At 66.0% G+C, this 57,069-nt stretch carries 54 protein-coding genes and 1 tRNA gene (1 of these 55 running past the window's edge); 24 read left to right on the forward strand and 31 right to left on the reverse strand.

All coding sequences use genetic code 11. From position 1 onward, the window contains the following. Positions 1-105: 105 nt before the first annotated feature. The 7 genes from ACQR1I_RS01515 to rpmH form a co-directional block, all read right to left on the reverse strand. Entirely contained in the window at positions 106-1,173 is a 1,068-nt protein-coding gene (locus ACQR1I_RS01515; RefSeq protein WP_434865888.1) for a DUF1036 domain-containing protein, read from the reverse strand. An 86-nt stretch (positions 1,174-1,259) separates the two neighbouring features. Then, the gene (argB, locus tag ACQR1I_RS01520; RefSeq protein WP_011923958.1) at positions 1,260-2,156 is read right to left on the reverse strand and encodes an acetylglutamate kinase; all 897 of its coding nucleotides are present in this window, start codon (positions 2,154-2,156) and stop codon (positions 1,260-1,262) included. Between the two features lie 73 nt (positions 2,157-2,229). Further along, positions 2,230-2,601 carry a DUF423 domain-containing protein gene (locus ACQR1I_RS01525; protein WP_434865417.1) on the reverse strand — a complete coding sequence of 124 codons (372 nt, stop codon included), beginning with the start codon at positions 2,599-2,601 and terminating at the stop codon, positions 2,230-2,232. Beyond that, a complete protein-coding gene (gene yihA, locus ACQR1I_RS01530; RefSeq protein WP_434865418.1) occupies positions 2,598-3,260 on the reverse strand; it encodes a ribosome biogenesis GTP-binding protein YihA/YsxC in 663 nt (220 codons plus the stop codon). The genes ACQR1I_RS01525 and yihA overlap by 4 nt, the downstream gene beginning before the upstream one ends. 186 nt (positions 3,261-3,446) lie before the next feature. Further along, positions 3,447-5,312, reverse strand: coding sequence for a membrane protein insertase YidC (yidC, locus tag ACQR1I_RS01535; protein ID WP_434865419.1), 1,866 nt, complete (start codon positions 5,310-5,312; stop codon positions 3,447-3,449). A gap of 22 nt (positions 5,313-5,334) precedes the next feature. Continuing rightward, positions 5,335-5,745: a ribonuclease P protein component gene (rnpA, locus tag ACQR1I_RS01540; protein ID WP_434865420.1), complete on the reverse strand. Its 411-nt coding sequence runs from the start codon at positions 5,743-5,745 to the stop codon at positions 5,335-5,337. 31 nt (positions 5,746-5,776) lie between these two features. Continuing rightward, positions 5,777-5,911, reverse strand: coding sequence for a 50S ribosomal protein L34 (gene rpmH / locus ACQR1I_RS01545; RefSeq protein ID WP_006609582.1), 135 nt, complete (start codon positions 5,909-5,911; stop codon positions 5,777-5,779). A gap of 438 nt (positions 5,912-6,349) precedes the next feature. Here rpmH and ACQR1I_RS01550 point away from each other — a divergent pair, with 438 nt between their 5' ends. Next, complete coding sequence (locus ACQR1I_RS01550) at positions 6,350-7,825, forward strand: sensor histidine kinase (RefSeq protein WP_434865421.1); 1,476 nt, start codon at positions 6,350-6,352, stop codon at positions 7,823-7,825. 259 nt (positions 7,826-8,084) lie between these two features. After that, positions 8,085-8,161: transfer RNA gene (locus ACQR1I_RS01555), tRNA-Arg, on the forward strand. Between the two features lie 125 nt (positions 8,162-8,286). Here ACQR1I_RS01555 and ACQR1I_RS01560 read toward each other — a convergent pair. The 3 genes from ACQR1I_RS01560 to ACQR1I_RS01570 are packed head-to-tail and all read right to left on the reverse strand — an operon-like array spanning position 8,287 to position 10,094. After that, positions 8,287-8,430: a hypothetical protein gene (locus ACQR1I_RS01560; protein ID WP_434865422.1), complete on the reverse strand. Its 144-nt coding sequence runs from the start codon at positions 8,428-8,430 to the stop codon at positions 8,287-8,289. Then, complete coding sequence (locus ACQR1I_RS01565) at positions 8,415-9,239, reverse strand: SDR family NAD(P)-dependent oxidoreductase (RefSeq protein ID WP_434865423.1); 825 nt, start codon at positions 9,237-9,239, stop codon at positions 8,415-8,417. The genes ACQR1I_RS01560 and ACQR1I_RS01565 overlap by 16 nt, the downstream gene beginning before the upstream one ends. 21 nt (positions 9,240-9,260) lie before the next feature. Further along, positions 9,261-10,094, reverse strand: a complete 834-nt coding sequence (locus tag ACQR1I_RS01570) for a MurR/RpiR family transcriptional regulator (RefSeq protein WP_434865424.1) — start codon at positions 10,092-10,094, stop codon at positions 9,261-9,263. 182 nt (positions 10,095-10,276) lie between these two features. Between ACQR1I_RS01570 and ACQR1I_RS01575 the strand changes: the two genes are divergently transcribed. From ACQR1I_RS01575 to hisC, 8 genes are all read left to right on the forward strand, one after another. Then, complete coding sequence (locus tag ACQR1I_RS01575) at positions 10,277-11,521, forward strand: ABC transporter substrate-binding protein (protein ID WP_434865425.1); 1,245 nt, start codon at positions 10,277-10,279, stop codon at positions 11,519-11,521. Between the two features lie 102 nt (positions 11,522-11,623). Further along, on the forward strand, positions 11,624-12,544 hold the full coding sequence (locus ACQR1I_RS01580; protein ID WP_434865426.1) for a branched-chain amino acid ABC transporter permease: 921 nt from the start codon (positions 11,624-11,626) through the stop codon (positions 12,542-12,544). Between the two features lie 3 nt (positions 12,545-12,547). Continuing rightward, complete coding sequence (locus ACQR1I_RS01585) at positions 12,548-13,591, forward strand: branched-chain amino acid ABC transporter permease (RefSeq protein ID WP_434865427.1); 1,044 nt, start codon at positions 12,548-12,550, stop codon at positions 13,589-13,591. Next, positions 13,588-14,331, forward strand: a complete 744-nt coding sequence (locus ACQR1I_RS01590; protein WP_434865428.1) for an ABC transporter ATP-binding protein — start codon at positions 13,588-13,590, stop codon at positions 14,329-14,331. The genes ACQR1I_RS01585 and ACQR1I_RS01590 overlap by 4 nt, the downstream gene beginning before the upstream one ends. Further along, positions 14,328-15,029 carry an ABC transporter ATP-binding protein gene (locus ACQR1I_RS01595; protein ID WP_434865429.1) on the forward strand — a complete coding sequence of 234 codons (702 nt, stop codon included), beginning with the start codon at positions 14,328-14,330 and terminating at the stop codon, positions 15,027-15,029. Before ACQR1I_RS01590 ends, ACQR1I_RS01595 begins: the two co-directional genes overlap by 4 nt. Then, positions 15,030-15,677 (forward strand): ATP-binding cassette domain-containing protein, encoded by a 648-nt coding sequence (locus ACQR1I_RS01600; protein WP_434865430.1) that lies wholly within the window; start codon positions 15,030-15,032, stop codon positions 15,675-15,677. A gap of 31 nt (positions 15,678-15,708) precedes the next feature. Next, complete coding sequence (locus ACQR1I_RS01605; protein ID WP_434865431.1) at positions 15,709-17,145, forward strand: NAD-dependent succinate-semialdehyde dehydrogenase; 1,437 nt, start codon at positions 15,709-15,711, stop codon at positions 17,143-17,145. A gap of 412 nt (positions 17,146-17,557) precedes the next feature. Next, positions 17,558-18,625, forward strand: coding sequence for a histidinol-phosphate transaminase (hisC, locus tag ACQR1I_RS01610; RefSeq protein ID WP_434865432.1), 1,068 nt, complete (start codon positions 17,558-17,560; stop codon positions 18,623-18,625). 28 nt (positions 18,626-18,653) lie between these two features. Here hisC and ACQR1I_RS01615 read toward each other — a convergent pair whose 3' ends face one another. From ACQR1I_RS01615 to ACQR1I_RS01675, 13 genes are all read right to left on the reverse strand, one after another. Continuing rightward, entirely contained in the window at positions 18,654-19,601 is a 948-nt protein-coding gene (locus ACQR1I_RS01615; RefSeq protein ID WP_434865433.1) for a cobaltochelatase CobT-related protein, read from the reverse strand. A 93-nt stretch (positions 19,602-19,694) separates the two neighbouring features. Beyond that, positions 19,695-20,528 carry an NAD(+)--dinitrogen-reductase ADP-D-ribosyltransferase gene (locus ACQR1I_RS01620; protein WP_434865434.1) on the reverse strand — a complete coding sequence of 278 codons (834 nt, stop codon included), beginning with the start codon at positions 20,526-20,528 and terminating at the stop codon, positions 19,695-19,697. 64 nt (positions 20,529-20,592) lie between these two features. Beyond that, complete coding sequence (locus ACQR1I_RS01625) at positions 20,593-21,405, reverse strand: TIGR04222 domain-containing membrane protein (protein WP_434865435.1); 813 nt, start codon at positions 21,403-21,405, stop codon at positions 20,593-20,595. A 2-nt stretch (positions 21,406-21,407) separates the two neighbouring features. Continuing rightward, entirely contained in the window at positions 21,408-21,986 is a 579-nt protein-coding gene (locus ACQR1I_RS01630) for a glycine-rich domain-containing protein (protein WP_434865436.1), read from the reverse strand. A 65-nt stretch (positions 21,987-22,051) separates the two neighbouring features. Beyond that, on the reverse strand, positions 22,052-23,131 hold the full coding sequence (locus tag ACQR1I_RS01635) for a M48 family metalloprotease (RefSeq protein WP_434865437.1): 1,080 nt from the start codon (positions 23,129-23,131) through the stop codon (positions 22,052-22,054). Between the two features lie 39 nt (positions 23,132-23,170). Then, entirely contained in the window at positions 23,171-23,566 is a 396-nt protein-coding gene (locus tag ACQR1I_RS01640; protein ID WP_434865438.1) for a hypothetical protein, read from the reverse strand. A 44-nt stretch (positions 23,567-23,610) separates the two neighbouring features. Next, positions 23,611-24,798, reverse strand: a complete 1,188-nt coding sequence (locus tag ACQR1I_RS01645; protein WP_434865439.1) for a vWA domain-containing protein — start codon at positions 24,796-24,798, stop codon at positions 23,611-23,613. Continuing rightward, positions 24,795-27,173: a DUF5682 family protein gene (locus tag ACQR1I_RS01650; RefSeq protein ID WP_434865440.1), complete on the reverse strand. Its 2,379-nt coding sequence runs from the start codon at positions 27,171-27,173 to the stop codon at positions 24,795-24,797. The genes ACQR1I_RS01645 and ACQR1I_RS01650 overlap by 4 nt, the downstream gene beginning before the upstream one ends. Position 27,174: 1 nt before the next feature. After that, a complete protein-coding gene (locus ACQR1I_RS01655; protein WP_434865441.1) occupies positions 27,175-28,290 on the reverse strand; it encodes an ATP-binding protein in 1,116 nt (371 codons plus the stop codon). Positions 28,291-28,319: 29 nt separating this feature from the next. Continuing rightward, on the reverse strand, positions 28,320-29,714 hold the full coding sequence (locus ACQR1I_RS01660; protein WP_434865442.1) for a DUF5691 domain-containing protein: 1,395 nt from the start codon (positions 29,712-29,714) through the stop codon (positions 28,320-28,322). A gap of 2 nt (positions 29,715-29,716) precedes the next feature. Further along, positions 29,717-31,147 carry an SWIM zinc finger family protein gene (locus tag ACQR1I_RS01665; RefSeq protein WP_434865443.1) on the reverse strand — a complete coding sequence of 477 codons (1,431 nt, stop codon included), beginning with the start codon at positions 31,145-31,147 and terminating at the stop codon, positions 29,717-29,719. Between the two features lie 117 nt (positions 31,148-31,264). Next, entirely contained in the window at positions 31,265-32,380 is a 1,116-nt protein-coding gene (locus ACQR1I_RS01670) for a TAXI family TRAP transporter solute-binding subunit (RefSeq protein ID WP_434865889.1), read from the reverse strand. A 294-nt stretch (positions 32,381-32,674) separates the two neighbouring features. Then, positions 32,675-33,625, reverse strand: a complete 951-nt coding sequence (locus ACQR1I_RS01675) for an aldo/keto reductase (protein ID WP_434865444.1) — start codon at positions 33,623-33,625, stop codon at positions 32,675-32,677. Between the two features lie 270 nt (positions 33,626-33,895). On the opposite strand from ACQR1I_RS01675, the gene ACQR1I_RS01680 reads away from it, so the two are divergent. Continuing rightward, the gene (locus tag ACQR1I_RS01680) at positions 33,896-35,137 is read left to right on the forward strand and encodes an NF038122 family metalloprotease (protein WP_434865445.1); all 1,242 of its coding nucleotides are present in this window, start codon (positions 33,896-33,898) and stop codon (positions 35,135-35,137) included. A gap of 63 nt (positions 35,138-35,200) precedes the next feature. Here the strand turns inward: ACQR1I_RS01680 and ACQR1I_RS01685 are convergent, their stop codons facing one another. From ACQR1I_RS01685 to ACQR1I_RS01695, 3 genes are all read right to left on the reverse strand, one after another. Further along, the gene (locus tag ACQR1I_RS01685; RefSeq protein ID WP_434865446.1) at positions 35,201-35,632 is read right to left on the reverse strand and encodes a hypothetical protein; all 432 of its coding nucleotides are present in this window, start codon (positions 35,630-35,632) and stop codon (positions 35,201-35,203) included. Between the two features lie 133 nt (positions 35,633-35,765). Further along, a complete protein-coding gene (locus tag ACQR1I_RS01690; RefSeq protein WP_434865447.1) occupies positions 35,766-36,590 on the reverse strand; it encodes an SDR family NAD(P)-dependent oxidoreductase in 825 nt (274 codons plus the stop codon). Between the two features lie 259 nt (positions 36,591-36,849). After that, a complete protein-coding gene (locus ACQR1I_RS01695; protein WP_434865448.1) occupies positions 36,850-37,167 on the reverse strand; it encodes a hypothetical protein in 318 nt (105 codons plus the stop codon). A 124-nt stretch (positions 37,168-37,291) separates the two neighbouring features. On the opposite strand from ACQR1I_RS01695, the gene ACQR1I_RS01700 reads away from it, so the two are divergent. From ACQR1I_RS01700 to ACQR1I_RS01715, 4 genes are all read left to right on the forward strand, one after another. Beyond that, positions 37,292-37,909 (forward strand): hypothetical protein, encoded by a 618-nt coding sequence (locus tag ACQR1I_RS01700; RefSeq protein ID WP_434865449.1) that lies wholly within the window; start codon positions 37,292-37,294, stop codon positions 37,907-37,909. Positions 37,910-38,000: 91 nt separating this feature from the next. Beyond that, a complete protein-coding gene (locus tag ACQR1I_RS01705; protein ID WP_434865450.1) occupies positions 38,001-38,273 on the forward strand; it encodes a HigA family addiction module antitoxin in 273 nt (90 codons plus the stop codon). A 579-nt stretch (positions 38,274-38,852) separates the two neighbouring features. Continuing rightward, positions 38,853-39,395: a hypothetical protein gene (locus ACQR1I_RS01710; RefSeq protein ID WP_434865451.1), complete on the forward strand. Its 543-nt coding sequence runs from the start codon at positions 38,853-38,855 to the stop codon at positions 39,393-39,395. Positions 39,396-39,409: 14 nt separating this feature from the next. Then, a complete protein-coding gene (locus ACQR1I_RS01715) occupies positions 39,410-40,543 on the forward strand; it encodes a hypothetical protein (RefSeq protein WP_434865452.1) in 1,134 nt (377 codons plus the stop codon). A gap of 1,033 nt (positions 40,544-41,576) precedes the next feature. On the opposite strand, the gene ACQR1I_RS01720 is transcribed toward ACQR1I_RS01715, so the two are convergent. Both ACQR1I_RS01720 and ACQR1I_RS01725 read right to left on the reverse strand, forming a co-directional pair. Beyond that, positions 41,577-43,601, reverse strand: a complete 2,025-nt coding sequence (locus tag ACQR1I_RS01720; RefSeq protein WP_434865453.1) for a YgiQ family radical SAM protein — start codon at positions 43,599-43,601, stop codon at positions 41,577-41,579. Positions 43,602-43,733: 132 nt separating this feature from the next. Continuing rightward, complete coding sequence (locus ACQR1I_RS01725) at positions 43,734-44,438, reverse strand: hypothetical protein (protein ID WP_434865454.1); 705 nt, start codon at positions 44,436-44,438, stop codon at positions 43,734-43,736. Positions 44,439-44,575: 137 nt separating this feature from the next. Between ACQR1I_RS01725 and ACQR1I_RS01730 the strand changes: the two genes are divergently transcribed. The 9 genes from ACQR1I_RS01730 (at position 44,576) to ACQR1I_RS01770 (ending at position 54,726) form a co-directional block, all read left to right on the forward strand. Continuing rightward, complete coding sequence (locus ACQR1I_RS01730) at positions 44,576-45,265, forward strand: HAD family hydrolase (RefSeq protein ID WP_434865455.1); 690 nt, start codon at positions 44,576-44,578, stop codon at positions 45,263-45,265. Positions 45,266-45,443: 178 nt separating this feature from the next. Beyond that, the gene (locus ACQR1I_RS01735) at positions 45,444-47,423 is read left to right on the forward strand and encodes an SPFH domain-containing protein (RefSeq protein WP_434865456.1); all 1,980 of its coding nucleotides are present in this window, start codon (positions 45,444-45,446) and stop codon (positions 47,421-47,423) included. A gap of 29 nt (positions 47,424-47,452) precedes the next feature. Further along, a complete protein-coding gene (locus ACQR1I_RS01740; protein ID WP_434865457.1) occupies positions 47,453-47,977 on the forward strand; it encodes a hypothetical protein in 525 nt (174 codons plus the stop codon). A 90-nt stretch (positions 47,978-48,067) separates the two neighbouring features. Then, on the forward strand, positions 48,068-48,916 hold the full coding sequence (locus ACQR1I_RS01745; protein ID WP_434888697.1) for a dienelactone hydrolase family protein: 849 nt from the start codon (positions 48,068-48,070) through the stop codon (positions 48,914-48,916). 151 nt (positions 48,917-49,067) lie between these two features. After that, the gene (locus ACQR1I_RS01750) at positions 49,068-49,898 is read left to right on the forward strand and encodes a hypothetical protein (RefSeq protein ID WP_434865459.1); all 831 of its coding nucleotides are present in this window, start codon (positions 49,068-49,070) and stop codon (positions 49,896-49,898) included. A gap of 34 nt (positions 49,899-49,932) precedes the next feature. Then, positions 49,933-50,772, forward strand: coding sequence for a type 1 glutamine amidotransferase (locus ACQR1I_RS01755; protein WP_434865460.1), 840 nt, complete (start codon positions 49,933-49,935; stop codon positions 50,770-50,772). A 75-nt stretch (positions 50,773-50,847) separates the two neighbouring features. Then, on the forward strand, positions 50,848-51,675 hold the full coding sequence (locus ACQR1I_RS01760; protein WP_434865461.1) for a class II glutamine amidotransferase: 828 nt from the start codon (positions 50,848-50,850) through the stop codon (positions 51,673-51,675). A gap of 24 nt (positions 51,676-51,699) precedes the next feature. After that, the gene (locus ACQR1I_RS01765; RefSeq protein ID WP_434865462.1) at positions 51,700-53,472 is read left to right on the forward strand and encodes an N-acetylglutaminylglutamine amidotransferase; all 1,773 of its coding nucleotides are present in this window, start codon (positions 51,700-51,702) and stop codon (positions 53,470-53,472) included. Between the two features lie 21 nt (positions 53,473-53,493). Next, positions 53,494-54,726 (forward strand): carboxylate-amine ligase, encoded by a 1,233-nt coding sequence (locus ACQR1I_RS01770; protein ID WP_434865463.1) that lies wholly within the window; start codon positions 53,494-53,496, stop codon positions 54,724-54,726. A gap of 6 nt (positions 54,727-54,732) precedes the next feature. Here the strand turns inward: ACQR1I_RS01770 and ACQR1I_RS01775 are convergent, their stop codons facing one another. The 3 genes from ACQR1I_RS01775 to ACQR1I_RS01785 all read right to left on the reverse strand — a co-directional run. Beyond that, a complete protein-coding gene (locus ACQR1I_RS01775; protein WP_434865464.1) occupies positions 54,733-55,938 on the reverse strand; it encodes an amidohydrolase family protein in 1,206 nt (401 codons plus the stop codon). 110 nt (positions 55,939-56,048) lie between these two features. Beyond that, positions 56,049-56,681, reverse strand: coding sequence for an alpha/beta hydrolase (locus ACQR1I_RS01780; protein ID WP_434865465.1), 633 nt, complete (start codon positions 56,679-56,681; stop codon positions 56,049-56,051). After that, positions 56,678-57,069, reverse strand: the final stretch of a protein-coding gene (locus tag ACQR1I_RS01785) for a ring-cleaving dioxygenase (RefSeq protein ID WP_434865466.1). 547 nt of this gene lie beyond the right edge of the window; 392 of the gene's 939 nt are visible here — the last part of the coding sequence; its start codon lies beyond the right edge, outside the window — the gene reads right to left on this strand; the stop codon is at positions 56,678-56,680. The genes ACQR1I_RS01780 and ACQR1I_RS01785 overlap by 4 nt, the downstream gene beginning before the upstream one ends.

Raw genomic sequence — 57,069 nt, forward strand, 5'->3', positions numbered from 1 at the left:
GCTGATGCCGGTGGCCCACACGACGGCCGGTGGTTATGGATCCCGGCGTTCGCCGGGATGACGGCGGAATTTGTTGCGGCATCCCGGCTCTCATCGACCCGCTCATCACGGCAACCCAAACCGCAGCGTCTTGCCGCCGCGGGTGATGTCGACGGCGGTGAAGCCGGTCGCGGTGAAGCCGCGGCTCGGGCAGTCGCCCTGCTCCGTCGTCTCGAACTTGTTCTCGCGGGTGCAGAGCTGCACCAGGCCGCCCCAGTTCAGCGGCTTGTCCTTGAGCTTGATCGTGCGGTTGTCGGCATCGACCGCCTCGGCGAAGCTGTAGACCTTCTTCGGCTGGCCCGTGATGTCCGGATGCAGGCACTTGCCGGCATCGATGCGATACCAGCCGCGGCTGACCACGGTGCGGCCGTCGTCGGTGCCGACTGCCGCCATCACCTTGTGCGGGGTGTCGTTGCACCAGGTGAGTCCAGTCGGCGACGGTGTCTGCACCGCGTCCACCATGGTGGCGAAGAACGTCGGCTGCGAGACGATGTCGGATGCAAGTCCGCGGCTCTTCAGGAAGGCGGCGAGCGCGGCTTGCGTCTTCGGCCCGTCGACACCGTCGATCGGCGAGGCGTCGTAGCCGGCGATGCCGAGCAGCCGCTGAATCCCCGCGAGCCGCGCCTGCTCGTCGTCATATTCGGCGCTCTCGGCCAGATACGCGGTCAGCGTGCCATCGTCGGACTTGGCCGGCGTCACCTGCGTGAAGGCTGCCGGCGTCTGGCCGGTTCGGCACTGCCGTGCGGCGGCGATCACGAAATTGTCTGTCGCGGCGACGCACAGCTGATCATTGCCGTTGTCGGCGATCGGCGAGGCGCCGTACAGGCTGAGCGCGCGGGCATGCAGCAGGATGCGATCGGCGGTCATCGTCCCCTGCAGCACGACGCGGCAGGCTGCCGGATCGAGCCGGAACCAGCCGCGCGTCGCGGTGGCCGCCTTCTCGTCGACGCCGATCGCGGCCTCGACGACGTAGCTCATGCGATTGCAGAGCTTGAGGTCGGCCCGGGCGGGGGTGGCGAAGGCGAGGAAGGTAAGAAAAAGTGCAGCCAGGCAGACCGCGAAACGCGTCCGGAGAGATGTTGGGTGCCCAACTCTCTCCCCGTCGTCATGGCCGGGCTTGACCCGGCCATCCACGCCTATTTCGCCGCCGGAGAGAGCGTCATGGATGCCCGGGTCAAGCCCGGGCATGACGAGAGCTGAATGTGTGGCGGCCGTGCCCATCACTTGTGGATCAGCGTGCCCGTGCCCTGGTTGGTGAACAGCTCGAGCAGCACCGCGTGCGGCACCTTGCCATCCAGGATCACGACGCCCTGCACGCCCTGCTCGAGCGCGTAGATGCAGGTCTCGACCTTCGGGATCATGCCGCCGGAGATGGTGCCGTCGGCGATCAGCTTGCGCGCGTCCTTGATGGAGATTTCCGGAATCAGCTTCTTCGACTTGTCGAGCACGCCCGGCACGTCGGTCAGCAGCAAGAGCCGCTTGGCCTTCAGCGCACCGGCGACGGCGCCGGCGAAGGTGTCGGCGTTGACGTTGAAGGTCTGGCCCTCCTTGGAGGTCGCGAGTGGCGCCAGCACCGGGATCAGCTCGTAGCCGATCAGCTGGTTCAGCAGCGTGAGATCGACCTTGTCCGGCTCGCCGACGAAACCGAGATCGACCACCTTCTCGATGTGGCTGTCGGGATCGACCATCGTGCGGGTCGCCTTGACGGCGCGCACCATGTTGCCGTCCTTGCCGCACAGCCCGACTGCCTTGCCCCCGGCCTCGTTGATGTAGCCGACCAGCTGCTTGTTGATCGAGCCGGCCAGCACCATCTCGACGATCTCGATCGTGGCGGCATCCGTGATGCGCAGGCCGGCGGCGAATTCGGAGACGATGCCGAGGCGCTTGAGCATGGTCGCGATCTGCGGCCCGCCGCCATGCACGACCACCGGATTGATCGCGGTCTGCTCGAGCAGCACGATGTCGCGGGCGAACGCCTTGGCGGTGTCCTCGTCTCCCATGGCGTGACCGCCATATTTGATGACGATGGTTTCGTCGTCATACTCCTGCATGTGCGGGAGCGCTTCGGACAGAATGCGGGCCTGATCGAGCGGGCTGATGGTGGTCGCGTCGGTCATGTCTGGGGGATCTCGGCTGTCGGAACGTCGCGCGCGGTTCTATCCGATTGCCGGGGCGGCGCAAAGCGCCGGATCAGCCCCGTCGTGGCCACAATGCGCAGACCGCAAGCGCCAGCCAGCTGGCGATCTGCAGGCTGCCGCCGATCGGCGCCGCAAACGGAAACAGCCGGTCGCCGGTGAATTGCCGCATCAGGAGGTCGCCGGCGAACAGCGCCGGGCCGAGCACGAAGCCGATCGCCGCGACCAGGCCGATGCGCCGGGCGACGACGCCGCGCTCGGCCAGCGCGACGGTGCCAAGCAGGGCGCAGGCGTGGAACAACAGCATGGTGGACGCCGTCGCGAGCCGCGACGCGTCGGGATCGTGCGCGGCCTTCGCCGCCAGCGCCACGCCGGCGGCCCCCATCAGCCCCGCCAGGGCGACGAGAATTCGCCAAGCCTTGATCATGCGCCGCGCTCCTCGAGCAGGCGCACCATGGCGGCGCGCAGCTCCGGCATGCCGGTGCCGGATCGTGACGACGTCGCCAGCACCTGCGGAAACGCTGCGGGATGCTTGGCGAGCGCGGTTTCGGTCTCGGCGATGCGGGCCGCGAGTTCCGCCGGCTTGATCTGGTCGGCCTTGGTCAGAACCAGCTGATAGCTGACGGCCGACCGATCGAGCGTCTTGAGGATCTCCTGATCGACCTCCTTCAGCCCGTGGCGGGCGTCGATCAGCACGTAGACGCGGGCGAGCGAGGAGCGTCCGAGCAGGAATTTGTGGATCAGCTCGGTCCAGGACGCGACCTTGGTCTTGGCCGCCGCGGCGTAGCCATAGCCGGGCATGTCGACGAGCCGCAGCGGCGCGTATTCGGGGGCCTCGAAGAAGATCAGCTCCTGGGTCCGGCCGGGCGTATGCGAGGTTCGCGCCAGCGCGTTCTGGCCGGTCAGCGCGTTGATCAGGCTGGACTTGCCGACATTGGAACGGCCGGCAAACGCGACCTCGACCGCTCCCATCGGCGGCAGGCTCTCGATCGACGGCGAGGCATGGGTGAAGCGCCACGACTGCGCGAACAGCTTGCGGCCCTTCTCGATCAGGCGCTCGTCGGCGTCTTGGCTGGTGGTGGTCATGACAAGCCCTCGCTCTTCGTCATGCCCGGCCTTGACCCGCCTGCGGGGCCGAAGCCCCTTCTGCGCGGCGAAGGCTCGGGCATCCACGCCATTGCGCGGGAAATCAAAACGTGGATGGCCGGGACAAGCCCGGCCATCGCGGTAGGTGGTTGGTTGGTTGAGCGGCTCACGCCGCCTTACTCGTCGTCACGCCGTTTTTTTTTTGAACGTGCCGCGGATGTTGTCGAACAGCTCCACCTTCACGCCGTTGCGGCGCATGATGAAGCCCTGCTGCAGCACCGACAGCGTGTTGTTCCAGGCCCAGTAGATCACGAGACCGGCCGGGAAGCCCGCGAGCATGAAGGTGAAGATCAGCGGCATCCAGTTGAAGATCATCGCCTGGGTCGGATCCGGCGGCGTTGGGTTCAGCTTCATCTGGAACCACATCGTGATGCCCATGATGATCGGCCAGATGCCGAGCGCCAGGTAGTGGCCGAACAGCGGCAGCTGGGTCGGATCGAACGGGATCAGGCCGAACAGCGTGAACAGGTTGGTCGGATCCGGCGCCGAGAGGTCCTTGATCCAGCCAATGAACGGCGCATGCCGCATCTCGATGGTGACGAACAGCACCTTGTACAGCGAGAAGAACACCGGGATCTGCAGCGCGACTGGGAGACAGCCGGCGACGGGGTTGATCTTCTCCTTCTTGTAGATCTCCATCATCTCCTGCTGCTGCTTCATCCGGTCGTCCGGATAGCGCTCCTTCAGCGCCTGCAGCTGTGGCTGGATCGCCTTCATCTTGGCCATCGAGGCGTAGGACTTGTTGGCCAGCGGGAAGAACAGCAGCTTCACCAGCACCGTCACCAGCAGGATCGAGACGCCGAAATTGCCGAAGAAGCGGAAGAAGAAGTCGAGCGCCAGGAACATCGGCTTGGTCAGGAAGTAGAACCAGCCCCAGTCGATCAGCAGGTCGAAATGGTTCAGCCCGAGCTTCTGATTGTAGCCGTCGAGGCCGCCGATCGGGAAGTTGATGCCGACGACGCCGGCTTCCTTGGCGCCGGCGAACAGCCGGGTGGAGACGGTGGCCGAGCCGCCGGCCGGAACGGTCTGCGGGTTCTCGACATAGTCGGTCTGATAGCGGTGCTGATTGTCGACCAGCTTCGACGAGTAGTTCGCCTGCAGATGGGCATCGGTCATCGGCAGTAGCGCCGTCGCCCAGTACTTGTCGGTGATGCCGAGCCAGCCATTGGTGATGTCGAACTTCGCGGCCTTCTCGTCGTCCATCTTCTTGTAGGTGAATTCCTGCAGGCCCTTCTCGCCGAGATAGCCGATCAGGCCTTCATGCAGGATGTAGTAGCCGGAGACATGCGGCGTGCCGTGGCGCGAGATCAGGCCATAGGGATACAGCGTCACCGGGGCATTGCCGGCGTTGGTGACGTCGTCCTTGATGGTGAAGAGATAGTGATCGTCGACCGCGATGGTGCGCTGGAAGGTCAGGCCGTCGCCATTGGTATAGGTCAGCTTCACCGGCGTGGTCGGCGTCAACGCATTGGAGCCGTCCTGCTGCCACATCGTGCTCTGGTCCGGCACCTGCACCTTGGCGCCGGCGGCATTGACCCAGCCGAATTCCGCATAATACGGCTCGGCGGTGTTGGACGGCGAGAACAGCACGATGGCCGGAGACTTCGGATCGACCGTCTCGCGATACTGCACGAAGGCCAGATCGTCGATGCGGGCGCCCTTCAGCGATATGCTGCCGGTCAGCCGCGGGGTGTCGATCTTGACGCGCGGGTTGGCTGCGATCGCGGTCTCGCGCGGCATCACGCCGGAGGCCGTGGCCGCAGCGCCGCCGGGCGCGCTCGGGCTGCCGGAGGCGGCCGCATTCGGCTGCGGCGTGGCGGAGGGCGTCGCGCCGGGTTGCGCGGCCGGCGCCTGCTGCTTGGCGAGCTCGGCCTGCATCTGGGCCTGGGCGCGCTGCTTCTCCATCTGGGGCCCGTTGTAGAAGACCTGCCACAGGATCAGCACGAGGCCGGACAGAATGACGGCGAGGATGGTGTTGCGATTGTCGGTCATCGTTTTCTTATGATCTCGTCATTCAATCCGGTTTGCGGAACTGCGCGGCCGGTGCGGGAGCATTCTGCCTGTCCGCATGCGACGGCCTGCGCGGCTGCGGCTTGGCCTGTTGCCGGTCGAGGCGGCGGAGCGTCGCCTGGAGGTCCTCGAGCATGGCCTGGAAGTCGCGCGACAGCGCGTCGCGGCGACCGATCAGCACATAGTCGCTGTGCGGCCGCATCGACAGGGGATCGAGCCGTTTCACAAGCTCGCGCAACCGCCGACGGATGCGATTGCGCTCCGTGGCGGTGCCATTCTTCTTGGTGACGGTAAAGCCGATCCGGACCGGGCCCTGGTCGGCGCGCTCACGGCGCTGGACCACGAAGGCAGGGCCGTTGGCCCGCGCGCCATCGGCAACGGCGAGAAAGTCCGCCCGCTGCCGTAGCCGATCCATGATCGAAATCTCCGGGACGGACGCCCTGGCTTCAGGCGCTCAGACGCTTGCGGCCACGTGCACGACGGGCAGCAAGAACTTTGCGGCCGCCAGTGGTGGCGAGGCGCGCGCGGAAGCCGTGACGGCGCTTGCGCACCAGTTTGCTGGGTTGATAAGTCCGCTTCACGGTCGTTCTCCGCTGACGGGCAATTTGCCAGTTGACAACTTGCCTGCTTGAAATGTCGATTGATGTCCGGAGATGGTTTCGGGCCCAAAGTGGACCGCTGCCGGCCCTGAAATCGAGCCGCTCCCGGACAGGCCGGGTCATCGCGGACGGTTGGCGCGGCTTATAAGGGAGCGTCCCGACTTCGTCAATCGGGCCAACGGCTGCAGGATGCGGCTTGGTACGTGGGCTCGATCGTTGTAGGTGCCCCCAAGGGCAGCGTCAAAATGGCGCGAGATTGGCGCCCGCACGACAGGGGGGCATCGATCGGGCCGCGCAGCTTCGGGTTCCATTATGAACGATGGAAACCGGAACATGAGCGATCCGTAATTTGACCGGACTCCGGTGCAGTCCCATCTTGCGCACCCGTAAGGGTAGGGGTGTCTCTTACAAGGGCTCTACGTGCCAGACAGCGACAACCAGCCGATCCTGGAGCGTCTGCGACCGAAACGGTCGCGCCGGCTCGGCTTGTCCGGCAAGCTGCTGCTGTTAACCATTCCGTTCGTGATGATCGCGGCGGTGCTGGTGTATGTCCCCGCGATCGCGAACTTCTGGACCAACCGTCTCAACGATCGTCTCGCCGCAGCCAATACCGCCGCGCTGGTGCTCGACGCTGCACCCTCCGGCATGGTGCCGGATTCGCTGGCGCGCCAGATCCTGACCTCGATCAATGCCAGGGGCGTCGCCATCAAGATGGGGCAGCAGCGTCGTCTGCTCGCCAGCGCCGACCTGCCGGCATCGATCGATCATGACTTCGACATGCGCGACATGACCGTATGGTCATCGATCATGAACTCGCTGAAGATGATGGCCGAGACGGGCGATCACACCATGCGTATCGTCGGGCCGGCTCAGGGACGCGCGCAATTCATCGAGGTCGTCACCGACGAGAAGCCGCTGCGGAAGGCGATGTACCGCTTCTCGCGCAACCTGCTCGGCGTGTCGCTGCTGCTTGCCGTCCTGACCGCGGCGCTGGTGTATCTCGCACTTCATTTCCTGTTTGTGCGGCCGATGCGGCGGCTGACCGCGAGCCTCGTCGGGTTTCACGAGAATCCGGAAAGCGTGGCGCGCATCATCGTGCCGAGCCAGCGCTCGGACGAGATCGGCGTCGCCGAGCGCGAGCTCGCCGACATGCAGCGCGACCTGGTATCGATGCTGAATCAGAAGAGCCGGCTCGCCGCGCTCGGCCTGGCGGTGTCAAAGATCAATCATGATCTGCGCAACCTGCTGGCGTCGTCGCAGCTGTTGTCGGACCAGCTTGCCAGCGTGCCCGATCCGCGGGTGCAGCGCTTTGCGCCGAAGCTGATGCGCTCGCTGGAGCGTGCCATCGCGTTCTGCCAATCGACGCTGTCCTACGGCAAGGTGCAGGAGCCGGCGCCGGACCGGCGCTTGGTGGCTGTCGAGCCGGTCGTGGCCGAGGTGAGGGAGACCGCCGGATTGTCGCCCGACGCCTCGATCACCTGGATCGCGGCGGTCGAGCGCGGGCTGAGGATCGATGCCGATCCCGACCAGCTGTTCCGCGTGCTGCTCAATCTCGTCCGCAACGCCGCCCAGGCGCTGGAAAGTCTTACCGGGGATACCGGCGTCCGCCAGATCCGCATCACCGGCCGCCGCGAGGGCGCCGTGACGATCCTGGAAGTGTCCGACACCGGTCCAGGCGTGCCGGCGAAGGTGCGCGAGCACCTGTTCGAGGCCTTCCGCGGCGCCGGCCGGCCCGGCGGCTCCGGCCTCGGTCTGGCCATCGCGGCCGAACTGGTGCGCGCCCATGATGGCGACATCCAGCTGGTCGAGGGCACGCTCGGCGCGACCTTCCGAATCACGATTCCCGACCGTCCGGTCGAGCTGCAGACCTTCTGGACCGAGCGCGCCAGCGCCTGAGCGGTTACGAATCGAGCATCTGCCATTTTTCCCGGGGGGCGACGCCGGAGCCGCCGAAACCGGACCCGCGGGTTGTCGGGAGTGGCAGGCATGCCCGGCCGCGCGGTGCCATGCGGAAAAATGGTCGCAAAATGTCCCGCTCCAGCCTTGCCAAGCGGCCTTCGAGCCGTTAGTCAGAGGCCCTTCGCGAGGCCCGCCGGCATTGCCGCTCGAGCCTTCCGGGATCCGGCCACGGCTTGTATCCCGCCACGCGAAAGACGCGCCCGTAGCTCAGCTGGATAGAGCATCAGACTACGAATCTGAGGGTCGGACGTTCGAATCGTTCCGGGCGCGCCATTCAAATCAAGCACTTGATCTACCTCGAGAGATAGTCGTCATCGATTGCGGTTCCGCCACTTGCTAGGCGGTCATCTCACATGACGACGGGAAGCGAACGCCGGTATCGGTGGTTGCACCTCCACTCAATCAACGAACTCCCGTAGTCGGCTGCTGTCCCTTTTGCCGATCGACCGCGATCCAGCCAGGACGGTCTCCATCCCGTACAGCATCGGATCGATTTGCTCGCGCTTGGTGCCCAGCGCGATGGTGGTCAGGCCGGCCAGCACTGGGTGCCGCCGTCGATGCGCAGCACTTGCCCCGAAACGAAAGCGCCCATAGGGCCTGCAAAGAATTCGACGACGCGCGCGACCTCGTCGACGGTGGCGATGCGGTCGAGCGTGCCGGTCTCGACCAGGCGGTCCGGGTCGACAGCGCGGGTGCCAAGGAAGCGGCCGGTGCGGGTATCGCCGGGCGCGATGCAGTTGACGGCGATGTCGTACGGGCGGAGCTGATCGGCAAGGCAGCGCGTGTAGTGCGTCACGCCCGCCTTCGCCACCGCATAGATCGCACTGTTGGTGCGGCCCTTGAACGCGGCGACCGAGCCGAGCGTGACGATGCGACCGCGGCGGCGCTCCATCATGCCGCGCGCAACCGCCTGGCAGGTCAGGATCGTCGAGAGCAGGTTGCGGTCGAGCACCGCGCGGACGTCGGCCTCCTGAATGTTGACCGCATCGTTCGGGTCGGGCTTGCCGCCGCCGGCCGCGATATCACCGCCTGCATTGTGGACGAGAATGTCGATGGGACCGAGGGCCGCCTCGGTCTCCGCGATCACTCTTGAAATGTCGTCGGCCTTGGCCAGGTCCCCCAGCGCCCGCATGGTGCGGACGCCAAGCGCATCGCCGATCTCCGCGGCGACGGCGGTGAGCGTGGTGCCCTCGCCATACTCTGCCGGACCGTTCTCGCGCATGCCGTGAATTGCTACATCAGCGCCGAGCGCTGCCAGCTTCTCGGCGAAGGCGCGGCCCAGTCCGCGTCCCGCGCCGGTCACCAGCGCGACCCGGCCCGCCAAAATCTTCGTCACCTCACGCGATGCCATGATCTTCTCCGTTCAACGATGTCAATCCGCCGCGAGATCGAGGCTGATCGCCAGCGCCTGAACCAGGCACATCGGGGCCACCAGGGTGCGCAGCGCCGGCTCGGGCATGTCCTGGATCTCGAACACGACGCTTGCGCCGTCGGCGATGGGGCTCAGCAGGCTGTCGGTGATGGAAATGGTCGGAACCCCGCGCCCGACGAGCTCGGCGAACAGCCGCGCCGTATCGGGATAGTAGTTGCGGAAGCTGATCGCGACCAGCGCATCATCGCGCGTCGCCGTGTGCGACTGCTCGTGAATGCTGCCGCCGGTGCCGTCGAGCAGGACAACGCGCCGTCCCAGCTTGCGCAGCACGTAGGCGAGATGGGTCGCGACCGGAAACGAACCGCCGAGGCCGATCAGGTAGATGTCGCGCGCTTTGGCGAGCACCGCGGTCGCGGCATCGAGCTCGCGCGCAGGCACGGACTGGCTGAGCGCCGTGAGCGCCGCCTGTGCTTCCGAGACGAAGCGCGACAGCACCGCGGTCGGCTGACGGCCGAGCACCGATTTCTCCTCGCTCTTCATCCGCGCAAGCCGCGCCTTGTAGCTTGGCGCCACTCCGGCCACGAGGCGCGAGCGGAACACCTGCTGCATCTCGGTGAAGCCGCCGAAGCCGAGGGCGTGCGCGAAGCGCACGATCGCCGACGGTGGCACGCCCGAGCGCTGGGCGACCTCCGCGACGGTGCCGAGTGCGACATCCGTCGGGTGGTCGAGCACGAACTCGGCGATCTGCTGGAGGCGGCCGGAGAGAGCTCTATGACGCTGCGCGATCGCTCCGCGCAGATCGTCATAGTTCATCGGGCCGGATGCCTTGTTCATCAATTGAATCTCCAGGTTGGTCCTCTCTCTCTAAGGACATTTTGTCGCGTGGATCAAATATTCCACTTTACAGATAAAATAGAATGAATATTCTGCCCGTCAACAACAAGACACTTCACGGTCGGGAGGGAACGATGAAGAGGCGTGAGATTTCACGGCGAAGCGTTCTGAAGGGCAGTCTGATGACGTCTGTCATCGGCGGCACCGGGAGCTTCTTCGGCCCGTGGCAGCTGAACCGTGCCTGGGCGCAGGGCGGCAAGCCGATCAAGCTCGGCCTGACCTGTGATGCGAGCGGCCAATATGGCAACAGCGGGCAGGATGATTTCCGCGGCATCAAGATGGCCATCGACGAGATCAACGCCAAAGGCGGCGTGCTCGGACGCCAGATCAGCTTCATCACCGCAGACACGGAGACGACGCCGGCAACCGGCAGCCGCGTCGCCGAACGCTTCATCACCCGCGAGGACTGCACGATCCTGATCGGCGCGCTGCATTCCGGGGTTGCCAACGCCATCACCCAGGTCGCCAGCAAATACGGTGTGATCTACCTCAACACCAACTCCTCGGCGCCGAGCGAGGCGGGCGAGAACTGTTCGCGCGTCAAATTCGTTTGGGACGGCAACGGCACCAACTTCTCCAAGGCGTCGGTCAAGAACGCGGTCGAGTCCATCGGCAAGAACTGGATGCTGCTGACCAACGACTATGTCTGGGGTCATACGACCTCGGCCGCCACCAAGGCGCAGGTCGAGGCTGCCGGCGGAAAGATCATCGACAATCTGCTGGTGCCGCAGAATACGCGCGACTTCACCGCCTATCTCCTGAAGATCCAGCAGGCCAAGCCGGACGTTGTCGCCACCGCGATCGGGGGCGACGACATCAAGGCGCTGCGCGAGCAGGTGGCGCAGCTCAAGCTCGACGGCAAGCCGGCCTGGATCAACAACCAGCAGGACTGGCCCGACGTCTGGGGCGCGCCGGACAGCCTGTTCGGCGTGTTCGGCACCACCTGGTATCACAAGCTGCCGCTGCCGGGCGTCGCCGAGTTCGTGAAGAAGTGGCAGGCCGCCAACAAGGACGGCCCGATTCCGGTGCCCGGCAATGTGTCCTACAATGGCTACATGGCGACGCGCGAATTGCTGCGCGCCATCGAGCGCGCCGGCTCGACCAACAACGTCAAGATCATCAAGGAGCTGGAGACCCTCAAGGTCTCCGCGACCGATCGCATGCAGCATTTCGACGCCTACATGGATCCGGCGACGCACCAGATGCAGCAGACGATCTATCTGGCACGGCGCAATGCCAAGCCTGCCGACGTGACCGATCTGTATGAGCTCATCAGCTGGACGGAGCCGAAATCGGCGGCTGACGACGCGGCACCGGCCAAATGCAAGCTGACGCCATATGAGCAGGTGCCGACGGTCGATTCCTGACAGCGGATTTTGTCAGATCGCAGAAGGGCGGCGCCGGGCGCGCCGCCGGCCCGGGGCCACGCGCGCCGGGCGTAGACAACGCCAGTTGCGAGACCAGAATCCGTGTTCGACCTTCTTCCGCATCTTGTCAACGGGCTGACGCTCGGCCTGTTGTTCGCGCTGATTGCGCTCGGATTCATGCTCATCGTGGGGCTGATGGAGCAGATCAATCTGGCGCACGGCTCGCTGTTTGCGCTGGGAGCGTATGTCGCCATGCAGCTCACCGGGCCGCGCCCGCCACTGCCGGCAGATCTCGCCAAGGCATGGCTCGCGCTGCCGCTCGGCTGGCGGTACGCGGCGACGCTCCTGATCGCGCCGCTCGTCGTCAGCCTCGTCGGCATGGTCATCGAGGTCTGCATGCGGCGCACCTATGGCAAGGACCCGCTCTACGGCCTGCTGCTGACGTTCGGCGCGGCGATGGTGATCGAGGAACTGATCCGCCTCGTCTGGGGCACGCGCGACTACGTCCTCCAGGTCCCGTCCGCGGTCAACGGCGGCTTCCTGTTCGGTGACCTGATCTGGTCGACCTATCGCTTCTACGCAGCCGGCGTCGCGGCGGCGATCATCGGCCTGGTCTGGCTGCTGATCGAGAAGACCTCGTTTGGTGCGACGGTAAAGGCCGGCGCCCATGACAGCGAGATCGTGCGCGCGCTCGGCATCAATCTGGCGCGGCTCAGGCTGCTGGTCTTCGTGTTCGGCACCATGCTCGCGGCGGTCGCCGGCATCATCGTCGCCCCGATCTGGGGCATTCGTCCGCATATGGGCGTCGATGCCGTCATCCCGGCGTTCCTCGTCATCGTGCTCGGCGGCGTCGGAAGCTTCTGGGGGGCCGTCGTGGCCGGCCTGCTGGTCGGGCTGTGCGTCGGTCTTGCCGGAGCCTACGCATCCGAATGGTCGCTGCTGTCAATGTACATTCTGCTCGTTGCCGTCGTGACGTTCCGTGCGCGCGGCCTCTGGGGCAAGAAGAGCGTGCTCGAGGTCTAGGACATGATCGTGGGTTCGTCGACCTCGTCCGATGCGGTGCGCCTCGTTACGCCGACGATGCTGGTGCTCTGGCTCGGGCTCGCAACCGTGCCGCTGTGGATCACGCAGGTCGGGCTATACCCGTATCTCGGAATCGAGATCCTGATCTGGGCGCTCTACGCGCTGGCCTTCAACCTGGTGCTGGGCACGGCCGGATTGCCGTCGTTCGGGCACGGCGCGTATTTCGGCATCGGGGCCTACGCGTTCGGGCTGTGCCAGTTCGATATCGCCGCCAATCTCTGGATCTGCCTCGCCGCCGCCGCGCTCGCGGCAGGGGCCGCCGGAGCGCTGGTGGCGCTGTTCATCTCCCACCGCCGCGGCATCTACTACGCCTTCATGACGATCGCCTTCGGCCAGATCTTCTGGACGCTGTCGATCAAGTCGCACCGCATCACCGGCGGCGAGGATGGCCTGCTCAAGATCAGGCGACTGCCGGCCGATTTCGGCGTGGTGTCATTCGATCTCACCAACAATGTCGCGTTCTATTATTTCGTGCTTGCGGTCTTCGCGATCGGCGTCGTCGTATTGTGGCGCCTGGTGCACTCGCCCTACGGCCGCGTGATCGCCGCCATCAGGCAGAGCGAGGTCCGCGCCGCCCATCTCGGATACAATGTCTGGCTCTACAAGGCCTCGGTCTTCACGCTGTCGGCCGCGTTGTCCGGCTTTGCCGGCGGCCTGTTCGCGATGGCGCAACTCGCCGCATTCCCGGATGTCATGAGCCTGCACCAGTCCGGCTACGTCGTGATGATGACCTTGGTCGGCGGCGGCCTCGTCAGCTTCTGGGGTCCGGTGATCGGTGTGGTGCTGTTCCTCACCGCGCGCGATGTGATCGGCGCGCTGACCAACGCCTGGATGCTCTACTTTGGTCTGCTGTTCATGGCGATCGTGCTGTTCCGTCCCGAGGGCATCGCGGGGGCGATCGCAGCCGCCATGCAGCAGCATTCGCTGAATGCGCTACGCCGGCGCGGCAGCTCCGCCATGCGGCTGTTGTTCGGAGGCGGCAGATGAGCATGATCGAGGCCGCAGGCGTGCATGTCCGCTTCGGCGACCGCGTGGTGCTGGAGAGCGTCGATCTGGCGGTCGCCGAGGGCGAATTCCACGGCGTCATGGGACCGAACGGCGCCGGCAAGACCACCTTCTTCAACGTCCTCACGGGCGGGGTGAAGCCGAGCCGCGGATCGATGCGGCTCGGCGGTGAGGACGTCACCGGCCTGAGCCCGCATCGCATCGCGGCCAAGGGCATTGCCCGCTCGTTCCAGATCATGACGCTGTTCGACGAGTTCTCGGCACGGGACAACGTCATGATGGGCCTGCCCGCCTTTCGCGCGCGCGGCCTCGACATGATCCGCGCGGCGGCCGGCGACCGCAGCCTCCTCGACCAGGCGTCCGAAGCGCTTGCGGCGGTCGGGCTTGCCGACAAAGGGGACGTTCGCGCCAAGGATCTCTCCTATGGCGACCGTCGCGCTCTGGAGATCGCGGTCGCGCTGGCCCAGGCGCCGCGGGTGCTCTGCCTCGACGAGCCGACCTCCGGCCTCGGATCCGACGGTGTGCAGCGGCTCGCTGCCCTGGTCGCGCGGTTGAAGGGCAAGCTCACGATCGTCGCCATCGAGCATGACATGGAATTCCTGTTCTCGCTCGCCGACCGCATCTCGGTCATTCATTGGGGGCAGGTGGTCGCGCGCGGCACGCCGCAGGAGCTGCAGCAGAACGAATGGGTCCGGCGCTCCAATCTGGGAAAATTCGCATGATCCTGGAGGTGGACGCGGTCGATACGTATTACGGCGAGACCCAGGCGCTGTTCGGAGCCTCGCTCGCCATCGCTGACGCAAAGGTCTTTGCGCTGCTCGGGCCGAACGGCGCCGGCAAGACCACCATGCTCCGCTCGATCCTCGGGCTGACGCGGCCGCGGCGCGGCGCGGTCCGCTTCGACGGCCGCGAGGTGACGCGCGCACCGACGCACGAGATCGCGCGCGCGGGCATCGGCTGGGTGCCCGACGACCGGCGGCTGTGTCCAACCCTCTCGGTGGCGCGCAACCTGGCGATTGCGCAGAAGCGCACGCGCTTTCGGCGTTGGACCGTCAAGGAGGCGAGCGAGATCTTCTCGCCGCTCGCCTATCTGATGGAGCGCGACTGCGAAAACCTGTCGGGCGGCGAGATGCAGATGGTGGCAATCGCGCGTGCGCTGGTCGGTTCGCCGGGACTGGTGCTGTTCGACGAGCCGAGCCAGGGGCTCGCGCCCAAGATCGTCGGCGACGTGCTCGCGACCATCATGCGCATGAAGCAGGAGGGCATCGCTTCGCTGGTCGTGGAGCAGAACGCGGAGATTGCGTTGTCGGTTGCCGATCATGCCGCCGTGCTCGACCGGGGCCGGATCGTCTGGACCGGCGAGGCCGCCACGCTCCGCGACGACCGCTTGCTTCGTCAGCGTCTGCTGGGAGTCCAATAAGTGTCCGCACCTCTGCTCGTCCTCGATCGCGTCAGCAAGGTCTACACCAGCGGACGCGTCATCCGTCGCCCGACCTTCACGCTCAACGCCGATCTGGCGCTGGACGAGCCGGGCATCGTCGGTGTCGTCGGCCCGAACGGGGCAGGCAAGACCACCTTGTTCGAGATGATGACGGGCTCGAACGCGCCGACCTCGGGCCGCGTGCTGGTCGCCGGCACCGACATCCACGGTGTCAAATACCGCGAGCGCGACCGGCTCGCGATCCACTATCATCAGTCCTATCAGGTCAGGCGCTTTCGCAAGCGGATTCCGTCGGCGCTCCTGGCGCCGTCGCCGACGGCGACACCGCTCGTGCATCTGTTCGACGAGCCGCAGTTCAACCTGCAGGACGGTTATATCGGCTTCATGCTCGATTTCTTCCGCAAGCTGGCGGGAGAGGGCAGGCTGGTGATTCTCTGCATGCATCCGACTGCGTCCTGGCATCTGGACATTCTCGCCGAGATCGCCGGCCGCTTTCTGTTCGTGGCCGGCGGCGGGGTCACGCAGGTTGCGGACTTTCGCTCCCTGGTCACCGAGCCGCGCTTCCGTCTCTATCTCGGACCGGAGATGACGCGCGCGGCGGATGCGATATGTCATGACGCCGGTTAAATCCGGCAACTTGCAACGACAGGAGAGTCCAGTGGCCTATTCGAGCACAGAGCTTTTCATTGCCGGCCGATGGCGTCCCGCCCATTCGGGCAACGTCATCGATGTCAGAAATCCAGCGACCGAAGAGGTGATCGGCAGCGTCGCCCATGCCGGAAAGGCGGATCTCGACGAGGCGCTGGCGGCGGCCGCTGCCGGCTTCAAGGTCTGGCGCAACGTCGCGCCGTTCGAGCGCTGTCGCATCATGCGCAAGGCTGCCGCGATCATGCGCGAGCGCAATAACGAGATTGCACCGCTCCTGACGATGGAGCAGGGCAAGACGTTGGTCGAAGCCAAGATGGAGGCGATGGCCGCCGCCGACGTCATCGAATGGTTCGCCGAGGAAGCCAAGCGCGCCTACGGCCGCCTCATCCCGGCGCGTGGCCCCGGCATCTACCAGATCGCGATGAAGGAGCCGGTTGGTCCAGTCGCGGCGTTCACCCCCTGGAATTTTCCGATCAACCAGGTCGTGCGTAAGCTCTCAGCCGCGCTCGCCGCCGGCTGCTCGATCATCGTCAAGGCGCCTGAGGAGACGCCGGCCTCGCCGGCCCAGCTCATTCGCGCGTTTGCGGATGCGGGCGTGCCCGATGGGGTCATCAACCTCGTCTACGGCGTGCCGTCGGAGATCTCCGAATACCTGATCCCGCACCCGGTGATCCGAAAGATCTCTTTCACCGGCTCCACACATGTCGGCAAGCAGTTGAACGCGCTCGCCGGCCTGCACATGAAACGCGCCACCATGGAGCTCGGCGGCCACGCGCCGGCCATCGTGTTCAAGGATGCCGATGTCACTTCGGCCGCAAAGATCCTGGCGGCGGCAAAGTATCGCAACGCCGGACAGGTCTGCATCTCGCCGACGCGCATGCTGGTGCAGGACGAGGTCTTCCGTGAGTTCGTCGACACATTCGTGGACAGCGCCAAGGCATTCAAGGTCGGCAACGGCCTCGATCCGGAGTCCAAGATGGGCTCGCTCGCCAACCCGCGCCGCGTGGCTGCGATCGAGGGCATGGTACAGGACGCCGTCGGCAAGGGCGCCAGGCTGGAGACCGGTGGGCACCGCGTCGGCAACAAGGGCTATTTCTACGCCCCGACCGTCGTCAGCGACGTGCCGAAGGAGGCGCGCGCCATGAACGAGGAGCCGTTCGCGCCCCTGGCCCTGATCTCGCGATTCTCGACCTTCGACGAAGTGGTCGAGGAGGCCAACCGATTGCCGTTTGGTCTCGCGTCCTATGCCTTCACCAGCTCGACCAGGACGGCCACTGCGATCGGCTCGGCCGTCGAAGCCGGCATGATGTCGATCAACAGCTTCGGTCTGGCGCTGCCTGAAGTGCCTTTCGGCGGCATCAAGGATTCCGGTTACGGCTCGGAAGGTGGCACCGAGGCGATGGAAGCCTACTTCAACACCAAGTTCATCTCGCAGACTGGGTTATGATCGGCAGCCAATCGCGTAAGGGTAACGCACCCGCGCGACAATGCGCCTCGCGGTTCATGTCGTTGGTGTGCGCCGAAGTGGAAGCCTTCTGTCGACGTCGCTGGTTGCGTCTCCACGTAACCAGCGGTTCGGCGCCTGCGTCTAGGGGACGGCTCTCTCGCCGGGTCCGTACGTCAAACCGTCGATACCCGTGGTCGACGGCCGAAAGGCCGTTCAAGCGAGCTCGACTGACACCATCTGGACCGCCGTTAGCGTGGCGAAGCCATGCTTTTGAACGACGAATCCGAGGGGCAACCGTTTGAAGCCTTCCCGGCGCGCCATTTTCCGCTACAACGTCGCACGATGAATTTGCGCCTTCGCCGCATCCGCTCGATGTCCGGCGGGCGCGTTGCTTGTCTGCAGGGAGATGATCTTGAGCCGGTTCTGGTCAGAGTTGACGCATGGGCTGTCGCCCTATGTGCCCGGCGAGCAGCCGCAGATTCCGGGCCTCGTCAAGCTCAACACCAATGAGAGCCCATTCGGGCCGTCGCCGAAGGCCATCGCCGCGATCCAGGCGGCTGCTGGCGAGACGCTGCGGCTCTATCCCGATCCGCAGGCGACGCGTCTGCGCGAGGTGCTGGCCGCCCATCACAAGGTTGCGCCCGAGCAGGTGTTCGTCGGCAACGGCTCCGACGAGGTGCTGGCGCATGCGTTCGCAGCGCTGCTGAAACAGCCGGCGCCGCTGTTGTTTCCCGACGTCACCTACAGCTTCTACCCGGTCTATTGCCGGCTGCTCGGCATCGACTTCACCACCATTCCGCTCGATGCGGAGATGCGCGTGCGCGTCGACGACTATCTCGATCGCAAGGGGCCGGTGATCATCGCCAATCCGAACGCGCCGACGGGCATCGCGCTGCCGCTTGCGGAGATCGCGCGGCTGGTGTCGGCGCGCAGCGACGCGGCCGTCGTGATCGACGAGGCCTATGTCGATTTCGGCGCCGAGACGGCGATCCCCCTGGTCGCCGAGCATCCCAATCTGCTGGTGGTGCACACCATGTCGAAGTCGCGCGCCCTGGCCGGGCTGCGGGTGGGCTATGCGATCGGCGATGCCGGGCTGATCGAGGGACTGACTCGGGTCAAGGACAGCTTCAACTCCTATCCGCTCGGCCGTCCGGCGCAGGCGGGCGCGATCGCCTCTATCGAGGACGACGCGCATTTCCAAGAGGCGCGCGCGGCCATCATGGAGAATCGCGCCGAGCTCACGGCGGCGCTGGTGCGGCTTGGCTTCGACGTGCTGCCGTCGAGTGCGAATTTCGTCTTCGCCCGGCATCCGGACCGGTCGGGCCAGGCGTTGGCGAGCGCCTTGCGCGAGCGCGCCGTGCTCGTGCGCCATTTCACCGCGCCGCGGATCAAGGACTATCTGCGCATCACGATCGGCTCCAAGGCCGAGCTGTCGCGGTTGACCGACGCGTTGCGCGAGGTGCTGGCGCAGAACGATTGAGCCGCTTGGAGAGGTTCAGGCGAAGGCTTCAGGTGCCTTCGTTCAACAGTCGCTTGATGACAGCCACCACGGTGCTCTCCAGCTCCTCGGGGGAGCCGACCATGATGCCGTCGCCGTAGTAGCGGTCGACGGGGTGTTGGCCAATTCCGATCGCCGCGATCCGGATGTCCCCCGTAGCCTCGATCTGGCGGATCTGCTCGGGCAGATGATGATAGAGATAGCTCTCGCCGTTCTCGTACAGAGTGGAGTCGTCGACCGGCGCGCCGTCGGACAGCACGATCAGAAATTTGCGCCGCTCCGCGCGTTGCCGCAGGCGCGCAGCCGCCCACGCGATGGCCTCGCCGTCGATGTTTTCCTTGAGAAGTCCAGATTTGAGCATCGCCGCACAGCATTGCGGGGTCAGCGTCTCGCCGGCGCTGCAATAGACGATGTGCAACAGGTCATTCAGCCGGCCGGGATAAGGCGGCCGTCCATCCCGCAGCCACTTCTCCCGGCTCCGGCCGCCCCTCCAGCGGGCGGTGGTGAAGCCGAGCACCTCGTGCTTGGCGCCGATTCGCTTCAGTAGATCGGCGGCGACCAGCGCGGCGCGGGCCGTGAACAGCATGGGATCCCCGCGCATCGATCCGGAATGATCGATCAGCAGCGTCACTATGCTATCGTCCGCCTGGATCGATACGGGCGGCTCGCCGCCCGTCGTAGCTCGCGCGGCCAACTCCTTTTCGAGCGCGAACAGCGGCGCAGGATCGACCGCAGGATAGCGCTTCGCCCAGCTTCCATCCGGATCGAGCATGGCCAGGAAGCCGTCCAGCTCCTCGGCATCGATTTCGACGTCGAACTCCCTTGTGTAGACTCGGTAGGCTCGCGATGGATCAAATGGCACCGATTGTCGCTTCGCCTTGCGGCGCGGCAGGCCGATCCAGATCGTGAGCGCGATCAGCGCGCTCAAGAACATCGTCAGGGAGACGTCACGCCACACCAGGACCGCCTCCAGCAGTACTCGCTGAGCGTGTCATCACGGCTTGTCTCCTCGCGCGCTCGCCGACATCAGGCGCGCTCATGTGGAGCGAGCTCAGACATAGTTGACGTTCACGCGATAATCGCCGCCGATCACGAGATATTCTCCCTCGCCCTTGAGCGCGTGCGACGACAGCAGGTCGTTGAAGAACACGATCTTGCTGACGGGAATGCGCGCCGTGAGGATCATGTCGCCGAAGCAGCCGGCGGCGTCGCGGTCGGACGAGAACGAGACCAGGTTGTTGAGCCGGATCACCGCCTCACGCCGCGTGGTCTGCTCCAGGATCCAATGCTCGTCGAAGGAATTGATGCCGCGGTGGAGCGTCAGGTGAGTCTCGCCCGGGAAGGCGAACCGGCGGATCGACCACTGGCAGAATTCGAATAACAGGTCGAGCTGCACCCAGATTGCGTTGGTGTGGAAGCGGCTCGACATCTTCTCTTCGACATAGGTCGTCCAGGCCCGGCTCGCCACGCGTTCGATGATCTCCTTGTGATAGGAGGGGCCGAGGCCAAAACGGCTCTCGACCCAGCCTTTCAGCACCGCGCCTTCCGGCCCGTTGCTGTCGAACCCCCAGCCCTGGATCAGGCGCAGGAACGACGCGCGAAACCGCCGCTCGCCGCGAGCGGGCGCTACCCGCTGTTCGGGATCGAGGCCGAACATCGCCATCATGTAGGTCGAGAACGCCTGTCCGGCCTCACCGAGATCCTCGGCCTGGCCGAGCATCGTGAACAGGCTGGGGTTCATCTCGGTGACGCCCCAGATGTGCAGCGGCGCGCTCGTGTCGTTGAACGCGCAACTCGCCAGCCACTCCGACGGGCGTCCCACCAGATTGGTCGAATGGCCGATGCCGCGCCGTACGAGTTGTGTTGCGTCGCTCATGGCGGCCATGATGCCGCGTTGCGCAGTCCGAGGAAAGACTTCGCTATCGATGACGGCTGAGAGCAACTGACTGTCAGCTGCAACCGCCGCAGCCGCCGCCACCACCCCCGCATCCCCCACCGCTGCAGCCGCTGCCGCTGCTCGACGTCTTCGAGGCCGCCAGCACCGAGGCATAGGCTGTGCCGGACAGCACCACCGCGCCGGACAGCGCGACCGCCATCAGCAATTCGTGCTCACGCGGCGCGCGGGCGATGCGCGCGTGAGATGTTTCGTAGTGCCGGAGTGCGTCGCTGCCCGCACGTGTCCGCGTCGGCGTTCTGGTTGAGATGTAGGCGACGAAGCAAGTTGCCGCGAGCAGAATGAGCAGGAATTCCACCGAGTGATGCCGCGCAGCGCCAACGACGACCTTGATGACGCCAAACAGCAGGAGTGCGCCGACGAAGGGCAACAGCGAGCTGCGGAACGCCGTCATCTGCGGCCCGGTCGGAGCGTAGCCGATCGCCCGCAGCCGGTCTTCGACGCGCATCGTGAGCGGCACCAAGGCGCGCTGGAATTCATGCCGCGACATCTCCGCGCCGAACTTGATCTGTGGTGGCCGGTCGATCAACCCGGCGAGCGGTGCCTTGTCGGACACCGTGATCTTGTGATCGCGCGGCGTCAGCGTCGCGGCCTTTTGAGCCGCTAGGCCGAGCAGCACGACATCGCCGAGGCGGTGCGGTCCGCCGGCTAGATAGGCCAGGTCCAGCTCGGTCAATGGATGGATCGTGGTTGCGGCTGGACCGATCATGTGACGCGCCTGGAAGGCGATGAAGAACAGGACGCCTGCGCAGGCGACATAGAACAGCAGGAATGGGCCGGCCGTCCAGTCGAACGGATTGAGCGCCATAGTCATCTCCTGAAAAGCCGCCGCAGCCATGCGCGAGGCCGGGGCAGGATGAACCAGTGATTGCGGTCGGTGACGTGATAGCGCGGGCCGGCGAAACGGATGTGTGTCGCCGGCCACAGATCGGGGCTGGGCGGCCCGAAGAAGCGTTCGTGCAGCGCCAGCGTCTCGGCGTATTGCCGGCGGTAGGTCATTTGCGCTTCCGGGCCGCCGGGCGTCGGATCGTGATGCAGCGCGGCCTGCAGCCGGTCGCCGCACCAGATCGTCCAATAGTCGCGTGAGTAGATCAGGTGCTGGTGCCAGACCTCGTCGACCACCTCGCTCGGCGTCACCGGCGTCGGTGACACCATCGCCAGGAAGCAGAAGCGGCGATAGGCCTCGATCGCCGCCCGGGCCTCATCGAGGCTCCAGCCATGGTCGCGGGCCAGCCGTTGGGTGAAGTTGAACGGCGTGTCGGGCTCGAAATCGTGCGCGGTGATGCGCCGCCATAGATCCTGTCGCGCGGATGTCCAATCCGGCTCGTCGGCCTGGATGTCGGCCTTGAGCAGCGCGCGCTGTACCGAAGGGTTTCGGAGATCGTGCACAAGGGCCTTATAGCATAGCCTCGCGCCGAGTTCCACTGGGGGGCACCCCCCGGAGCGACCCGATGTCACCCGCCGACCCGAAGCCACCTCTCGGCCGTCCTGCGCCATTCCGCATCGAGTTTCGCAGCTAGGTCCCGTACCGCATCCGGCGCGAGCAATTGCTCGATAGCCGGAGCCCCGATCTGATCGACAGCGGGGATGGTCGCATGGCCGAGATTAGCGAGCCGTTGGCCGAACGGAGGGTGTGTGGCGTTCGGATCGTCCGTCTCGCCCTGCATTGCCCTTGTCGTCGCGATGACCAGCTCCTGATCATCGCGGATGTCCACAAGCCGGGCGGATATGCGCTGCAGCGGCGCGACGGGCACGCTGATGGCGCCCAGCAGATCGGTCTGCAGAGGAGTGAACACCAGGTCGTCAAGGCGCGTCGTGCTCCCGGCCGTCAAGACCAGCGAGCGGGTGATCTCAGTCCGTCCCACCCGGTCTGCAGCGCGGCTGTCGGCGGCCAGCTCGTTGCGGCGCGACAGGGCAAGATACTCGCTATCGAGCCAAGTGAGCAGCGAGCGCAGCAGCACCTCCGCAAGGCGGCCGGTGACGGTGCGATCGGGATTTGCATAATGAAGCACATTTTCGCAGGCCTGCAGGAAGTCGTGCAGGTTGCGGCCGCCTGTGATGTGCTGCAGCTCCGCATGCGCCACCTCATGCGCGATAACGGCGCGCACCGCGCGCTCATCGAGAATCATCAGGAGCGGCAATCCGACAGTCATCGTGATATGCCGCCCGAAAATCCCGGCAAAGCCGCGCGTCTCGCCGATCGACGCGTTGAACTCGGCGCTGACGCGCAGCGTCCGTCTTGGCTTGGCGAAGGACGGATCGAGCTCTCGCCAGATCCGCCAGAGTGCCGGAGCCACGGCTTCGTCCAGCACATTGCTCCGCTCGCGCCGCGCCGGCACGAACAGGATCCCGAGCGCCAGCGCGACAGCAGCCGCCACCACGCAGAACATGACAGGGGCGGTGATCAGAGCGATCCGCGTATAGTCGTCCAGCAACATCAGCCAGGCGAACAGCAAACCGCCTGCCAGCGCGACCAGCGGCAGCACCGCGTAACGACCGAGCTGCAGGATGGAAGTCAGAACGAGACGCTTCATTGCTGCTTCGCGCTGCTAGACCAGTTGATATCCTGCACCTCACGCTTCCTTCTCGATGGACTCGATCCGAAAGTCGTCCTGCGCGCGGAGCAGCTGCTCGACGGTGGCGGCCAGCTCGTCGTCGGCCAACATCTTGTTTCGGCCGAAGAGTCGGTCGCGCAAGCTGCGACGTTCAGTGATCGCGATGATCCAGTGAAAATGCTTGCCGGACTTCGGTTCGCCGCTGGCGCCGAGCATGTAGGTCATCGGCCCGCTCTTCGTATAAGCATACCAGCCCCAGTCTTCAGCGCCGGTGTCGGTCGTGTCGTAGCCCAACGCCTGGAGTTCGGAGCACAGCCACGCCAGGACGGAATGTCCCGGAATCGGGTTGATTGGGTTGGGCGGCTCGGTGGCAGGATCGAAACGGTCCGTCGTGAAATAGATCACATGCGCCATGTTGTCCCGCTTGCCTGTGTCCGGACGATGTCCTGCATTTCGAACTAATCGCCGCCGTCCTCCGGGCGCACCAGCTTGATGTCTTGCGCGGCGGCCCAGGACCAGATGTCCTGGCGCTTCAGCGCGGTCGCCATCAGGTCGGGAAACTGGTGCGGCGTGCAGGCGAACACCGGGCAGCCGAGCGAGGCGAGGATCGCGGCATGCTTGGCGTCATAGGCCGGGCGGCCGTCGTCGTTGAGCGCCAGCAGCACGATCAGGTTGACGCCGGACGACACCAGCGCCTTGGCGCGCGCCAGCATCTGCTCGGCGATGCCGCCCTCGATCAGGTCGCTGATCAGCACCATGTGCGTCCGCGACGGCTCCCGCACAAGCTGCTCGCAATAGGCCAGCGCCTGGTTGATGTCGGTGCCGCCGCCGAGTTGGACCGAGAACAGCACCTCGACCGGATCGGCGAGCTCCTCGGTGAGGTCGATGATGTTGGTGTCGAACACCACGAGCTTCATCGCGATCGCCGGGATCGAGGCCAGCACGGCGGCGAAGATCGAGGAGTAAACCACGGAGGTGCCCATCGAGCCCGACTGGTCGACGCAGAGGATGACTTCCTCCAGGTTGGTCCGCCGCGCCGCGCGGGCGTGTCCGACCAGGGTCTCCGGCACGATGGTGCGATGCTCGGCCTGCCAATGGCGCAGATTCTTGCCGATGGTGCGTGGCCAGTCGATGTCACCAGCGCGCGGGCGCCGTGTCCTGCGGCGACGGTCGACAGCGCCGCGGATCGTCTCGGTGGTGCGGGCGTCGAGCTTCTCCATCAGCTCCTTCACCACCTTCGCCACCACATCGCGCGCCGTCGCCTTGGTCTTCTCCGGCATGACCGAGCGCAGCGCCATCAGGTCGGCGACGAGATGCACGTCGGCCTCGAGGGCGGCGAGAAACTCCGGCTGCAGCAGCATCTCTTTGAGGCCGAGCCGCTCGAAGGCGTCCTTCTGGATCACCTGCACGACCGGCGCGGGGAAGAACTCCCTGATGTCGCCGAGCCAGCTCGCGACCCGGGGCGCTGAGCCGCCGAGACCACCGCGCCGTCCGCCGCCGCGCTTGCTGCCGCCGCCGCCGGCGTCATAAAGCCCGGCGAGCGCGGCATCGAGGCGGCGGTCGCGATCGGAGAGACCGGCCTGATCGTCGCCGCCGAGCACGAGGCGCCAGCGGCGATTGCGCTCGGCATCTGCATCATCGCTCATGGAGTGGCGTCCTTCATCGGCCGGTCGGCGCCCAGGATGGTCAGCAGCAGCGGCAGGGCGGCATCGAAGCCGGCCGCGCCGGCCGGCAGCGGCGCGAGCGGCTGCGACGGCGTCGTGTCGGCCGTGGCCGGCATCGCGAGCGGCCGCTGCCTCGCCAACTCGTCCAACAGGCGCCGCCGCTCGCTGCGGTCGAAGCTCGCGAAGGCGCGGCGCAGCACCGGCAGCAGATTGTTGAACGCCTCGCCGTCGATCGCCGCCAGCCAGCCGTCGATGATCCGGCGCAGCGCGTGATCGTGCAACAGCACCTGGCCGCTCTGGCCGAGGAAGCCGTCGAGCCAGTCACCGGCCTCGAGCGTCGGCACGCTGGACGACAGCGCGCGCGACAGCACCAATGCGGTCTGCTCGGGCGACACGGTGCCCTGATCGTACAGCGCGCGGCTCGCCAGTCCCTTCAGCAGCGGATGCGTCGACGCATCGGCGGCGACCGAGGCAAGCGCACGGCGCCATCCGTCGCGCAGGCCGCTGTCCTCGATCAGTCCAATCGCAACGTCGAGCCGAACCAGCCTGCCGCGCAACTCGGCCGCGACATCGGCCTGCAAATTGCGGCAGGCGTAGACCAGGCCGGCGCAGATCGCCTCGACGAGGCTGATCACCAGCACGCGCAGCGCCTCGGTCGGCAGCTCCCGCGCGGTGCCGTAGCGTAGGATCTCGGCGAGCGGCGGCACCGCCTCGGTGAGATCGGCAACGTCGCTGGTCGCGGCCGAGCGCTGCTGCAGCAGCGCAATCGTCGTCTCGGCCGCCTGCGTCAGGCCGGCTTCGAGACAGCCGCGCACGATGGCCGCGACCGTGTTCAGCGACGTCGCGGTCTGCGCGTTGATGACCGCGGCATTGCCGGCGGCCTGCGCGACCGTGGTGCCATGAACCAGCGCCTCGACGAGACGCACCGAGAATTCCGGCTCCCAGCGCAGCCGCCAATTCTCGCGGAAGGTGCCGCGGCTCTGTCCCGAGCCCTGCAGCCGTCCCCACGGCACCTGGATCAGCGCGAGCCGATGCAGCAGCTGCGACTTGGCGAGACCTGCCTCGCTGCGCAGGTCGAGCGCGATGTCGCTGTCGAGCGCCTCGGGCTTGAGCTTCAGCTTGCGCTGCCAGCGCGCGAGGTCGGCGGCGAGCGGCATCTGCGGCACGCTGCCGTCGATCTCGCCGACCTGTTGTCCGATGATGAGCTGCTGCTCGATCAGCCGGAACGGTGCGATCTCGCCTTCGCACAGCGTGGCCAGGCTCGCCTCGCGCATCTCGGCCAGACCCGGCAGCGCGACGTCGCGCAGCGCGGCCAGCGTGATCGCCAGCCGCGACGCTTCGATGACGGAGGCCGTCGACGCCGGCCGGCCGTTTCGCCGCAACAGATCCGCGACCCGCGCCTGCCAGCGTGTCGTGAAGCCGGTGGCGTCGAGCGCGGCAGCCTCATCGTGCTGGCCCTGCCAGAGATGCGCATACCAGCCGGGCGAGATCACGCCGGCCCCGTAACCCGAGCCGGCCGCGAGCCGCGTCTCGGTCCAGGGCACCCAGGTCGCGGTCACCTTGATCTGCGGCAGCCCCTTCAGCAGCGCGCGGTCATCCTTCAGCGCCACCTTCCGGCGCAGCGCCGGCACGTGCCACGCGCCGCAGACGACCGCGACAGGTCCGTCCTGCGCGCCGAGCGCTGCAGCGATTTCCAGTCGCATATGCGCCTCGCGGCGCAGCTCGCGCTCGGCCTCATCCGCAGGCTGATAGGGCAGGGGATCGATCGTCTCGCGCAGCGCGCCGATGGCGGCTTCCAGCGCGGCGAAGATTTCCGGTCCATGCGTGCCCTGCTCGACGATTGCATTCCACCAGGCTTCGCTGTCGTCATAGCCGGCGAGCGTGGACAGATAGGCGAGCGGATCGCGCCGGATCTTCGCCAATTCGGGATTGATGATCTCGGGCTCGGCCTGCGCTAGTGCGCCGGCATCCTCCGGCGCCGCTTCGCCATCGCCGGGCTCGGCCGTCTTCGGTTTCGCCCGTTCGGCGAGGCGATGCGACGCGGGCAGATCGATGAAGCGGACGGGCCGCTGCTTCCTGAGCGCCCAGCGGATCGCCTGCCATTCCGGCGAGAACACCGCAAACGGGAAGAAGCTGGCGTTGGCCGGGTCGTCCTGCGCGTGCACCAGCAGCGCGATCGGCGGCACCATCGCCGGAGAGGCGGCGAACGCCATCAGCTCATCGGCATCGGGCGGGCCTTCGATCAGCACCTCCGCGGGATCGGCGGCGTCCAGCGCTGACAGCACCGCGCGCGCCGAGCCCGGGCCGTGATGCCGGATACCCAGCAGATGCAGGCGATCGGGCGTTGCCGCGGCCATGTCACATCACGTCGCGGATGGCGCCGTAGAGATCGGCCCAGGGTTTGCGCTCGCGCACCACGGTCTCGAGATATTCCTGCAGCACGACCTTGTCCTGCACCGGATCCTTAACGATCGCGCCGACCAGGTTGGCCGCCATGCTCTGCGCATCGATCACGCCCGAGCCGAAATGGCCGGCCTCCGCCCAGGCGCCGATCGTCACCGCGATCGCCTCCGCCGTCGACAGCGAGCCGGAGGGTGATTTCAGCTTCAATCGACCGTCGAGCGTCTGGCCGTCGCGCAGCTCGCGAAACACCGTGACGATGCGCATGATCTCCTGGTCGGCCGGCGCGATTGTCGGCAATTCGAGCCCGCCGCCGATCTCGCCGACGCGCTTGGTGACGATCTTCACCTCTTCGTCGAGATCGGCCGGCAGCGGCAGCACCACGACGTTGAAGCGGCGCTTCAAGGCCGATGACAATTCGTTGACGCCCTTGTCGCGCGCATTCGCAGTCGCGATCATGTTGAAGCCGCGCGTCGCGTGAATGGAATCGTTGATCTCCGGGATCGGCATCAGCTTTTCCGACAGCACGGTGATCAGCGTGTCCTGCACGTCCGAGGGCATGCGGGTCAGCTCCTCGAAGCGCACGATGCGGCCGGCCTCCATCGCCCGCATCAGCGGCGTCGCCACCATCGCCTCGCGCGACGGGCCCTTGGCTAGCAGCAGCGCGTAGTTCCAGCCATAGCGGATCTGGTTCTCGTCAGTGCCGGCGGTGCATTGCACGATCATCTCCGACGAGCCCGAGATCGCCGCGGCGAGATGCTCCGACACCCACGACTTGGCGGTGCCGGGCACGCCGAGGATGAGCAGCGCGCGGTCGGTGGCGAGTGTCGCCACCGCGGTCTCGATCAGCCGGCGGTTGCCGATATATTTCGGCGAGATCTCGACGCCGGACTTGGTGCGGCCACCCATCAGGTAGGTCACGACCGCCTGCGGCGAGAGCCGCCATTGCGCCGGCCGCGGCCGTGTATCCTCCTGCGCCAGGGCATCGAGCTCGTGGGCGTGGAGCGCCTCGGCGGAGCGGCGCAGCTGGGCGTCTTTCGGGCTCGCATCGACAGTGGTACCGGCAGTGGTCATCGGCATGCTCCGGGCATTTGCGTCGCGCGCTACGTCGGCAACGCGAGAACGAGATCGGTGAAATCCTTCGCCGCCCGCGTGGTCGAAAGCGGGAGCGCAGTGAGGGAGGCCATGAAGGCTGATATCGTCGCTGAAGGCATCAGCGCGGCCATCAGCACCAGGCGGCCGTCATCCTTCTGCGCCGCCGGCGTCGTCGCCTCGGCGAGGTCCTGCACCGCCTTGGTCCAGCCCGGCGATGCGATCACGCGCTCGGCGGCGGCCGGCGCGAGCGGCTGTCGCGCCTTCGCGGCGAGCGACATCAGCGTATATCCGCTCAAGGCCTCATTGGTCTCGAGGCGCGCGCCGATGATGCGCAGCACGGCATCGTCGTCGCCTTCGGCTGCGGCGGCCTCCATCAGCAGCGTGAGCACGCGATGCTCGGACAGCGGCAGCGCCGCGATCAGCGCCTCAGGGGGCGCGCCAACGGCGGTGGCAAGTGCGCCGAGCTGCAGGCCGCCGAACAGCCGCTCACGCAGCGCCTCGGCCTCCTGCCAGTTCAGCCCGTCGCTCGGCAGCTTGAAGGTGAGCGTCGTCGCCGCGGCCAGGCCGATCTTGGCGAGCAGCGACCCGGCGCGCTTGAAGCATTGCGCGGCCTCCGTGAGACGCGTGCCGTTCGCGCCGCGGTCGGCGATCCGCGCCAGCAGCTGTGCTGCGATCTGCTTGACGCTCTCGGCGCGATCGGTGCCGAGACTCTCCAGGAATGCCTGATCGTCAGGCCCGAGGCCGACCGCGAGCGCATCGAGCAGCGCGGCGCGCACCGGTGCCGGCTCGCTCTTCCACGCGGACTCGACCAGCGCGCGCCCGGCGGCCGGATCGTCGCGGCGCAGCCCGGCGACGAAGGCGCGCCGCTGCGCTTTCGGGAAGGTGGTCCAGTTCTCAGCGGTGATCCGTTCGAAGAACAACCCCTTTGCCGCATCGTCATCGGCATCGGCGGCGACCAGTGCGAGGAAGGCGCGCTCGGCGAGGCCGAGGTCCTCCGCATTCGCTTTCACATGCGGCAGGAAGGCCGGCAGATCGAACGGATGCAGCCGGCAGCCGGCGGCCTGGATCCGGCGCAGCGCCAGCGGCAGGACGTTCGACGCCAGCGACTTCTCGACGCTGCGCGCCAGGGCCTTGAGCGCGCGCCGCGCCGGTTCGGGCAGGATCGGCCGCGCGTCCTGATGCAGCCGCCGCGCCGCGTCCGGCACGGCATCGGCGACGGGCGCCGGCGCGCCGGCAAAGCGCTGCCACTGCGCGGCGAGCGCCAGCAGCGGCAACGCGGGCTCGCGCCCTTGCGGCAGCAGCGCGGCGAGCGCAGGCGGCACCGCCAGCGGCTGTCGTGCGAGGCCGAGCAGGAACGACTGGCGCAGCCGGGCGTGGATTGGCGGATCGATCGGGCTCGCCATCCTCACTCCTCGTGATGCCAGCGGCCGAGCGGCGTCTCGGCGGCCAGCACCTGCGCAACGCGGCCGTCCCACAGACACAGCAGGCAGAGCTCGTCGAGGCCGAGCAATGGCGTCAACTGCTCGACTTGGCCGCGGTCCACTGCAACGGCACCGCCGCTGGAGTCGGTGATCGCGAGCGCGCCCTTGCCGGCAGGGCGCAGCTCGACGCCGGCAAGCAGCAGCGGCCAGCGATCGAGCCACGGAAGTGCGGCGAGCGTCGTCGCGTAGTCCTGCAGCGCCGGCGCAAGTCCAGGCAGAGGTCGCGGCCAGGATGCAGCGGCGGCCGTCTTGCGGCTCGCCAGCAGCCCGCGCAGCGGCGCGGCCGAGGGATAGAACACGACCTCGCCCTCGATGACCTCGCCGGGCGCGAACGGAAATCCGGCGCCGCCGCCCGAGACCGGGACGAAATCGATCAGCACCGCCGTGCGCGGCTGGCTGCCGTCGTCACGCGTATTGACCAGCCAGGTCTCGAGACGGCGCAGCTTGTCCGGCTGCACCTCGGACAGGTTGGCGGCGACGATCCACACGCTGCTGGCGCGCGGCGCGTTGACGTCGGCGAGCAGCTCCTCGCGGCGCAACGACCAGCCGACCGCGCGGCGGACATCCTCGCGCAATGGCGCCGGCAGCCGGTCCTGATGCCGATAGGCCGACGCGATCAGCGTCAGCGCGCCGAGCCGCTCGGCGGCGACATCGGCGCGGCGCTCGTCACCGATGCGAAACAGCTCGGTGCCGAGCTGATCGAGCCGCGCGGCGAGACCTCCGGCCTTGGCGTCGACGAGGCGTGTCGACAGCGTCCGCGTGGCGGCTGCGGCGCGGGCGGCGAAATCGGCAAGGCCCTGGTTCAGCTGATCGGCCGTCCAGCGCTCGAGCTCGTCGAGCCCGGCAAGGATCGCCGCCTCGCGCTCGGCCTTGATGCGCTCGCGCTGCGCTTCCGCACGCGCGGCCGATTTCGGATCGACGGGCGCAACGGCGGCGGCTTCGCTCAGCGCCGCATCGAGCGACGGCGTCGCGGCGGCCTCATCGGCGTCCGCCTTCGGCTTCCCCGGCGGGCGGCCGCTGCTGCCGCGCCGGCGCGCACTCCAGTCCTCGACCCATTGCGGCGGGCTCGCGCTCTCGAACCGCTCCGGCTTGTCGACGCGCAGCCAAAGCACGGCGAGCACGTGCTTGCAGGGAAACTTGCGGCTCGGGCAGGTGCATTTGTAGCCGCCACCGTCGACGGCCGTGACGACGCGATAGGGCGTTGCGCCGGAGCCCTGGCACTCGCCCCACAGCACCTCGGCATCGGTGCTCGCAGCCAGAACCGGCCAGTTCGCGGGCTTCACCAGCTTCAACGCCGCGGCGAGTGAAGCCTGGTCGGGCGCCAGTCCCTCGATCCGTTCGCGTGTCAGAGACACTCGCTCTCCCAGCCAGCCCAGCGCGATGCGCAAGACCTAGCAGATAGCAAGAGAGCCGCACAACAATTCAAGCGCGACGTTGGATGTTTTCGCGGTCGCGCGCAGCGGCGAGGTGCCTCAGCGCTGGTCCTTGCTCCGCTGCCACTTCAGGAAGTCGCTGTAGAGTTTCGCCGCCTCGCCCGACGACATCCGCGCCTGCGCCTTGCGCTCGTCGAGAAACTTGCGGAATTCGGCAGGGTTGGCGTTCTGTGCCGGCGATTGGCTGACGCCGTCGAGCCAGTCCTGCGCGGCCTTGAAGCGCACCAGCCCCTGCACGGGCGCCGACAGCACGGTGTCGCGCCATTTCGGATGCCGCGGTGGCGACTGCAGGATCTGGATCTTGCCGAACAAGGCATCGACGAACCGCGCGGTGCGGCGATAGCGCTCGGTGTTCTCGGGCCAGTTGTAGACCATCAGCACGGTCGGGGCAGCGACCGCGTCGACCCTGGCGCCCGGCGGCACCAGGTTCGGATACTCCTCCGACGAAAATGTCGTCGGCAGGTAGACGTCCTGCAGCACGCGGTCATAGGGCACGGGCAGGAGATGCAGCCGCCCGCCTTCGTTCTTGATGCCCTTGATGATCGGCGCGTCCTTCGACACCGAGGCGATCCAGGCATCGCCCTGGCCGTCGATCAGCTTCTGCAGGCCGCCGGTCGGGTCGGTCTGCGAGTCGATCTCGGCCTGGATGCCGAGCTTGCGGAAGATCGTCCGCGCCGCGGGCAGGCCGATCGATCGCTCTGCGAACACGCGGCGGCCGTTGAGATCCTGAAGCGAGCGGATCTCACGCCGCGCGACGATGTGGACGTCGTTGTGAAACAGCTGCGCGATGTAGCGCACGCGCTGGGAAATGTCGGGAATGTTATATTCCGTCTTGACGAATTCCAGCGCGTCGGTCGCGACGAATCCCATGTCGATGTTCTTCAACATGATGATGTCGACCAGGTTCTGCGCCGAGCCCTTGCCGAGGATCGGCAGCACGCGAAGGCTCTCGCCTTCGTCGAGCACCGCGGCCATGTCGGAGCCCATCACCGACATCGGGCCACCGATCGGCGCGGTGATCACCGTGACCGTTCCGGAGTTCAGCGATTCACGATCCGGCAGCGTGCCGATCGTAGCTGCGCCGGCCGCCGGACGCGGCGGCGTCTGCTGCGCCTGTGCATGGCAACCTTGCGCAGTGGCTGCCGCCACGACGATCGCCGAAATGATTGCGCTAACACGACCACGCACCACAGCTGCCCCCCCGGACGTAGTTTTCGAACCGTTCCAATCTGGCAGTGCACTCAACAGTTCGATCTCGGCCGAATTTTGTCATCGGCGTGATGATGCACAAGAAGCTACAAATCGGCCCAACCTGCTCCAAAGCTGTGCTGGAAGCGCGATGCGCGCGCGTCGAAATTGTCGCGCGCGCATGCCGCATCCTTCACGATTATATGCGACCGTTCGCCGCGCGAACGCGCGTCGCAAGTCAGCCGTGCGATGTGCGAAGGCTCATGCGCTGGCGGCGTCGAGCCGCGCGATCTGGTCTTTCGTCAGCGTCAGCTGTGTCGCGGCGACGAGCGAGTCGACATGCTCCGGCTTGGTGGCGCTCGCGATCGGCGCGGTCACCGACGGCTTGGCCAGCAGCCACGCCAGAGCGACCGATGCCTGCTGCGCGCCGGTCTCCTGCGCTACCGCGTCGAGCGCCGCGAGAATGCGCATGCCGCGCTCGTTCATGTATTTCGGAATGCCGCGTTGGCCGCGCGGGCTCTTGCCGTAATCGGCCTCCGAGCGATACTTGCCGGTGAGGAAGCCCGCGGCGAGCGAGAAGAAGGTGATGACGCCGACCTCGTTCTGCTCGCACACCTGCTGCAGCGCGCCTTCGTAGGACGACCGTTCGGCCAGGCTGTATTCCGGTTGCAGGCTCTCATAGCGCGGCAGGCCATTCGCCTTGGCGATGTCGAGCGCCGCCTGCAACCGCGCGGCGGAGAAGTTCGAGGCGCCGATGACGCGCACCTTGCCGTCCTTGATGAGCTTGTCATAGGCCGCGAGCGTTTCCTCCTGCGGCGTCGCTTCATCATCCTTGTGCGACTGATAGAGGTCGATGACATCGGTCTGCAGCCGGCGCAGGCTGTCCTCCACCGCACGCGCGATGTAGTTGGCCTTCAGCCCGACCTTGCCGTCGCCCATGTCCATGCCGACCTTGGTGGCGAGGATGACATGAGCGCGGTTGCCGCGCAGCTTCATCCATTTGCCGATGATGGTCTCGGACTCGCCGCCGGTGTGCCCGGGCACCCAGCGCGAATAGACGTCGGCGGTATCGAGGAAGACGAGGCCGGCGTCCTGCACCTTGTCGAGCAGGCGGAACGAGGCCGCCTCGTCGACCGTCCAGCCGAACACGTTGCAGCCGAAGCAGAGGGGCGGAACGACGAGGCCGGAACGGCCGAGCTGACGCATCTTCATGGGAGGCTCTCGATGTGATGGGGTTGGTTCGATCTGCGGCGGGCGCCTGCGACAGATTGCCTCCATCCGGTGCGACTGACCACAGCAATCGCCGCATAACGGGCCAGCGGCGCGGCAATCGAGGGCGAAATCAGCGTCGTTCCAAACCATGACGCGATTGCCCAGAAGTGGTTCCGGCTGCGTCAGACTTTGCACTCACTTGCCGACGAACGTCCGGCCTGCAAATGGCTCGCAGCTGGCGATCCCAGCACGTCGGGAGGAGTCCGTACAATGAACACGCTGACCTATGACCAGCTCGGATTGAGCAATGACGCGCTCAAGGCGCTGGATCCGGCAGCGGCCGCGACCCCGAACGCGATGGTCGGGGCAGCGACACCGGCGGCGGCGCTGCCGGCGGGCGCGGTCTCGGCTCCCGTGTTCAACGCCGACGGCTCGGAGACCGTGGCGGTGCACACCGGCGGTCTCACCTTCAATCTCACCTTCGATGCCGCCGCCGCAGCGGCGCCGGAGAGCTTTCGCGCCGGAATAGAGCAGGCCGCGGCGATCCTGTCGTCGGCGATCACGGACCAGGCCACGGTCAATCTCGCGATCGACTTCGCCGGCACCGGCGGCGGTGCCGGCGCCAATGTCAGCAACGGCGTGCTGGCCAGCTACACGCAGGTGAGAAACGATCTGCAGACCCACGCCGCTGCCGGCGACACGGTGTTCGACAATCTGCCGACCACCGCCGGGATCCAGGGCCACTCCCAGGTGTTCGTCGCCAACGCCCAGGCCAAGGTGCTCGGCCTGATCGATCCGAACAGCACCACGACGCAGGACGGCTTCGCCATCTTCAACACCGACATTCCGAATCAGTCGCTGGTCGGCGTCGCGCTGCACGAGCTGTCGCATGCGCTCGGGCGCGTGCCTTCGCCCGGCAATCTCGACATCTTCGATCTGTCCGACTTCACCCGGCCAGGCCACAATCTGATCAACAACAACATCGCTTCCGGCCCTGCTGCCTATTTCTCGCTCGATGGCGGGGTCACCAAGATCGCCGATTATGGCCAGATGTCGGATCCGGCCGACTTCCTCAATACCGGCATCCAGGGCGCAAACGATCCGCTGAACGAGTTCTACAATCCGACCACGTCGCAGACGCTGTCGCCGATCGACCTCGTCGTGTTGGAGGCGCTCGGCTACAACATCTCGACGCCCGACACCGCGGCGCTGCTGGCGCAGATCCCGCACGCGGCCGGCGTCGCCGCGCCAATGCAGACCGCGCAGCAGGCCGCCGCGATCAATGCCGCCGTTGCCGCCGAAACCGCCGCCAGCCTGACCAAGCTCGGCGATGCCGCCGGCGCCGCGCAGGTGCTGGCTAATGCGCAGGCCGACGTCGCTGCGGCGAACGGCGCCGATGCCCACGTCACCGGCGCCCATGACTACATGTCGGCCTCTGCCTCGCAAACCGCCGAGCCGCACCATGATTCGATGATGCTCGCGATGCATCTGCAGGCCATCAGCATGCATTGAAGCGGGGCGCGGAGCGGCGATCCCGCGACAGCGCAGCCTTGTCGTTGCCGTGCTGTCGCACGGTCAATGATATGAAACGCCGATATTGCCCACGCGCTTGTCCTGTCGATACACGACGGCGTCGCCGGGGAGTTCGACCTCCACCTCGGTGTTCGACCGCCAGGCTGCGGTGATGGACGACGCGCGGGTGACCAGAAAAGGCGGGCTCGTCTCCGGCGAGAACCGCCCGTCGACCGGACTGACGCTGAGCTGGGTATTGAGCGGCACGGTCGCATTGCAGGCGCGGCCAAACACCACGATTCTGGTCCGGCCGTCGGGCGATGGGATCGACCGCTCCTCGACGGTCGCGCATGCGCCGAAATCGTCCATGACGGACCATAGGCCGTAGCCAAGACCGGCGAGGCCGATCGCGATGACCGCTGCGGCGACGGTGAGCGGATGCAGGGCGGTGGCTTTCACGCGCGCGGAACCTCGCTGACGTATCGTCGCGGTCATGGCGGCCGCTCGGAGCCTCGGCCAGCCGTGCGCCGCGGATGATAGCAGCGCCATGTCTGCACGTGTCAGCCGTTTTCGTGCAGGCCATCACTATCAGCCGCTCGGGACGCGCGCGCCACCTCGCGAGCGGCGATCAGGCGAGCCATGGCTTGACGAGCTCCTCGCTTCGCTCCCACAGCAGGCGCGCTGCCGTTCCATCATCCCGATAGGCGACCGTCATCGGACGCCGGCCAGCATAGCACGCGCCGAACTCCCATTCGGTCCCCGGCGCACCCTCCGCCAGCCAGACGAGTCGCGGTGCGCTGCGGGCCGGGGTGAGCGGCAGAAAGTATTTCAACGGCGAGTGATAGACGAGCCGCATCATTGGCGTCGTCTCGCTGGCGAAATTGCTGCGCACCACGCCGGGGTGGAAGGAGACCGCCGCGATGCCGTCGGCTCGGTGCCGGCGGTCGAGCTCACGGGTGAACAGGATGTTCTCCAGCTTGCTGCGGCCATAGGCGCCGAGCGGCGTGTAGCTGCGCTCATTGTTGAGGTCGGCGACGTCGAAGGTCCTACCGAACATGTTGGCCGCGGCGCTCGCGGTCTGGATCACCCGGGCGCGGCTCGCGATGAGGCGTGGCAGCAGCAGGCGGGTCAGCAGGAACGCGGCGAGATGGTTGACCTGGAAGGTCTTCTCGAAGCCATCAGCGGTGAGCTCGCGCGGGCCCATGATGCCGCCTGCATTGTTGACCAGCACGTCGATCCGGGCACGCTCACCAAGCTCGGCCGCGAGCCGCTTGACGTCGGACAGCTGCGTGTAATCAGCGGTGTGGAACGGCGCATTCAGCTCGCGTGCGAGCGCCGCGGTCTTCGCCGGGTTGCGGCCCACCAGCACGACCTCGTGACCGCGCGCCTTCAGCTGCCGCGCGCCGGCCGCGCCGATGCCGTCGCTGGCGCCGGTGATGACGATGGTCGGCATGATGGCTCTCTCCAGTCTCAGGGCGATCGCCTATGAAGATATCAGGCCGTCGCGACGAGCAACCCTGCGATGGGTCAATCCGTCGTGTCCGGGCTCGGCCCGCCGGCGCGATCGAAGCCGCTTCGGCGCGGCGAAGGCCGGGCGTCAAGGACGTTGCCTTGAGGAGGCCGAGCGACGTGGAGGGCCGGCACAAGCGGCCATGGCAGTGTCGAGACGAACGAGGCCAAATTCCAATATTGGCGCTCCTGCGCCGCCCAAGCTAGCGGCACTCGTCGATCGAATATTGCTGGGCGCTTCCCGCGCCTTCGAAGACGTCGACGAACACCTTGATCCCGGTCTTGCAACGCGCAATGCAGGCGTTGGTCTCGGCACTGCACCGGTTGACGTATCTGTCGTAGTATTGCGCCGCAACCTTGCTCCTCGCCCAGGCGCGGCATTCCTCGCCCTGCTGCGAGCACGACCGGGCCTCGGCAGCGCGCGGCAGCATGGCCGCCGCCGTCATGACGGCCATCGTCAGGACTGCGGATGCGAGCCGCGGCGACCGTGCCGATGTCAACCAGTTGGTAACAGATTTCACCTGCGAGCCCTCCGCCTCATGACGCCATCATCAAAGCGAAGGGTGTCTTAAAATTATCTCAACCGCGGCGTGTCGTGGTGCTGCAATATCGCGAGGTCGCGCCCCCGGGTTCGGCGACCTTCCCATGACCCGTCACAAGTCGATCGAGCGGATCGCTCGTCATCGGGCCCTGAACTCAACTTCGACAATGATGACGGGCCGCGCGCCCGCGTGTTGCCGCCTGGCTCTTGTCCGGCACGAGCGAACCGACGTATGTGAATCCGGTGGCATGGTGATCGCTCGGGGCGATGCGATCGATGGCGCAGGGGGATGGACGATGGGGATCAAGGCAGCTCTGCCTGCGGCGGCGATCGCCGTGCTGGTGGTCGGTGGATGTTCGATGTCGCCGGAGGGCTTGAATTCGCGCGACGTGGCCGACAGCCGGAGCTTTTCCGAGAACTACGAGGAGATCTTCCGGCGTCTGAACGAGACCGGCAAGCGCTGCTATCCGCCCGGCCAGCATGTGTCCAATCCGACCCATGGACAGATCGAGTCCGAAGGCGAACTGCACCGCGACCGCGGCTTCGCGGAGTTTCGCCTGGTCGCGGGCAGCTATGGAATCAAGATGAACTACTTCGTCGCGGCGCGCATCGAAAAAGCCGGCTCCGGATCGCGCGTGACCATCAAGGTCGCCAATCCCCTGGGCGCAGGCCCCCTGAGCAGCCACATCTACCGCTGGGCCGGCGGGGATACGAGCTGCTAGGTCGGGGGAATTTGGGGTTGGATGGATTAGGCCCGGCGGATGTCGAAGCCGCGGATGATCACTAAAGGGCGCCGCCAAGAAGCTGAAGCCGATGCATCCTGGTGAGGTCCTCCGGGAGGAGTTCTTGGTCCCGCTCGGAATGTCCGCGGGCGCGCTGGCCAAAGTCTGCGCTTTGCCGCGGACCCGGATCGAGCGTATTGCCAGCGAGCAGACCGGTATCACAGCCGACACTGCGCTCCGGCTTGCCAAGGCGCTCGACACGACGCCGGAGCTCTGGCTCAATCTGCAGACCGACTACGACGTCCAGATCGCGAAGCGCGAGAGGGGCAGGGTGCTCAATAGGATCGAGACGGTGAACTCCTAAGATCCCTAGCCAGCAGTGCGTTTCGTTGCTTGCCAAGTAGGTTCGTGCGCTGTCACTGTAGCCGTTGGGGGTTAGTCATCCGTCCCGCGGTGTCTTATTACCCGTCCTTTCGTGGTGCAGATTGCAATAGCGGCTGCGATCGGCCGCACTTGTTGCCGAATGGTCCGTAACATACTCACCGGACCGCAGTTGCGTAGCGCGCTAATGATGGCCGCCTAGAGCCATGATCACATATGCGACTACGATGCCTGCATACAGTGCTGCGATCAACCAATACATGCCGCGTCCCTTTCCGATGTGGAGTAGGGGAGCTCTACCTGCATCGCTCGGACAATGAAATTTAGGTATTCGATGAGTGCTTTGGCCTTGTCGCTTTTTGTGAGCATGTTGCTCGTGGACGTTGCATAGTCCGTTTCTTTATGGAAATTTCACAATCGGTTGAGCTAACAATTCTGCCTCAGGAATTACGAGAATGGACCGGGCCTTGACTGCGAATTATCGTGGTTTTCCGCGCTGCGGGCGTGCTGGAAGCCATTCCAAATGCAAAGAATACCTGCTCACGAATTTTGGAAACATCTGATGGATCCGCAAGAGACTGCAGCGCGGGTCGTCGTGGCGTTGCGCGCTGGGACTCTCGCTGGTGCGCTGAATAGTATTTATCCTGAACTTCTGCGGGATATGGTTGTTCCCCATCCAATTGTCAGTGTTGACCGGAAGGACCTTATTAGTTTTCAGAAGCAATTGTTCGACGAAGAGGCTTTCCAAGTACTGTTGGTGATCTGGAGAGAGTCTGCTTTCGTTTTAGATGAGCATTTGAGTCACGTTGGTTTGGTGCGGCATTTTTCAACGTCAGCAATGACGGCATACGGATTAGCGACAAAATTGGCGGAGTCGCCTCAAGAGTTGGCAAAAGTAAGTACTAGAGTGCAGAATATCGTTGCGGCTTCCGAGGTTTTTGGCCTGGTTGAGCGAGAGGCCTCTAAGTCAAAAAGTCGGCCGCTAACCGCAACTCAGCGCCTCAATGAACTTATTCTGAAATGGGCCTGTGTCCATGATGCGCTGATTCTGGAGTACGCCAGGTCCGTGCTCCCTGATCGCGCTGACCTAAAGCTTCAGCAGTAACGAGGCAATGTGCGATGATAGCTGAAACAAGAGACGATCATGCGGCTTTAGACGCTATCGTGCGGCTTGTTGCGGAGCGGCACCGGCGTGTATCGGTTGCTCCGTTCGAAGGTGGCAATGTTCGGGATCTAGCAAGTAGGGTGTCAGAGCTGTGCTCCCAGGTTGAGTATCTGGATCATAGTCGGGTATCGGAAGCTGCCGACACTATGATTAAGTGCAGTGTTGGTAACGACATTTGGGCGAGCTATTGTGGTCTGCCGGCAAGTCGGTCTGTCCCAAAAGAAGGCGGGATTGACGATTGTCTGACGTTTCCACGTGTTGATGCAGTTTTTCCTCCAATGCTCCGCAGCGGCTCTTTTTATGAGCCATGTGAGCTTTTGGACAAAAAGGCAGGGATATTTGTCCGTTCCCTCGGCTGGCGTTATCTTGGGGCGCTTTTGGCAATGAACAAGCTTTCAGGGAGCGATCCTGGAAAGCTTGGTTCTGTGCTGGCTGGTGCGGAGCAGTCGCTAGTTAAGACGGCCAAATCGCAAAGGCGCTTGAGGGGTCTTGTTTTTGCCCCGGGGGAAGAGCCTACGGGCGATCTTGTGGCGCTCGCAGTTGCGCCAAGGCACGAGGTCTCTTTTGGAAGCTACCTGGTGTTGGTGACTGAATTCCCATTGGGTTACTCTTGTGCCGAACAGGTTTTGCGTAGAGCAAGATGTGCAGCTGCTGAGTCGGCAAATGATAGAATTAGCCACAAGATTGTGATGACTGATGATATGAACACTCTATTAGGTGATGGGTGTTCTAATCAGGAAGAGAATGTTGTTTTGGCTGGAAATCCGGACCAGATGAGGTATTTTGTTTTTGTTTCACAGATTGGGAATGAGGGCGCTTCGGCTCCAGCTGAGCCAGCCAAAGTGCGCTTCCGAATTAGTAGGGACAAGTTGAGAGATGCGTTTCTGGGTGTGTCTATCGTCGAAGGTGAGACTGTTACCTTGGCTCCCCCAGAACTAGTCCGTAAAGAGCAGGATTCTGGTCAATTCCTAATCGGTCCTTCGGCGTCCGTTGACGGGACTGAATCGCTGAATTCTGAAGCTGTGATTGATCGCGAAAGGATAGCGAAAGCGTTTTTCGGCTATGGCGCGAACCGGAAAGGAAAATGATAGCAGATCCGATGTTTGACCGCTGTTTTTGGGGTAGTCGATACTGAAGCTTTTGCATCCGTCCCATGCACCAAATGCCCGTCGAGCCAGTTTGTCGCAGTCCGCGCGGCTTGTGTCGTCGGGCAAATCAGATCGATGCTCTCGGCCATCCCGTTCGCGATGAAGAGGGGCGTTTCGGCCGATCGTCACGGAGCGTAGCAGCGGGGAGCGATGGACGTGTCGGGCTTGGGGCTTTCGCGCAAGCGGGGCCGGCGAATGAGCCTGGGACGTACGGTCAAGTCGCGTGGTCCTGGCCTCCCGACGCTGAGGTCAAGCCGGTCGATGATGCCCAACGGCGTCTCGCCGGTGATGGGGGCAAGACAGCCCGGTCCCCAGGGAGATCGCGAAGCAGCCGTTAAAACCAGCGCGCGGGGAAGGCCGGGTTGTCCGGCTGGACTCGTGGTACCTGCCGCCTGCATTTTTTTCTGCAGGCGGGCCACGGGCCTCAGTCGAGGTCCGGTCTTCCCCGCGCCCTCTCATTGTCGAGGGCGATATCGACAGCATGACCCGGGCGCGGCTGCGACGCGGGGCCGCGGTGGGCTGTTTGCAAACATCGTGCAGTGGATGCGAGGCGTGGAGCGTGTCGCGCGCGGTGCTCGTCATGCCTGTGAGTTGGCACGGCCTTCCTACAAATTCGGTGTCGTCCCGGCCTCGAGCCGGGACCCATAACCACCGGCGGACGTGTGAGGCAGGAAGGTGGCTCAGGATGTGCCCAACACGTCTGCCTGTGGTTATGGATCCCGGATCTTCGCGCGCGCTGCGCGCTCGTCCGGGATGACGGCGGAGGGTGTGAGTTGGAACGGTGCTACAACAAACTCGGTGTCGTCCCGGGCTTGAGCCGGGACCCATAACCACCGGCGGACGCATGAGGCAGGAAGGTGGCTCAGACAGTGCCCAACACATCTCCCTGTGGTTATGGGTCCCGGGTCAAGCCCGGGACGACAGCGGAGGGGATGCGAGGGCGTGCCTCCATGACAAGACCGCGCCGTCCGAGCTACTTCCTGATCTTCACGCCCTTGGTGGTGAAGCGCTGCGGGCGCGGCTCAGGCCGGACAGGACGGCGCGTGACGGCGGCCTTGCCGGTGCCGGGCGGCTGATGCGCCGGCACCAGTTGGTCGGGGCGCGAGCCGATCAGGTCGGCGCGGCCCATGGCCCTGAGCGCGTCGCGCAGGACGGGCCAGTTGTCGGGGTCGTGATAGCGCAGGAAGGCCTTGTGCAGGCGGCGCTGCTTCAGGCCCTTGATGGCTTCGACCTTGTCGCTGCCGCCGTGGCGCACGCCGCGCAGCGGGTTGACGCCGGTGTGGTACATCGCGGTCGCCGTGGCCATCGGCGACGGCAGGAAGGTCTGGACCTGGTCGGCGCGGTAGCGGTTCTTCTTCAGCCACAGCGCGAGGTTCATCATGTCCTCGTCGCTGGTGCCCGGATGGGCCGCGATGAAATACGGGATCAGGTAGTACTTCTTGCCCGCCTGCGCGGCGGCCGCATCGAACATCTGCTTGAAGCGGTGATAGGTGCCGATGCCCGGCTTCATCATCTTGTCGAGCGGGCCGCGCTCGGTATGCTCGGGCGCGATCTTCAGATAGCCGCCGACGTGATGCGTCACCAGCTCCTTGATGTAGGCCGGGCTCTCGACCGCGAGGTCGTAGCGCACGCCGGAGGCGACCATCACGCGCTTGACGCCCTTGACCTCGCGCACCTTGCGATAGAGCCGGATCAGATCGTCATGCGAGGTGTTGAGGTTCGGGCAGATCACGGGGAAGACGCAGGACGGCCGTCGGCACGCGGCCTCGACCTTCGGGTCCTTGCACGCCATCCGGTACATGTTGGCGGTGGGGCCGCCGATGTCGGAGATCACGCCGGTGAAGCCCGGCGTCTTGTCCCTGATGCGCTCGATCTCCTGCAGGATCGAGCCTTCCGAGCGGCTCTGGATGATGCGCCCCTCATGCTCGGTGATCGAGCAGAAGGTGCAGCCGCCGAAGCAGCCGCGCATGATCGTGACCGAGAACTTGATCATGTCCCAGGCCGGGATCTTGGCATCGCCATAGGACGGATGCGGCGCGCGGGCGTAGGGCAGGTCGTAGACCGCGTCCATCTCCGCCATGGTCAGCGGGATCGGCGGCGGATTGAGCCAGAGGTCGCGGTCGCCATGACGCTGCACCAGCGGACGCGCATTGCCGGGATTGCTCTCCCGGTGCAGCACGCGCGAGGCGCGGGCGTAAGCTTCCTTGTCGGCCTCGACCTGCTCGCAGGACGGCAGCCGGATGACGACGTCGCCCTTTTCGCGCGCGGCACCTTCGTCGGCGGAGTCGAGATCGTCGGCATGCAGCTCGACGTAGCCCTCGGGCACCTTGCGGAACAGCGCCGTGCCGCGCACCGATTGGATGTCCCTCGGCGCCTCGCCGCTGGCGATGCGGTGCGCGACCTCGATCACGGCGCGTTCGGCATTGCCGTAGATCAGGATGTCGGCCTTGGCGTCGGCGAGCACCGAGCGGCGCACCTTGTCGGACCAGTAGTCGTAATGCGCAATGCGACGAAGAGAGGCCTCGATGCCGCCGAGCACGACGGGGACGTCCTTGAACGCCTCGCGGCAGCGCTGCGCATAGACCAGCGTGCAGCGGTCCGGCCGCTTGCCGCCTTCGCCGTGCGGCGTGTAGGCATCGTCGCTGCGGATGCGGCGGTCGGCGGTGTAGCGGTTGACCATGGAGTCCATGTTGCCGCCGGTGACGCCGAAGAACACGCGCGGGCGTCCCAGCGCCTTGAACGGCTCGGCCGAGTGCCAGTCCGGCTGGGAGATGATGCCGACGCGAAAGCCCTGCGCCTCGAGCAGCCGGCCGATGATCGCCATGCCGAACGAGGGGTGGTCGACATAGGCGTCGCCGGTGACCAGCACGATGTCGCAGACGTCCCAGCCGAGCTGGTCCATCTCCTTCCGGCTCATGGGCAGGAACGGCGCGGGTCGGAGGTCGGCGCGGTGGCGCGGCCAGGAACTCAGCGGCTTGGCGGTGAGGGCGATGTTCATCGCTCACGCATAGAGCCAGGGGCTGGCGAGTTCAACCGAGCGCCGCCCGGCGAGGGGCGGCCAGCAGTCACTTTCTCAGGAATGGTTCCCGGCAGGTATCGCCGGACGGTGGGACCGTCCGGCGAGGGGCCGTCAATTGATGTCCTCGAACGCCTCTTTACGCCGCTTGAGCCAGCCATGGCCGAAATAGGCCAGCAGCGCCGCGGTGGCGAGCATGATCCAGACCGACGGCAGCCGCGAGCGGGAGCTGCCGGAGGCCTCGCCCACCGTCCGCGATTCCTGGGTCATGCCGGTGTCGGTCATCGAGACCATCCGCATGTCGGCGCCCTCGGCGGTGGTACCGCGCAGGCCTGCGACTGCGGGCGTCGGCGCCTCGGCCGCGAGCATGCGCCCCATCTGCGCGCCGGCATAGGCCGCCGAGCCGTCGTCGCCGGACGACCGGTCCATCGTCGCCGCCGCGGCATGGCTGCCGGCGGGAAACTGCGCGTAGGAGTTCAGGTTAGCGGGCCGACGCGGCTTCGTCTGAGGCTGCATCATCGGGTCCATCTTCTCGGCCCTGTCCATCGTCCGCTGCGGCATGGACGGCTCCATCGCCCGCTGCGGCATGGGTTGCGATTGGGGCATGGACTGCGGCAATGCGACCCGCACCTGCGGCCGCGTGTAGGACTGGGTGACCGCCAGCATGCGATTGGACCAGGACAGGTAGGCCTTGCACCAGGAGTTGCAGTATTTCCCGTTGACCATGTCGTCGGACGCGGCCTGCGCCGTTGCGGAGCCTGCGAAGATCATCGTCGAGAGCAGCGCCGCAGAGGCGGCGAGCTTCGCTATCGAACTCAACCTGGACGTCGCTTTCAAATGGCCGATCATCGCAATTTCCCCCGTCGCGGTTTCACGCCGTTTCAGAGATAACGACACTGGCTGTGGTCGAGAGTTGGATCAGATCGCGTCAACATCCGGATGAGTTTGAGGTCAATTTGCTGATGCGAGGCGTTCTTAATAGGCAGCAGGCGCTGCTGTTCGACATCGACGGCACGCTCGCCGACACGGATGCGCTGCATCTGGAGGCGTTCAACGCGGTGTTTGGTCCTCGTGGCCACGTGTTCGATCGCGCGCGTGCGGCACGCGAACTGCTCGGACGCTCCAATGCGTCGATCGGTGCCGAATTTCTGCCCAACGAGCCGCCGGAGCGGCGCGCCGCAATCATGGCTGAGAAGGAGGCGGTGTTTCGCAGCCTCGCGGCCGGTGCGGTGCAGCCGCTGCCCGGCCTGATGGCGCTGCTCGATCGGGCCGCGGCCGCGTCGATCCCGGTCGTGGCGGTGACCAACGCGCCGCGCGCCAATGCCGAGCTGATCCTGAAGGGCTTGCGCATCACAAGCCGCTTCAGCGCCGTCATCATCGGCGACGAGCTGCCGCACGGCAAGCCGCACCCGCTGCCTTATCTGGAAGGCCTGCGCGCTGCGGGCGCTGTGCCCGACCGCGCGGTCGCCTTCGAGGATTCGCGTGCTGGGATCACGGCCGCAACCGCCGCGGGTCTCGTCACCGTGGGCATGCGCACCAATCTCGGCCATGACGCGCTGATCGCCGCCGGCGCGGCGCTGACGGCCGCGGCCTTCGACGAGCCGGAGGTGCTGGCGCTGGTCGCCGCCACGTTGGAGGGCGACTGAGTCGCCGGATCGGCGCGCAGGTTCACGCGAGGGAGACGAAATATTTCGGCTGCAACGGCCTTTGAAATCTCCCGGAGAAGCCTAACTTCCCGCCCGCCGACATCGATCGGCATGATCGCGCGCGGTGACAGCGCGGCGGCAACAGCCGCCCCGGCCATGCGCGACTTGGAGATCCCTCATGGACATCACCACTCTGATCCAGCCGGCCCTCGCGGCCGGGGCGGTCATTGCGTTGCTTGCGTTGCTGAAGCTTTCCAACATCATCCGCTACATCCCCAACAACCAGGTCGGCATCGTCGAGAAACTCTGGAGCATCCGAGGCTCCGTGGCCGACGGATTCATCGCGCTGAACGGCGAGGCCGGCTTCGAGCCGGAGGTGCTGCGCGGCGGCCTGCACCTGCTCTTCCCCTTCATGTACCGCATCCACACCTCCGACCTCGTGACCGTCGGCCAGGGCAAGATCGCCTACGTCTTTGCCCGCGACGGCGCGCCGCTCGGCGCCTCGCAGGTGCTCGGCGCCAACGACAGCGACGACAGGAGCGACTTCCAGGACGCGCGCCGCTTTCTTGTGGCCGGCGGCCAGAAGGGCCCGCAGCGCAAGCTCCTGCGCGAGGGCACCTACGCGATCAACACGACGCAGTTCGCCATCATCACCGACGAGCGCGTCTACGGCCACGCGCTGAGCGACCAGGAACGCGTCGTGCTCGACGCCATGCAGCTGACGATCGCCGAGCGCTGGGGCTTCACGCCGGTGATCCTGGCGGCCGATCATGACCTGGTCGGCATCGTCACCGTGCATGACGGCCCGTCGCTGCCTCCCGGCGAGATCATCGCGCCCGAAGTCGGCACCGAGCTGCACGACGCCGCGACCTTTCACAACAATTTCCAGGAGCCCGAGAAATTCCTCGCCGCCGGCGGCCATCGCGGCCGTCAGCTGCAGGTCATCGTCGAGGGCACCTGGTACATCAACCGCCTATTCGCGACCGTCGAAAATGTGCCGAAGACCATCATCCCGGTCGGTAATGTCGGCGTCGTCATCTTCTACACCGGACCGCGCATGGCCGACGTGTCCGGCGAGACCTATCGCCATGGCGAGCTCGTCTCCAATGGCGGCCGCGGCGTCTGGAAGGATCCGCTGCTGCCGGGCAAATACGCGTTCAACACCTATGCCGGCAAGATCGAGATCATCCCGACCGTCAACTTCATCCTCAAATGGGTGCGCGGCGAGGTCGGTGCGATGAAGCTCGACGAGAACCTGTCGGAGATCTCGCTGATCACCAAGGACGCGTTCGAGCCGACCTTGCCGCTCTCGGTGGTGATGCACATCGACTACAAGAAGGCGCCGATGATCATCCAGCGCTTCGGCGACGTGAAGAAGCTGGTCGAGCAGACGCTCGACCCGATGGTCTCAGCGTTCTTCAAGAACGTCGCGCAGAAGATGACCCTCATAGAGCTGCTGCAGAACCGCGCCGCGATCCAGGAGGAATCGGCGGCGCAGATGAAGGTGAAGTTCGAGGGCTATTCGCTCGAGCTGCAGGAGGTGCTGATCGGCACGCCGCGCGCGGCGCCCGGCGACCAGACCATCGAGAACATCCTGATCCAGCTGCGCATGCGCCAGGTCGCGCGTGAGCAGGTCGAGACCTTCCAGGAGCAGGAGAAGGCCGCGATCCAGGAGCGCACGCTCAACGAGGCCAAGGCAACCGCGGCGGCACAGGCTGCGCTGACGCAGTCGCTGATCCAGATCCGCGTCAACGAGAACGAGGGTGCGGCTGCGCTGGCGCGTGCGCAGAAGGATGCCGAGACCCGCAAGGTGACGGCCGCCGCCGTCGGCGAGCAGTCGCGGCTCGAAGGCCAGGGCGAGGCCGATCGCGCACTCGCCGTCGGCGCGGCGAACGCGCAGGCGACCAAGCTTGCGGTCGACGCCTATGGCGGGCCGGAGTTCAGGCTCGCCGAGCAGAACTTCGCCAAGTTCGCCGACGCGCTGACCAAGATCAACCAGCCGCTGGTGCCGCAATTCCTGATGTCCGGCGGGCCGGGCCAGGAAAGCGGCAATTCTGGCCTGATCCCGACGGCGATGCTGAGCTCGATGTTCGGCCGCATGATGCCCGAGGCGCTCGAGCAGCTGAAGCGCGAAGCCCCGCGCAGCGCGCGGCAGTAGAAGGGGACCAGGTGGGACGGCGAGCTGACATGTCGCTGACATCCGGCAACAGCTTGCCGTCACCGCTCCTGCGCGATGGTCGCGGCGAATTCGGCCGATACGTCGGCTGTTCCGAGATCAAGGTGAGACCCATGCGCAACTTGTTGATTACGGCCGGTCCGGCAGAAGATTCGTTTCGAGTGATGCTTCCTTCCAAGGACGGGACGTCGGCTGGCGACCAGCGCGCCCGCCGTTCGCGCGCGGATGGCCGTGCCGCGCGCAGGCCGCAGCAATTTCGCTGGGGGCGCCCGTCGCGTGCCGTGGTCGTCCTCCTCCGGGGCTTGAGGGCCACGCTGGCCGCCTTGCTGCCGGCAGAGACCGAGAGCGCTCCAGACGTGCGTGTTCATACGTCGGCGGCCGGATCCTCGGCCCGGCCGCGGCTGCGTGTCGTTCGCGATTGCGGCCGAGCGCTCGAAGCGCCGGCTGCGCCTCGCCAGGTCTGGAGCGGCCTCGCGGAGGATGCGATCACCCCGCGCCATCGCGTCTGGCATCTGCGCGTCCGGGATCGACGCTGATGATCAGCCGGGCCGGCGAAGTCGCCAATCCCGATGGAGATCCCGACGCGACTGGCCTAACCTGGAACTGATCTCGCGGGGCTCATGCGCATGCATCGGTTCGGGTTGATTGCGTCGCTGCTCATCGCTCTGACCACATGGAAGCAACCTGCCGCGGCCCAGACCATCGATCAGCCGGTCACGTTCAACGCCGCGTCCTACGTCATCGGCCGGCTGCAACAACGCAGCGCCTTGGAGCGCGGCGAGATGGCGGTCGCGACGCCCCAGGCGATCTCCGGCTATCTGTCGAAGCCTTCCGGCGACGGCCCGTTCGCAGCGATCGTCTACCTGCACGGATGTGCCGGACTGAGCGAGCTGACGCGCCAACATTTCGCCCGGCTGTTCTCCGGCTGGGGCTACGTGGTGCTTGCGGTCGACAGCTTCGGCCCCCGCGGCCTGGCGCAAGCCTGCACACGTCCGGCACCTGATCGCCAGGCCGACGCCTGGGGGGCTTTGGCGTATCTCTCGTCGCTCCCGTATGTGGACCGGACGCGGATCGGCGTCGTCGGCTCCTCGCAGGGCGGGATGGCGGCGATGCGCCTTGCCTCGACGCACGATGTGAATATCTACGACGTGCCGGATGATCTCAGCTTCAAGGCGGCCGTCGCATATTATCCCGCCTGCGGCGTCGCTTCGAAATGGCTCTCGGTGCCCACACTCATTCTGATTGGTGACAAGGACGATTGGACGCCTGCGCAGAACTGCCAGCAGTGGATGTCACTGCGTCCGGACAAAGGCGCTCCGGTCAAGCTCGAGGTCTATCCCGGCGCCTATCACTCCTTCGATAGTCCCCGGCCCGGCCGGTCCCTCTTCGGGCACTGGCTGCAATATGACGCGGATGCCACCGAGCGGTCGATCGCCGAGATGCATGATTTCCTTACGGTCCATCTTGGCAGGTAGCGGCCGATCAAGGATGGCCTCCAACGGGCGGCGAGACTGCATGGGCGTCCTGCGGGCATCGCGGGCCCTTGCGCTTGTGCCGGTCTCCATGTCGTGAGATGAACCCTGCGGGTGTGCCGCGTTCGTGCCCCGTAAGAGGTTGATCTTGGTAATGACCTTGTCCCGGTATGTGCTGGCCGCTGCAGCACTGCTGCTCGCTACGAGCGCCCCTGCGGCCGACAAGCCCGGCGACATCAAGGGCACGGTGCTGGAGCCGTCGCCGGAAAATCTCGCGCTGACCTGGGCGAAGGCCAATCTCGTGCTGCCGGCAACGCTGGCCGGCGGGCGGCGCTGGGAGGGGCATGCCGAGGATGCGCCTGACGTCATCGGCATCGCCCCGCTGGTCGTCGTCATGCACGGGTCGAGCGGCGTGGCGCCGGCCATCAAGGAGTTTCAGGCCTGGCTCGCGGACGAGCTCGGCGCCGCCTCCGTCGCACCCGACAGCCTCGCGATACCGGACCGGCTGACCTATACCTCGCCGGTCGACGTCGCGACCTACGAGCGCGTTCATGACCTGCGGCTCGCCGAACTGCAGAACGCGCTCAAGGCGTCGCGCGACTGGAGCTGGGTCGACCGCTTGCGCGTCGTGCTCGCCGGCACCAGCGAGGGCGCGGTGGCGGTCGGCCGTTACGCCGGCAAGGACGCAGCCGCGCGGCTGATCTATTCCTGGTCGTGCGAGGACAATTATTTCGTCACGTCGCCGCGGCTCGGCATCGGCCCGAAAGAGCCGGTGCTGAACGTGATCTCGGCGCGCGATCCCTACTTCTCGGCCGTCAATCCCTGGAACAAGGATCGCGCCGTCACCGGGTCCTGCGCCGCGGCGCTGAAGGACGATCCGAAAGCCGAGGTGATGGTGGTCGATGCCGACGTGCACACCATCCTGAACCGTCCCGATGTGCGCGAGCGGACCGGGCGCTTTCTTCGCGAGATCCTGAACCCGTGACACGCGCTCGTTCGACTAGGAGATTGAGGCGTCGATGAGACTGCTCGTGCTCGAAGGCAACTCGCTGGCTGGTCGCCGCCGCTGGGCCGACGTTGCGGGCAGCACGCCGTCGGACAGCTACGCCGACCTGCTGCGCACCTTGGCGCCGGAGGCGGTGGTCGAGATCTGCACTCCGGCTGACGCGGATGCGCGGCTGCCGCAGCCGATCGAGGCCTATCAGGGCATCGTCATCACCGGCTCGGCTCTCAACATCTATCAGCGCGAGCCGGAGTCGCTGCGTCAGATTGAGCTGGTGCGCGAGATCTTTGCCCAGGGCGTGCCGATGTTCGGCTCGTGCTGGGGGCTGCAGCTCGCATCCGTTGCCGCCGGCGGCGAGGTCTCGCTCAATCCGGCCGGCCGCGAGGTCGGCTTCGCGCGCAAGATCACGCTGACAGAGGCCGGTCAGGGCCATCCTCTGCATGCCGCCCGCAACGTGGTGTTCGATGCGCCGGCCATCCACAGCGACATCGTTACCAAGCTGCCGCCGGATGCGACGGTGACCGCGCGCAACGCCATGAGCGAGGTGCAGGCGGCGGAGATCCGCAGCGGACGCGGCCGTTTCTGGGGCGTGCAGTATCACCCCGAGTTCAGCCCCCAGGACGTTGCATGGGTCCTGCTGCGCATCGGGCAGCCGCTGGTCGACGAGGGATTTTTCGCGGATGCCGCTGAGCTCGAACGCTATGCGTCCGACCTGGCCATGCTGCAGCATCACCGTCACAGGCGCGATATCCTGTGGCGCCTCGGGCTGGATCAGGACATCGCCGATGACCGGCTGCGCCAGGCCGAGATCATCAACTGGATCGCCTCGCTACAACGGGAACCTGCCGCAGTCTGAGGCGTTTCCGCCTCCCTCGCCATGCGCGACATCGGACGCGGGTCGGCTCAATTCATCCGTTGGGAGAGGGCAAGCATGTGCCGCTGGATTGCCTATCGCGGAGAGACGACTGCGTTCGAGCACTACGTCACGGAGCCTGAGCACTCGCTGGTGACGCAGAGCATTCGTGCGCTCGAATCGACCGCAGGCACCAACGGTGACGGGTTCGGCCTCGGCTGGTATGGCGATCACCCGGAGCCGGGACTGTATCGCGAAACGCGGCCTGCCTGGTCGGACGAGAATCTGCGCTATCTCTGCCGCCACCTGCATTCGCATCTGTTCTTTGCGCATGTGCGGGCTGCGACGGGCACGGCGGTGACGCGGCAGAACTGTCATCCGTTTGCCTGCGGCCGCTGGCTGTTCATGCACAACGGCTTCGTCGGCAGCTGGAACCGGCTGCGGCGCAAGGTCGAAGGGATGATTCCGGATGCGCTTTATCCGTCGCGACTCGGCACGACCGACTCCGAGGCCGTGTTCCTCGCGATCGTCGGCGCCGGCATCGACCAGGATCCGATCGGAGCAACGCGCAAGGTCCTGCGCTCGCTCTGTGAGCTCGTCAACGAGGACGGCCTACGCGAGCACCTGCGCTTCACCTCTGCGCTGTCGAATGGCCATGATCTCTACGCGTTCCGTTTCGCTGCCAACGATTGCGCCAACTCGCTCTACTACCGCGAGGACGGCGATCAGGTGATCGCGGTCTCCGAACCCTATGACAAGGAACCGGACTGGATCGAGGTTCCTCCTGATCACGTGCTGGTCGCGCGCGCGTCCGCACCTGCCGAAATCGTTCCGCTTTTTGCCGCAGGCCAGGCCGGCCTCGTCGCGGAACGCAAGCGATCACAGAGGGTTATCGGAGGCATGTAGAAGAACGGAGTTGGATGGTCCGCGATGTGCGGCATTTGTGGTGAAATCAGACATTCCGGTCAGCCCGCGCTCGCGGCGCTCGGCAGGGTCAACGATGCGATGCAGGCGCGTGGTCCGGATGCCGCCGGACTGTTCGCGCAGGGCGGGATTGCGCTCGGCCATCGCCGTCTCAGCATTCTCGATCTCTCATCCGCCGCGCAGCAGCCGATGATCGATGCAGCGCTCGGGCTCGGAATCGCATTCAATGGCTGCATCTATAACTTCCGCGAGTTGCGCAGCGAGTTGCAGGCCAAGGGCTATCGCTTCTTTTCTGACGGCGATACCGAGGTGATCCTGAAGGCCTACCACGCCTGGGGCAAAGCCTGCGTGCAGCGCTTCAAGGGCATGTTTGCGTTCGCGCTGTGGGAGCGCGACAGCGGCCGGGTCGTGCTGGCGCGCGACCGGCTCGGCATCAAGCCGTTGTACTACACCGAAGGTCCGGGCTTTTTCCGATTCGCCTCCTCGCTGCCGGCGCTGCTCGCGGGCGGCGACGTCGATACGTCGCTGGATCGAACCGCGCTGCATCACTTCTTCAGCTTCCATGCGGCCGTTCCCGCGCCGCGCACCATCCTCAACGGCGTCAAGAAGCTCGAGCCTGCGACCTTGCTGACGATCGAGCCCGACGGCACGCAGCGTCGCGAGCGCTACTGGCAGTTCAAGGTCGGCGAGCAGCGCCCGACCGATCGCGCCATGAGCAAGGATGAGTGGTCCGATGCGGTGCTGGACGCCATGACCGCGGCCGTCGATCGTCGTCGCGTCGCCGACGTTCCGGTCGGCGTGCTGCTGTCCGGCGGCCTCGACTCGTCGCTGCTGGTGGCGCTGCTGTCCAAGCTGGGACATGAGGATATCAGGACCTTCTCCATCGGTTTCGATGCGGTCGGTGCGCATAGCGGCGAGGAATTCCGTTACTCCGATGTCATCGCGCGCACCTTCGGCACCAACCACGAGCAGATCAGGATCGGCGGCGACCGCGCGCTCGAGGCGTTGCCCCATGCCATCGCGGCGATGTCGGAGCCGATGGTGAGCCATGACACCGTCGCGTTCCATCTGCTGTCGTCGGAGGTCGCCAGGCGCGTCAAGGTGGTCCAGAGCGGGCAGGGCGCCGATGAGGTGTTCGGCGGCTACAGCTGGTATCCCGGCTTTCTCTCGGCGAATGATCCGGTCGAGCAATATCAGAACGCCTATTTCGACTGGAAGCATACGGACCTGCAGCGTTTGCTTGCCCCCGATCTGCTCGGCGATGATGTAAGCCTCGCGCTGGTGGAGCAATTCTTTGCCGATCATCGCGGCGTCTCCGCCGTCGACAAGGTGTTGCAGATCGACACCGAGATCATGATGGTCGACGATCCCGTGAAGCGGGTCGACAACATGACGATGGCGTTCGGGTTAGAGGCCCGCGTTCCGTTCCTCGATCACGAGGTCGTCGAGCTCGCGGCGCGCATTCCGGCGGAACTGAAGGTCAAGGATGGCGGCAAATACATCCTTAAGGAGGCGGCGCGGCGCTGTGTGCCGGCGGAGGTGATCGACCGCCCCAAGGGCTACTTCCCGGTGCCGTCGCTGCGCTATCTGCGCGGGCCGTTCCTCGACTATGTCCGCGATATCATGCGCAACGACAAGGCGCGCACGCGCGGGCTCTACCGGCGCGACTTCATCGACCACATGTTGCAGAACCCGGAAGCCGAGATGAGCCCGAAGGGGCACTCGCGATTGTGGCAGGCGACGCTGTTGGAAGCCTGGCTGCAGACTCACGGCATTTGACCGCCTGACAGGATTGATCACATGGGATTGGACCCGAAAATTCTCGAACGGCTCCGGCTGGACTTGAGCGATGACGAGCGGCGGCTCGTGATCCGCTCCGCGACCGGAAGTGAGGACGTCAGCGAATACTCCTTCGGCATCGAGGAGGAATATTTCCTCTGCGACGCCCGCACGCTGGACGTTGCGATCCGGACGCCGGACGATTTGTTCGAGGCGGCCAACTGGTCGACCGGTGGGCAGGCCATGCGCGAGATGCTGCAGGCGCAGCTCGAGGTCGCGACCAACGTCCATGTCGATGTGGGCGACGCCCGCGAGGAGTTGAAATTCCTGCGTCGCGAGGTCGCCAGCGTCGCCAGCCAGTATGGTCTCACCATCCTGGCCTGCTCGACGCATCCGACCGCGATGTGGCGCAGCTCGCAGCCGACCCCGAAGCCGCGCTACGAGGAAATGCTGGAGGACCTGCGCATCGTCGGCCAGCGCAACATGCTGTGCGGCATGCACGTGCACGTCCAGCTGCCCGATCCCGAGCGGCGCTTTGCGGTGATGCGCGCGATGATCCCCTACATCCCGGTGTTCATCGCGCTGTCGGCCTCCTCGCCGTTCTGGAATTCGCGCGAGACCGGCCTGAAAGGCTACCGGCTCGCGGCCTATGACGAATTGCCGCGCACCGGCCTTCCGGAGCTGTTCGCCTCCAAGCAGGAGTACGATCGCTATATCGCGGCGCTGACTACATCCGGCGTGATGCCGGACGAGAGCCACATCTGGTGGGCGATGCGGCCATCGCTACGCCATCCGACCTTGGAGTTACGCGCGCCCGACGTCTGCACCGCGGTCGATGACGCCGTCGCGGTCGCGTCGCTGTATCGAGCGCTGGCGCGGCATTTGTCTCTCAATCTCCACCTCGCCGACACCGTCGGCAATGTCGAGCGCGCGATCGCGGTCGAGAACAAATGGCGGGCGCAGCGCTATGGCACCGATTGTCTGTTCGTCAGCGAGGAGGGGCCGGTCACCGGCCAGGAGGTCCTCAACCGGGTGATCGCCGATGTCGCGCCGCATGCCGAGGCGCTCGGTTGCCTCGCAGAGGTCGAGCGCTGCCGCACCATCATGCAGTTCGGCAGCTCGGCTGATTATCAGCTGCAGGCCTATCGCGAATCCGGCGGGCAACTCTCTGCCGTGACGCGCTGGATCGAAGCCGCGACCATCTCGCGCGCCGAGCCGCCGCGCGAGTCGGTGCCGGTCGAACCGGCGCAATGATGCGGCCTACGCGCCTGACCTGAGGACCCGGCCGTCGCGTGCAACGAGGCGGCCATCCTTGTAGACATCGCGTCCCCTGGGCACGGCGACGACTGCTTCCGGCACGTGCTCCGCATGCAGCGTGACGAAGTCGGCTCGGGCGCCGATGTGCAAGCCGTAGTCTGCCAGCCGCAAGGCCTTGGCGCCGGCGTCCGTGACGAGGTCGAAGCCGATGCGCAGCTCGTCATCGATGTAGAAGCCCGAGCGATAGCCGATCATCATGGCCCGGTTCAGCAGATCGCCGTCGCCATAGGGCCACCAGGAGTCGCGGATGTTGTCGTTGCCGCTGAACACGGTGACGCCGGCTTCTCGCAGCAGCGCGACCGGAGGGAAGGGCCGCGCGCCTGGGGCGTTGGTCATGATCGCGACGCCTGACATGGCCAGCACCTCGGCGATCTTCTTCAAGGGATCCGCCGCGAGATCGCCGAGCGCATACGCATGGCTGACCGCGACATGGCCCTGCATGCCCAGCGCCCGCGTGCGTGCCGCGATCTGCTCCAGTTCGAACAGCCCGAGCATGCCCGGGTCGTGCAGATGAATGTCGACGTCGACGCCATGCCTGTGCGCCACGCCGAACACGACATCGAGATGCTTCTCGACGTCGCGGTCGAAGCTCGCCGGATCGAGTCCGCCGACCAGGTTGGCGCCGAGCCTGATCGCCTCGTCGAGCAGCTCCGGCGTGCCCGGGCTCTTGAGGATGCCGCTCTGCGGAAAGGCGACGAGCTGGATCTCGATCAGGTCGCGATACTCTTCGCGCACGCGCAGGATCGTCTCGAGCGATTTGAGACCGACCGAGCCGTCGACCATGACATGGCTGCGCATCCGCGTGGTGCCGTGGCCGATGCAGAGATCGAGCTGGTTGCGCGCACGCACGTCCATCGGCGCGGCCGCGGCCATGTTCTGCGCCTGGAAGGTGACACGCTCATGCACGTCGAAGCCGTTGGTGCAGGGCTTGTGCGGCTTCCAGGCATCGCCATAGAAGCTGGTGTCGAGATGGATGTGGCCCTCGACGAAGCCGGGCACGACCAGCGCGCCGCCGAGGTCGACCACCTCGCGCGCTTCGGGACGCTCGGCTTCGGCCAGCAGTCCGCTGATCCGGCCACCATCGACGGTGATCGCATGTCGCGCGCCGCGGTCGAGCCGCGCATTGATGAACAGCTTGTCGACGGCCATCTCGCCAGATCCTCCCATCTTCCGCCAGCATCAAACCGCACGGGCCGATGCTGGCACCGATGGAAGCATTCTCGATCAGGATCGATCGAGGCCGCAAGCGCAGATGCTGGTCAGGCTGCAATCGCCTGCGGCAGTCCGGCGATCCAGTCGCGGGCGAGCGCGATGTCCGCCTGCGACAGCTGATGTCCGGCCGGCAGCGTCGTGTGGGTCACGTCGGCGCCGGCGTCGATCAGCTGGCTGCAGAGCATCGCCGAGTTGCTGGCCGGCACGATCGGATCGGCGAGGCCCGACAGCAGCAGAATTGGCTTGCGCGCCAGCCTGGCGGCCGGCGGCTGCTTGAGCGGGACCATGGCGCGGAACAGCACCGCGCCGGCCAGCGCGTCCGGCTGCAGCAGGAGCAGCGCGGCGGCGATGTTGGCGCCGTTGGAATAGCCGACCGCGACCGGCGCGGCGATGCCATAGCGCTGACGGGCCTCGCCGACGAAGGCGCCGAGCTGCAGCGCCCGCTGCCGCACATCGTCCTCGTCGAACACACCTTCCGCGAGACGGCGGAAGAAGCGTGGCATGCCGTGCTCGAGCACCTGCCCACGCGGCGACAGCAGCGCCGCACCGGGCGACAGCGTGGCGCCGAGCGGCAAGAGATCGTTCTCGTCGCCGCCGGTGCCGTGCAGGAGCAGCAGCGGCGCTGCTCCCGTGTTGCTTCCGGGCTGGAAGCGGTGAGTGAAGGACAGTTCGCCGGTCATGATGCGACCTCCTCGAGATTGGGCAGCACGCCCTCGATCTGCTTGCGGTGCGTCTCGAGGAAGGCGGGCAGCTTCAGGTTTCGTCCGAGCTCGGCGACCGGCTCGTCGACCGCGAAGCCCGGAATGTCGGTCGCGATCTCGAACAGCACGCCGCCCGGCTCGCGGAAGTAGATCGAGCGGAAGTAGTTGCGGTCCCGCTGCTCGGTCGGGTGCAGCCCGTGGCGATCCACCAGCTTCTGCGCCATCACGCCTTGCGCAGCATCATCGGCGGCACGGAACGCGATGTGATGCACGGAGCCGGCGCCCTGCGCGCCGCGCAGAAAGCCCTTGGCCTCGTAGATGTCGACCACGCTGCCCTCGGCATCGCCCGGCGCCTTGAAGCGGATCA

The sequence above is a fragment of the Bradyrhizobium sp. HKCCYLS2038 genome, from assembly GCF_051167655.1.
Classification (GTDB): Bacteria; Pseudomonadota; Alphaproteobacteria; order Rhizobiales; family Xanthobacteraceae; genus Bradyrhizobium.

Excerpts from the sequence above, each read along its gene's own strand:
- ACQR1I_RS01735 (WP_434865456.1), top strand. The coding sequence starts at position 45,444 with ATGGACATCACCACTCTGATCCAGCCGGCCCTCGCGGCCGGGGCGGTC.
- yihA (WP_434865418.1), bottom strand. The coding sequence starts at position 3,260 with ATGACCACCACCAGCCAAGACGCCGACGAGCGCCTGATCGAGAAGGGC.
- rnpA (WP_434865420.1), bottom strand. The coding sequence starts at position 5,745 with ATGGATCGGCTACGGCAGCGGGCGGACTTTCTCGCCGTTGCCGATGGC.
- ACQR1I_RS01655 (WP_434865441.1), bottom strand. The coding sequence starts at position 28,290 with ATGACCACTGCCGGTACCACTGTCGATGCGAGCCCGAAAGACGCCCAG.
- ACQR1I_RS01660 (WP_434865442.1), bottom strand. The coding sequence starts at position 29,714 with ATGGCGAGCCCGATCGATCCGCCAATCCACGCCCGGCTGCGCCAGTCG.
- ACQR1I_RS01565 (WP_434865423.1), bottom strand. The coding sequence starts at position 9,239 with ATGGCATCGCGTGAGGTGACGAAGATTTTGGCGGGCCGGGTCGCGCTG.
- ACQR1I_RS01525 (WP_434865417.1), bottom strand. The coding sequence starts at position 2,601 with ATGATCAAGGCTTGGCGAATTCTCGTCGCCCTGGCGGGGCTGATGGGG.
- ACQR1I_RS01765 (WP_434865462.1), top strand. The coding sequence starts at position 51,700 with ATGTGCGGCATTTGTGGTGAAATCAGACATTCCGGTCAGCCCGCGCTC.
- ACQR1I_RS01710 (WP_434865451.1), top strand. The coding sequence starts at position 38,853 with ATGGATCCGCAAGAGACTGCAGCGCGGGTCGTCGTGGCGTTGCGCGCT.
- ACQR1I_RS01775 (WP_434865464.1), bottom strand. The coding sequence starts at position 55,938 with ATGGCCGTCGACAAGCTGTTCATCAATGCGCGGCTCGACCGCGGCGCG.
- ACQR1I_RS01705 (WP_434865450.1), top strand. The coding sequence starts at position 38,001 with ATGCATCCTGGTGAGGTCCTCCGGGAGGAGTTCTTGGTCCCGCTCGGA.
- ACQR1I_RS01720 (WP_434865453.1), bottom strand. The coding sequence starts at position 43,601 with ATGAACATCGCCCTCACCGCCAAGCCGCTGAGTTCCTGGCCGCGCCAC.
- ACQR1I_RS01645 (WP_434865439.1), bottom strand. The coding sequence starts at position 24,798 with ATGAGCGATGATGCAGATGCCGAGCGCAATCGCCGCTGGCGCCTCGTG.
- ACQR1I_RS01780 (WP_434865465.1), bottom strand. The coding sequence starts at position 56,681 with ATGACCGGCGAACTGTCCTTCACTCACCGCTTCCAGCCCGGAAGCAAC.
- ACQR1I_RS01755 (WP_434865460.1), top strand. The coding sequence starts at position 49,933 with ATGAGACTGCTCGTGCTCGAAGGCAACTCGCTGGCTGGTCGCCGCCGC.
- ACQR1I_RS01620 (WP_434865434.1), bottom strand. The coding sequence starts at position 20,528 with ATGGCCGCCATGAGCGACGCAACACAACTCGTACGGCGCGGCATCGGC.
- ACQR1I_RS01690 (WP_434865447.1), bottom strand. The coding sequence starts at position 36,590 with ATGCCGACCATCGTCATCACCGGCGCCAGCGACGGCATCGGCGCGGCC.
- ACQR1I_RS01635 (WP_434865437.1), bottom strand. The coding sequence starts at position 23,131 with ATGAAGCGTCTCGTTCTGACTTCCATCCTGCAGCTCGGTCGTTACGCG.
- argB (WP_011923958.1), bottom strand. The coding sequence starts at position 2,156 with ATGACCGACGCGACCACCATCAGCCCGCTCGATCAGGCCCGCATTCTG.
- ACQR1I_RS01740 (WP_434865457.1), top strand. The coding sequence starts at position 47,453 with ATGTCGCTGACATCCGGCAACAGCTTGCCGTCACCGCTCCTGCGCGAT.
- yidC (WP_434865419.1), bottom strand. The coding sequence starts at position 5,312 with ATGACCGACAATCGCAACACCATCCTCGCCGTCATTCTGTCCGGCCTC.
- ACQR1I_RS01715 (WP_434865452.1), top strand. The coding sequence starts at position 39,410 with ATGATAGCTGAAACAAGAGACGATCATGCGGCTTTAGACGCTATCGTG.
- ACQR1I_RS01745 (WP_434888697.1), top strand. The coding sequence starts at position 48,068 with ATGCATCGGTTCGGGTTGATTGCGTCGCTGCTCATCGCTCTGACCACA.
- ACQR1I_RS01590 (WP_434865428.1), top strand. The coding sequence starts at position 13,588 with ATGAGCATGATCGAGGCCGCAGGCGTGCATGTCCGCTTCGGCGACCGC.
- ACQR1I_RS01760 (WP_434865461.1), top strand. The coding sequence starts at position 50,848 with ATGTGCCGCTGGATTGCCTATCGCGGAGAGACGACTGCGTTCGAGCAC.
- ACQR1I_RS01625 (WP_434865435.1), bottom strand. The coding sequence starts at position 21,405 with ATGGCGCTCAATCCGTTCGACTGGACGGCCGGCCCATTCCTGCTGTTC.
- ACQR1I_RS01570 (WP_434865424.1), bottom strand. The coding sequence starts at position 10,094 with ATGAACAAGGCATCCGGCCCGATGAACTATGACGATCTGCGCGGAGCG.
- ACQR1I_RS01575 (WP_434865425.1), top strand. The coding sequence starts at position 10,277 with ATGACGTCTGTCATCGGCGGCACCGGGAGCTTCTTCGGCCCGTGGCAG.
- ACQR1I_RS01595 (WP_434865429.1), top strand. The coding sequence starts at position 14,328 with ATGATCCTGGAGGTGGACGCGGTCGATACGTATTACGGCGAGACCCAG.
- ACQR1I_RS01685 (WP_434865446.1), bottom strand. The coding sequence starts at position 35,632 with ATGACCGCGACGATACGTCAGCGAGGTTCCGCGCGCGTGAAAGCCACC.
- ACQR1I_RS01585 (WP_434865427.1), top strand. The coding sequence starts at position 12,548 with ATGATCGTGGGTTCGTCGACCTCGTCCGATGCGGTGCGCCTCGTTACG.
- ACQR1I_RS01640 (WP_434865438.1), bottom strand. The coding sequence starts at position 23,566 with ATGGCGCATGTGATCTATTTCACGACGGACCGTTTCGATCCTGCCACC.
- ACQR1I_RS01675 (WP_434865444.1), bottom strand. The coding sequence starts at position 33,625 with ATGAAGATGCGTCAGCTCGGCCGTTCCGGCCTCGTCGTTCCGCCCCTC.
- ACQR1I_RS01650 (WP_434865440.1), bottom strand. The coding sequence starts at position 27,173 with ATGGCCGCGGCAACGCCCGATCGCCTGCATCTGCTGGGTATCCGGCAT.
- ACQR1I_RS01770 (WP_434865463.1), top strand. The coding sequence starts at position 53,494 with ATGGGATTGGACCCGAAAATTCTCGAACGGCTCCGGCTGGACTTGAGC.
- ACQR1I_RS01750 (WP_434865459.1), top strand. The coding sequence starts at position 49,068 with ATGACCTTGTCCCGGTATGTGCTGGCCGCTGCAGCACTGCTGCTCGCT.
- ACQR1I_RS01700 (WP_434865449.1), top strand. The coding sequence starts at position 37,292 with ATGACCCGTCACAAGTCGATCGAGCGGATCGCTCGTCATCGGGCCCTG.
- ACQR1I_RS01680 (WP_434865445.1), top strand. The coding sequence starts at position 33,896 with ATGAACACGCTGACCTATGACCAGCTCGGATTGAGCAATGACGCGCTC.